Origin of the sequence: Noviherbaspirillum aerium (assembly GCF_008929045.1) — a bacterium.
In the GTDB taxonomy this organism is placed as follows: domain Bacteria; phylum Pseudomonadota; class Gammaproteobacteria; order Burkholderiales; family Burkholderiaceae_D; genus Noviherbaspirillum; species Noviherbaspirillum aerium.
In genome coordinates, this window is the sequence record NZ_VFAH01000029.1 from 1 (window position 1) to 56,621 (window position 56,621).

A 56,621-nucleotide genomic window follows, 5' to 3' on the forward strand; every position below is an offset into this window, starting at 1 on the left:
AGGGTGCGCAGGGTGCCGATGATGGCGCCGAGGATCAGGGCCATGATCCAGGCCAGCAAGGCGGTGGCCAGGGTCCAGTACAGGCCCGACAGCAGCGTGTCCATGTAGGTGCCGACCGCGTCGGGCGACGGCTCCCAGAAGATGCGCCAGTTCCAGTTGTAGTTCATAGGGTTTCTCTTGGTTGGTGCGTCGATGACGAGCCGGCTTTCGGGGCGGCCGGCTTATCCGTTCCTGCGCCCGCCGGGCTCGTCATCCCGGATGAAAGTCAGTGCTTATTTGTATGCGGCCGGTTCGCCGGAATCGGTCGGCTTGGCAATCACCTTCTTCAGTTGCTCGCTCACCGGCCAGTTCAGGTTCACGCCCTTGGGCGGAATCGGCGACTGGAACCACTTCGCATAGATGCGGTTGATCTCGCCGGACTTGAACACGCCGGTGATCGCATCGTCGACCACTTTCTTGAAGCCCGGATCGTCGCGGCGCATCATGATGCCGTAGGGCTCGAGTTCAAGAGCGTCCTTGGTGATCGCATAGTCGCCCGGCGACTTGGACGTCGCGGCCAGCGAAGCCAGCAGGATGTCGTCCATCAGGAAGGCCACGGCGCGGCCGGTCTCCACCATCAGGAAACCTTCGGCATGGTCCTTCGCCGAGAGAATGTTCATGCCGAGATTCTTCTCGGTATTGAGCGCCGTCACCTGGCGCATCGAGGTGGTTCCGGCGGTCGACACCAGGGTCTTGCCCTTGAGGTCGTTGATGGAACTGATGTTGGAAGTCTTCTTGGCCAGCAGGCGGTTGCCCGACACGAAGGTGGTCGGCGCGAAGGCGACCTGCTTCTGGCGCTCGACGTTGTTGGTGGTCGAACCGCACTCCAGGTCGATGGTGCCGTTGGCCATCAGCGGGATGCGGGTGGCCGAGGTCACCGGGTTCATCTTGACGTTGAGCTGGGTCAGGCCGAGATGTTTCTGGATGGCCGAAACGGCTTTCATGCACAGGTCGATCGAGTAGCCCTGGTAGGACTGCTTGTCGTCCAGATAGGAAAAGGGAATGGAAGAGTCACGCACACCGAGGGTGATGGTGCCGCTATCCTTGATTTTCTTGAGCGTGGCGCTTTCCTGCGCCTGTGCGGCTCCCGCGACGAGTCCTGCGCCGATCAGGGCGGCGAGCAAGCTGGTGACCTTCATGACTTCTCCTTGAATGAGCGTTACGGGTTGTACGTAGACGCATGATTGCGTGTGATTGCGTATGATCACGGTTCGAATGTCGCAGCGATACTGCAACCGGATCGAATGCTAGGGGAACGCGCGGGGTGGAATCCAATGCTTTGTTGGCATCTGGCGATGCAGAAAACGCATCGGTCGGCGGGCGAGTTTCGAAGGCCGCACTCAGGGCGAAAAGGCGTGTGGATCACCGCACCTTTTTGCACCACGCAGGCGCACTAATGTAGGGAAAGCCATTAGAAATCAATGCCTTGGGGATTGCCGCCGCAAGCGATGCACTGCGGGCGCGGATCGTGCCGACGCTGCTGGCGGCGGCTTCATGCCGGCGAAAAAAATTTTGCAAACCGCCTCTGCGATGCGTGAAACCTTGCACCAGGCGGCTGCGACTAGGCTGACTGGATGGCTTTGCCAACATGTTGGACATCTGGATCGATATCTTTGGTACAGTGCCGACCAAGACTCTCCTGCCATCCCTTGTCTACGACCCAGCATGAAACCTGCCGCCATTCTTGTCAGCCTGACCATCGCCTGCATGCTCCCCCCGCGCGCCGCTGCGCAGGAGTCGCCGACGCTGCGCAAGATCCAGGAAACCGGCATCATCACCATAGGCTTCAGCGAAGGCACGATCCCCTTTTCCTATATCGACCGCAAGCCGCAGCCGATCGGCTATTCGATCGACATCTGTTCCCGCATCGTCGACGCGGTCAAGGCGAGGCTGGACATGCCTTACCTGCAGATCAAGTACACGCCGGTCACCAGTGCGAACCGGCTGTCCGTGATCGCCAACGACATTGTCGACCTGGCATGCGGCACGTCGACCAACAATGCCGAGCGTCAGAAGAAGGTGGCCTTCACCGTGACTACCTTCGTCGCTTCCGCCAGTGTCGTCGTCAAGCGGCGCAATGATATTCGCGATGTCGGCGGGCTGGCCGGCAAGACCGTCGTGACCACCGCCGGTTCCACCAGCCTGGCGTCACTGGTGGCGCTCAACCGCTCGCGCGGGCTTAACTTGGCGATTGTCGCGGCGCGCGATCATGTGGCCTCCTTCGCCATGCTGGAAGCCGACCGTGCCGCGGCGTTCGTGATGGATGACGTGCTGCTGCACGGTTTCGTCGCCAATGCGGATACGCCTTCCAACTATCGCATCCATCATCTCGGGCTGTCGGTGGAACCCTATGGCGTGATCCTGCGCAAGAACGATCCGGAGTTCAAGAAGCTGGCGGATGAAGCCATCGTGAGAATGTTCAGGAGCGGGGAGATGACCCAGCTCTATCACAAGTGGTTCCAGTCGCCGATCCCGCCGAACAATGTCAATCTCGGATTTCCGATGAGCGCCGCATTCAAGAAGCTGATCGCGGAGCCGACCGACTCGCCCAACCCCGACGATTATCGATAGGGACGGCGTCAGCCGTCGCCGTCGGCCAGCGGCCGGTATTGCTCTATCGCGATGCCGTGACGATGCAGCTTGTCGTACAGGGTTTTCTTGGCGATGCCGAGCGCTTCGCAGACCGGCATCGGCCGGCCCTGATATTGCCGGAGCGCCTGTTCGATCAGCGCCTTTTCAACGATATCGAGCTGCTGGCTCAGCGTCAGCGGCGGAGCGCCCGCCGACTCGCCGCCATGACCGCTTGGGTCGCCCAGCCCGACCGGCCCGCCCGGACCCGCAAGCCCGAGCACATAGCGGTCGGCGACGTTGCGCAGTTCCCGTACGTTGCCGGGCCAGTCTTCCGCCATCAGCCTTCTGACGTAATGTCCGTCGACCATCGGCGCCTCGCGGCCGTACCGCACCGCCGCCTGCAGCACGAAATGCTCGAACAGCATCGGAATGTCTTCGCGCCGGTCGCGCAGGGGCGGAAGCGCCAGCACCGCCACGTTGAGCCGGTAGTACAGGTCGCTGCGGAATTTATGCTGTTCGCTGAGTTCCCGCAGATCGGCCTTGGTGGCCGCCACGATGCGGAAATCCACCGCGATCTGTTCGTTCGAGCCGAGGCGCTCCAGCTTGCGCTCCTGCAGCACCCGCAGCAGCTTCACCTGCAGCGCCATGGGCATGCTTTCGATTTCATCGAGCATCAGGGTGCCGCGGTTCGCGTGTTCCAGCTTGCCGATGCGGCGCTTGCCGGCATTGGTGAAAGCGCCCGCCTCATGACCGAAGATTTCGCTCTCGAACAGCGAGTCGGGAAGGCCGCCGCAGTTGAGGGCAACGAAATTGGCATCGCGCCGCCGCCCGTGGTCATGCAGGCAGCGGGCGACCAGTTCCTTGCCGGTGCCGGTCTCGCCGATGATGAGCACGTCCGCCGAGGTGTCGGCGAGATTGAGCACCTGCCGCCGCAGCGCCTGCATCGGGGCGGAATCGCCCAGCAGCACGGCATCGATGCCATGCTTGTTTTCCAGCTGCCGGCGCAGCAGGTCGACTTCCACGGTCAGGGTGCGCTTTTCCAGCGCGCGCCTCGCAACTTCCACCAGGCGCTCCATCGCAAACGGCTTCTCTATGAAATCGTAGGCGCCTTCCTGCATCGCCTGCACCGCCATCGCGACATCGCCATGGCCGGTAACGACGATCACCGGAATCGAATGGTCGAGAGCGATCACATGACGCAGCAGGCCGAAGCCATCCATTTTCGGCAGCCGCACGTCGGTAATGACGATGCCCGCGAATCCGGCCGCAAGCCGCGGCAAAGCGTCTTCCGCCGAGGCGCAGGGAAGCACCTCGAAGCCGGACAGCTCCAGCGTCTCGGTGACGCTGCTGCGCACCGAGGGATCGTCCTCGACGAAGAGGATGGTGAAACCCTCAAACATGTTGCATTTCTCCCATGGATTTGAGATCGAATTCGAATACCGCGCCGCGCTCGTCATTGCGGGCGCGCAGCACGCCGCCAAACTCCTGCACGATGCCCGAGGAAATCACCAGGCCGAGCCCGAGTCCTTCGCCCTGGGGCTTGGTGCTGAAGAAGGGTTCGAACAGGTGCGGCATGGTGTCGGCCGGAATGCCGGCGCCGCTGTCGGCGATGCGCACCGTCACCCGGCCATCCTTGTCCTGCGGCTGCGTCGCGATGGAGAGCGTTCGCCGGGCGTCCGCCGGCAGGTCCTGCATCGCGTCAAGGGCATTGGCGATCAGGTTGATGAGCACCTGTTCCAGCCGGTTGGCGTCGCACAGCACCCGCAGCCGCGGCGCAATTTCCACGCTCACTTCCGCCTGGGCCGAGCGCACCCGGCTCTGCAGCAGAAACAGCGCATTGTCGACCGAATCGGCCAGCACCACCGGGCTCAGGGTCAGCGGCGCCTTGCGGGCAAAGGATTTCAGCTGCGAGGTGATGCGCCCCATGCGTTCGGTCATGGCGCTGATGGCGTCGAGGTTGTGGCTCAGTCTGTCGCTGTTGCCGCGCTGCAGCGAGAGCTTGGCGTTGTGGGACAGCGAGCGCAGCGCGGTCAGGGGCTGGTTGATTTCATGCGTGATGCCCGCCGCCATCTGGCCGAGCACCGCCAGCTTGCTGGCCTGCACCAGTTCATCCTGCGCTTCCCGCAGCACATGCTCGGTGCGCTTGCGTTCCACGATCTCGCGCCGCAGTTCGGCATTGCGCGAATTCAGCTCGGCCGTGCGCTCATGCACTTTCAATTCAAGCTCGTCATGCGCCTTGCGCAAATCCATCGCCGCCTGCGCCTGGATGCGCGCCACCCGCCGTCGCTGCACGATGTACAGGCCGAGCAGTCCGAGAAAGGCGGTGAAGGCGCCGGCGCCGAAGCCCGCGTAACGCGCATTGCGCGTCACATCCGAGGCGTCCGACAGGGTGACGATATGCCATCCCGTCCTCACCATGAAGCGATCCTGCGTCATGAATCTCCTCTCGGCGAGGGAAGGGTTGGAGCGCGGCAGCCGCACTAGGTGGTTGCCGTGTTCCAGCAGGCCCTCGATCACGATGCCGAGCGGAGCGATGAGCTGCGATGCGCCATCCTGCTCCCGCCCATGCCTGACCTTGCGCAGGGCCGAAATCAGCGGCGTGGTCTGATATTTCCACTCCGATACCGACGATATGACGATCATGTCGTTGGCATCGACGACCAGCAGCTTTTCGCTTTGGGGATGGCTGAGCGAGGCGGCCCAGGTCGATTCGACCGGAGCCAGGCTGATCTTGACCACCGCCACGCCGACCACCTTGCCCTCGCGCCGGATCGACTGGGCGAAATAGTATTCCGGCGACTCCAGGTCGATGTTCGGGGCGAAGAAGCCGGCCTGTCCGTCCTCGATCGCGCGCGCGAAGTAAGGCACGTCCGACAAGTCCTGCCCGACCAGGCTCTCCGGCTGGAACCAGTTGCTGGCGGCGCGCACGATACCCTTGTTGTCAATGGCGAAAATGGCAATGGAGCCGGCGCGCACATTGAGGCTGGACAGGCGGCGATTGGCCTTGCGCAGCAGCTGCGGGTCATTTGCGCCGCCCAGCAGCGCGAGAATGTCGGGGTCGAGTTCGAGCAGGCTGGGAAGATAGTCGTGCTTGCCGAGTTCGCTTTCGAGGCCGGCGGCATACAGGTCGAGCTGATGGACAGAGACTTCATCGAGCGCATCATAGCCCTTGCGCTGGGCCCATTGATACGCCGGCCAGGCGGCTGCCAGGCTGAGCAACGCGATCGCCAGCCAGGCGGCGAAATTCGGCATGGCCCGCTCTTTGCGCACGCGCGCTGCGTTCACTGTTTTTTCCGGCCCGGCTTCGTCTTGCATATGCGCTGCTGTGTTGATTCATTGGCACTGCCCGCGTCCATGAAGGAGGCGCGGGCGGATAGGCGGATGACACCGCCGTCAAATGGCGTTCACTATACACGCCGGCACCTCGCGGCGGGATGTACCGCGCGGCCGATACGCAAGTAGCATGCCTTGTTGGCCGCGGGCCTGGCTCGGCCCTGGCGCGGCGAAAAAGCGGCGCTGGTGTGGAGATCTGCACGCGATAGCCGCCCGGCGTGTGGTTTGCCGCCCATCGCGGCCCGCGTGGCGGAGTGCGTGCGGCGACAGGAGCAACTGGCACGCTTCCTGCACCGACAGGCCAAGACCAACGCCGGAGCCGATCGCATGGAAACCAAATGGCTGGAAGACTTCATCTGCCTCGCCGAAACCCAGAGTTTCAGGCGCGCCGCCGACGCGCGCCACGTATCGCAGCCGGCGTTTTCCCGGCGCATCCAGGCGCTGGAAGCCTGGCTGGGCGCCGACCTGGTCGACCGCACCGCGCTGCCCACCCGGCTGACCGCCACCGGCAAGGCATTCTACGAGCAGGCGCAGGACATGCTCAGCCAGATCAACGGCGTACGCGCGGAGATGGGAGCGAAGAAGCCGGCGGTCCAGACCGCCATCGATTTCGCGGCGCCCCATACGCTGTCGCTCAACTATATGCCGCAATGGCTGACCGCGGTGCAGCAGGGCTTCGGCAATTTCCCGGTGCGGCTGCTCAATCAGAACGTGCACGATGCGGTAATGACCATGGTCGACGGCGGCTGCGACCTGCTGCTGTGCTACCACCATCCCCGGCAGGCGGTGCAGCTCGACACCGGGCGCTATGACATGCTGGTGCTTGGGCGCGAGATGCTGCGTCCCTATGCCCGGCGCGGCGCGGACGGCTTGCCTGAATATTCATTGGCCTCGATGACGGAGGGGCGACCGGCGCCGCTGCCTTTCCTGTCCTACTCGCCCAATACGTTCTTCGGCCGCATGATCGAACTCATTCTGCGCCAGACCAAGTGCACGCTCGCCTTCGACAAGCGCTATGAGACGGACATGGCCGAAGGCGTGAAGATGATGGCGATGCAGGGGCAGGGCCTCGCCTTCCTGCCGCAATCGATGGTGGTGGGCGATGTTGCGGATTGCCTGGCGGTGGCTGACGGCGGGCGGCCTGAATGGTCGGTGACCATGGATATCCGACTGTACCGCGAACGGCCCACCGCGACGCGGCCCGGGAAACCAACCGTCTCGCGCCTGTGGACTTATCTGGCCGACCGCGACAATGCCTTGCCCGGCAGGGACAGCCGGCCGCGCGACATGCCGGACAGCCAGCTGTCCGCATATGGGCTCGGCACGGAGTACGCCGGCGCCAGCTGAGCCTGGCATGTCGAGGCATTGATGGCGACGCAAGCTGAGAGCGGATAGCAGGCGAATGGTCGGTCGCCCCGGTCCGTCTTGGGCACACGGCAGCCTTGTTCGTTGCCGGCGCGGCCCGCCACACAACGGTCTTCCCGTCTTGCCCTGCATCCCAAGACAGACCGACTCTTCCTTACACTCATCTGCAATCCGCTTTAAATTCCTGGCTGCCGCGCCAGCCTGTGCTGGAAAGCCGGCGAGCGCATCGCGATCAGCGATCCGAGCAGGATGGCGCCGCCGCCGCTGGCGAGCACCAGCACGGCGCTCTGGTGCCGGTCGAGCAGCAGGCCGCCCAGGATGCTTGCCGCCGGAATCGCGAGATAAGAGATCAGGCGCGTCACGCCGATGGTGCGTCCCAGCAATCCGCTCGGCACGACGCGCTGCCTGAAGGTGAAAAAGGTCACCACCACCACCGACTGGCAAGCCGTCGATATTGCCCAGATCAGCGACATCGCCAGCGGCCCCGTCGCCAGGCAGGCCAGCAGCGCAAGCGCGCCCGCCAGCGCACAGCAGGTGACGATCAGGGCCGCTTCATCGAAACGGTTCATCAGATGCGGCGCAATGAATGAACCGGTGACCGCGCCCGCGCCGATCACGCCGTAATACAGGCCGATGTCTTCCTGCGCAACGCCGTAGATGGAGGAAAAGATGAAGACCAGGTTGGCGCCGATCAGCGCGAGGCCGAAGTTGACGCAGAAGAAAAGCAGCGAGAAGGTGCTCAGGTTCGCATCCCCCAGCACATAGCGCAGGCCATCGGCGAGTTCGCGCAGGATGCCGGTCCGGCGAATGCCGCTGGCCTGCGGCTCTCGCGAAAGATAGATCAGCGGCAGCGAGAGCATGAAGCCGGCGCCGCAGGCGAGCAGGAGCATTTCCTTTGAAGTGAATGCAAGCGCGGCGGCGACCAGCACCGGGGCGAGTACGCGAATGAGATTGTCGGCTGCATTGATGAATGCGTTGAAGCGCTTGAGGGAGTCGGCGGCAAGAATTTCCGGCGCATAGCTCTGGAACATCGGATGATGCGTCGCGCCGACGCTGGCCAGCGCGAAATTCAGCAGCAGAAGTGCGGCCGCAAGCGTCGTGCCCGTCGATACCTGCAATGCCAGGAAGATCGCTGCCGCGATCACAATGCTCATGCAGTCGCCGGCCAGCAGGAAACGGCGTTTGCTGTAGCGGTCGCTCCAGACGCCGGCGAAGGGTGTCACCAGGATGAACGGCGCCATGGCCGTGAAGTAGTTAGCTTTATACCTAATTTCTTCTCAAATCTTGTCAAGCTCTATCTTGAATATTGCCCTGTGACGATGTTGTGCAATAGGCTGTATTTTGGCGGAGGTTGTTATGTATGCATAACGCTGACAGGACATTGCAGTCTTAGGATGGCTTTGAAGAGAAGTGAGCATGAACGTCATTATTAGGGCAGAAGAGGATAAACCTACCTTTGCGCTTATCAGTCAAGAAGGGTTTAACCACAGTTGAGCGGCTTGCTCAATGCTGACAGGAAAAATGCGAACTTATGTTTCAGTCAGTACCGCAAAGGTACTTGTTTATAGTTGCATGAATGTCTACGGCCTATGCCAATTTGCAAGGTTTTTTCCAGACTTCAATGTTGAAAACTGGTCTGATAGCAGTAATAAAATAACAATTTTTCGCCTAACCTATAAGTTTTTTTGCTCCTCTACCCAAACGTTTACCTCGGCTAACTTCCACCTCAGCATCTGCGTCCCAGGTATATGCATCCTTGGAGGCACTGTCCACGGTCGGCTCTTCATATTCTTCCTGATGGTCTCCGGCCGCTTCCCAAGAAGCGCAGCAAGCTCATAAATATCTAGATAATTTGTCATCAACCGCTCCATAGCGGCTTAATGAAGGTAGGTGCCGCTTGAACGGTATAGGCAGAATTTTTATTTTCTAGTCTGACGCGCCTGCAGTTGTGACCTTCCCGGACCGAAGGTCAGGATTCTTTTGGCTTCTTTCTAGGTCCCTTCGGCAACGACCTTGGCAGAACCTCTGTAGCTGGGTCGATTGGACGAAAAAACTCTATTGCGTCAACTTTGAGCGCGTCCGCAAGCCTCGCGATACTAGCCAGCGACAAATTGCGTACTTCCCGTTCTACATCGCTTACAAAAGTGCGGTGCAGGCGTGATGCATCTGCAAGGTCTTCTTGCGAGATACCTTTTTGTACCCGAATGATTCTGACGTTGTGAGCAAAGCGCGCGCGGAGCTCAGCTTCTTCTTTTTCTATAGGCGTGGTCATAGCCTATGTAGCATCTAGTATTACATTCTTTGCGTCTACAGACTGGGGCAAGACATTGTTTACGGTTCCACTGTTTAGTATTACACTGTTTGTACGACATAACTTTTCTGGCATTTGTAGCTCCTTGCTCATACCGACAGCTAATTCGCAACGATTTATATAGCAATCGTATACGTGACGTACCTAGTAATTTAGCTGCGAAGCATAAATTCGGTATTAACTGATTCCAAAGGGGCTTCAAAACTGAGCGATTGCTGTCAGCTTTTGCTAACTGAAATTTAAGACCATTCGCTCACTTTGCTAGGAAGTTGCCGGCTAGCTGTCTATTGGGAAGGCTACAAACCTTCTCTTGAACCCCTAATAGGAAACGCCTTGTTCAATAGGGGCGACGAACCTATACGAAGAATTGAGATGAAATGACGTCCACCGAAAAACACAAACGCAGGCTCTTAGCTTTCGCCGTAGAACCGAAGCAAATGCCAATTGAGGTCCTAACCTTTCTCGAAGATGCACTGGCTCAGTACAAGAACGGCTCGATATCAAGCCGTGACGAAGACAAGCTTGAGGAGTTTGTCGGCGCATGGATTCATGATGTTCGCCAGGAACATCCTTCCGCGCACTTGAGTTTGTTCGCAAGACTATCGAATGAGCTTACGTTTGTTGTCCTTGCGGAGCTCGATTACCTAGTGCGAGAAGAGCTGAAATCTAGGCGTCTTGGCTATCAAACATATGGGCCGCAAGTCCAACACTTCTTTGAACGAGACCGGCTAAAGCACATAGGTCCGGATTTTCTGCGCGCGATGCTTCGCCGCAAATCCCTGCTTGTTATGGCGGAGGGCGACCTGACCGGTCCTCTGTCTGCAATATCAAAGCTGTTCGAGCACAGTGTTGAGGAGGCATATTCATGAGCACCCTAAGTTCAGATGAAGACATAAATCCCTTGATAGCGCAGTTTGAAAGCAAACCTTTTCAGCACTTTTTTGCATCGCAGATGGAGCACGAAACTCTAGCTACCCTTGCTAAAAAATTGTCTGATTGGAAATCGGAAAAGCTCGTTGGGCAAAACAGGGCCGAAATCGAAGAGTTTGCTTACTTCTGGGCCACGAGATTACTGAGCACCACAAAACCTGCCTTTTCCGACAAGTTCGCTGCGCCTAAGTATGGCTATCTTTTGGTCCTGCTCGGTATCGCTGAACTCGAATATCAAATTCATCAAGAATTGGTTTCGCGACAGCTCGGATACCGTACCTACAAAGAAGATGACATCTTTGAATTCGAGCGCATAAAAAGGCTCAACCCCAACCTTCTTCGGACGAGCTTGAATTACGACGGACTTGGCGTCGTCGCCGAGGGTGACTTGAGTGGAGTAATGGCTTCCATTGAGAGATGGCTAGACGAGAAACTTGAAAGCTAGAGATGAGCACAACTGAACAAAGCAGTGACGGCCCGAATTTCGAACAAGTGCCCACAGACTTCCCCCGCCCCTGCATATTGAGCTCGCTAGCTGGTGCCCACTCCAAGCTCGCTCTCGTGCATTACAACGGCAAGTTCTACTCGCCAGGTTGTACACCGCCAGAGATTTGGCAGCGATGGGACATCTGCGAAGACCTTGCAAAGCAGTTCGTTGCTAGATGCCGAGAAACTGAGACTGGCAAATACGCTCACCTCTCTCGCGCCGAAATTCTCGGCCAATACTTCGAACGGTCTCTGAAAATGCGATGGGGCTCAGACGACGAAATGCGTTGGGTTTCCCGTCGGACGGCGCAGCTTCTCGGTTGGCCTACTCCTAACATCTGACGCAGCACCAGTATGGATAAGCCTCTTACTGCCGACAAAATCCTCTACTTGGACTTTGATGGCGTCCTCCATCACGAGAACGTTTTGACACACCCGTACCGTGGCATCTATATTGCCGCGCCCGGGCGCACACTATTTGAATGGATGTCTATCCTCGAAGACTTGCTAGCCCCTCATCCGGACGTCGCCATCGTATTGTCGACATCATGGGTACTCGGTCGTAGCTTTGACTTTGCAAAGTCGCGGTTGAGTCCATCGCTCCAGAAACGAGTCATCGGAGCAACCTTCAACCACCGTCTCATCCGCAAAGACGAGTTCTCGCTTCTCTCTCGTGGTCTACAGATTGCAGAAGACGTTTCTCGTCGTGAGCCCAAGTCTTGGTTTGCGCTTGATGATGAACACGTGGGCTGGCCTACCTGGTGCCGAGAGAAACTCATCCGCACCGACGGCGCTGTAGGTATAAGCGACCCCGATGCCCAGCACGCGGTGAGGACAAGGCTCGACGAGATGTAAATAACATATCTGCCAGCTCGACCGTTGCCGTTTTGAATAAAACGTCGATATCAATAGAGACCCATCGTGACTACACCTGAAGAGCGGACTCGAGCCGTTGTAGATACTCGAGAATTCTTGGACTGCCTTACCTGTCCTGTCCGTACCCCGGGCATACCGCATGAAATACGTGACCAAGCGCGGAGGCTTCTTCGGCACTACCCCTTTGCAACAGATATGGAGTTGGCCGCCTTTGCACTTCCACAATGGTTCGGTATAGCCAGCTAAACTATCGATTTGAAGGCTCACTTTCCGTCGAATTTTTGAAATTCTGCCCAGAAGCATATGAAATTCTAGGTTGCATTTTATGGACTAGTGTTGGTTATCTTGCATTAGGGAACATGTATAATTGCCAATATGATTCAGAAAAACACTGGAATTTCGGATGGAGATACTTAAACTTTCGCAACGAGTAGCGCAAGACTGTACATCGCAAGTGCCCGTTATCGTTCTTGGTAGCGGAGCGTCGGCACCTCATGGAATTCCAGGGATGGGCGCGCTGGGAAAACACTTGGCGAGCTCGGTCATTGCAGATAGCTTGGGAACTATTGACCTGAAGGGCTGGGACGATTTTAAGGACAAGATTCAGACCTTGGACCTTGAGTCAGCACTGACTGAGGTAACCCTCTCACCTAGCCTTACACAACATATTGTTCGTACCACTTGGACCTACCTGAACTCTGCAGACATTGCAGTATTTCAGGAGATAACTGGCAACAGAAAGCTTCTCCCACTGACCAAACTGTTTCAGCATCTCTTTAATAGCACAGCAACTGAACTTCAAGTTGTAACGCCCAATTACGACCGGCTCGCTGAATATGCTGCTGAAGCTGCTGGCTATTATGCTTACACCGGGTTTAGTTTTGGAATGCTTGGGAATCGAGCGGAAGTACCGAAAATTACTGTACGTGGCAAGCCACAGCGAACGGTGAACGTTTGGAAAGTCCACGGTTCCTTCAGTTGGTTTCAGGACCGAGATGGCGTTGTAGTATCGCTTCCGCCTTCAACAGGTTATTCGACTGAACTTGAGCCATTAATTGTTACTCCGGGTATCGAAAAGTATCGACGGACACATGGAGAACCATTTCGCACGACCATGCAAAGCGCTGACAGGGCGATTACTGATGCGGGCGCCTTCCTTTGCATCGGATACGGTTTTAATGATGAACATTTGCAACCGTTACTTGTACAGAGATGCAATTCCCGGAAAGTTCCGCTTGTGCTACTCACCCAAAAAATAAGTGATAAAGCACATGAGTTTCTTCGAAGCGGGAAGTGCCAAAGGTATTTGGCAATGGAAGAATGTGAAAGAGGAACAATGGTCTTTTCGAATGAACGACCGGAGGGAGAAGAATTGCCGGGTCGCTCAGTATGGAAACTTGATAAATTTCTTGAATTAATAATGTGAGGGTGGCTGATGGGTATTCTTGCCTACGATGATGATGAAGCTTTGGGCCGCGTTCGCGCCGTAGATACGACAATGGTCGTTGTGAATGTAGACGACACCGAAAGACTTCGAAAACTGCAAGTGAATCGGCTTGCCGTACTGCAGAGTAGCCGTCCGGGTCAGCACCTCATCGGGATTATTCAAAAAATCACTCGCACTGCAATCGACGCAAAAAACGGAACGACAGAAGGTTCGGATGACGAGATACTTGAACAGAACTCGGTTCGGATTTCTCTGATTGGTACCCTTGTTGATAAGGTCGGCGATAAAGTTAATGTGTTTCTCCGTACCCTCGAGACAGTTCCAGAAATCGACGCGTACTGCTTCTCATTAGAAGGAAAACGTCTCACAGATTTCATGCGTGTCGTGGCAAATATTGCTGGAGATGGCCAAAAGCTATCGTTGGGGCACTACACGCTGGATGAGAATGCAGAGGCTTACCTCAACGGCAACAAGTTTTTTCAAAGACATGCCGTTATCGTGGGTAGCACTGGGTCGGGAAAATCTTGGACAACTGCGAGAGTACTGGAACAAGTTGCGGCCTTGAGTAATGCTAGCGCCTTGGTCTTCGACATCCATGGCGAATATTCACCGATGCGCGGCCCCGGCATTAAGCACTTCCGCATCGCCGGTCCTGGTGACCTTGATGCTGGTGCCACGTTAGACAACGGTGTGATTTTCATCCCTTACTGGCTGTTGGGCTATGAGGCCATGACCTCGATGTTTGTCGATAGGTCGGACCAAAATGCACCGAATCAAGCAATGGTCATGTCTCGTGCCGTTGTCAATGCCAAGCGCAAATATTTGACTGATGGGGGGCACAGTGAGGTCCTTGCTAACTTCACTGTCGACAGTCCAATTCCGTTTAGCCTCGATGAAGTTATCACCGAACTCAATGGGCTAAACGTTGAGATGGTTGCAGGGGCAAAAACCGGAACTGAGAAGCAAGGCGAGTTTCACGGCAAACTAAGTCGCCTCATTCAGCGCCTGGAGAATAAGCGAACCGACCGGCGTCTTGGATTCCTATTCCAAGGTAATGTCGAAACAATGGAATATGAGTGGCTAGAGCGCTTAGTTTTGGCACTCGTCGCAGGAACAAAGGACCAGACAGATGGGACTGGCGGGGTCAAGGTTATCGATTTTTCCGAGGTGCCTGCTGACATCTTGCCTCTTATCGTAAGCCTCATTGCTAAACTTGTGTTCGCAGTCCAGCAATGGACCGTTTCAGAAAGGCGACACCCTGTTGCATTGTTCTGCGACGAAGCTCATCTTTACATACCTGAAAGCCGCTCTTCCGGTGCGGCTGGTGATATTTCTGTTGAAATCTTTGAGCGCATCGCGAAAGAAGGGCGTAAATATGGCGCTGGGTTAGTGGTAATTAGCCAGAGGCCGTCGGAAGTTAATCGAACGGTTCTTAGCCAATGCAATAACCTGATTGCCATGAGACTGACTAATGGGGATGACCAAGCAGTAGTGAGACGCCTTCTGCCGGATAGCCTCGGCGGCTTCGGAGACCTGTTGCCGGTTCTCGATACGGGAGAAGCTTTGGTGGTTGGAGATGCAAGTCTGCTGCCTACTCGGATTCGTGTCATGGAACCGACACAGCGGCCGAATAGTGGAACTGTGGATTTCTGGGAGCGGTGGGGCGAGGACAAACACGTACGCGGCCATTTGGAAGCTGTCGAGGGATGGCGGCGCCAGTCTGTACAAGGCTTGCCCGTTTGATAGGCAATCGAGCATAGAGAGGTCTGCCAAATTGCATCTGATGGATAGGTAGATGAGGCATAGCTTGGTTGCCTCTTCCAATAGTTTGCCGAGCACGACCACTTGAACTTGAGGACTTGCTGGCCCTGCGATGAAATCGACAGCTTGGTCACAAGAACGACTATCACGATGCAGTGGCCGACAGCCGATAGATAGCAGCCGTATTCAGTAGCACGCCCTCTTTCTTTTTTTGAAATACAGAACCAAATGATTCAGTACCCAGACATCGAAACCTTCCTCCAACACCTTGTTAATGGTATCGAAAGCGGTCAATACACCAAAGCGACTTTCCCCAAAGCGCTAGACGAGCAGGGTTGGAAAGTGGCCACATCAGACTTGGTCGGGAAAAATTCCGCTGTCAAAGAATCTCTGATTGAGCCGTTGCAGTACATCGGTGTATTGCCCGCAAAATCTACGGGCAAGGCATTTACCCATGACGACCTTTCAAAAGGAATTGCGTCTAGGCTTGAGCTTATCAAGTTTGCAAAAGCGCATATCAAAGACTTTACTTCAGTTCAGCACTGAGTCGTTACGTATTGCACGCCGCTTCCCATGACAAAGGTTACTTGCCCATTCTGCGCGCTATCGTCCGAACGAGTCCTTGGAGAAAATGACCATGCTCTCTGGATTCGTGACGGCTTCCCGATATCACCGGGGCATAGCCTTATCATACCGAAGCGGCACATAGGGTCGTTTTTCGACACATCTGAGGAAGAGCGTCAGGCACTGCTTGCGTTGCTAGACGAAGCCAAACAAGTAGCCGCGACCGAGTTCAAGCCAGACGGCTACAACATTGGAATCAATGATGGACCTGCAGCCGGCCAGACCGTGCCGCACCTCCATATACATCTGATTCCAAGGTATGCAGGCGATATGGCGGACCCTCGCGGCGGTGTCCGCTGGGTAATTCCAGAGAAAGCCGATTACTGGTCAAAACGGTAGTAACGTGCCAGCCATCGTTCCGCCTCCGAGCCCCGAATCGCAGCTCGCCTTTTTGTCGAAGCTCCAGCGCCTATTTGCTGAGGGTGACTTCACTGCGACGTACAAGTACGCATTGCTCATCTCCTTGGCTGACCTTGCCGTTGAACTTGGTGCCGACGATGGACGAGAGCTACTGCTCACGACCCGGCAGATTGGCGAGCGGTTTATCCATTTGTACTGGCGTCAAGCCACACCGTACGGTACTGGAAGACCAAGTACAGAACCTAACATCCTTTCCCAAAATCTCGGTGCTCAAGCGGCAGTTGTATCAGCTATAGCTAGTTTCCGTGCGGAGTGTGCCACAGCCTCGCCTCAGGCAGCCAAGACGGCTCCTGGGTATAACCGGCTGCTTTCAGACGTCACCAATACTGTTTCTGCTCAGCCCCTGAGCTATCTGCAAAACTTTGGTGGTGGAACTGACGAGTTCCTCTACGAGAGAGCTGGCAATGGGAGGGTGCGCCTCAAGCCAGGAGTAGGTTACTGCTTGCGGCGCTTCCAACCGCTCGTACAACAGCTTGCGCGAGCACATTGGATTGGACACATCAAGGGAAATCAAAGGAACTTGCCTATTCTTGGCGAAGCGGATGACCTGGAGGCATTCCTGTTTGAGACATCTCGCCAGTCACTCGTACAGTTAGGGGCTAGCCTACGAAAGCTTGAGGGTGCCAAGTGCTTTTACTGTCGGGGCGGTCTCACTGATGCGGATGTCGACCATTTCATTCCTTTTTCCCAGTATCCGCGAGACCTGGCTCACAACTTCGTTCTAGCGCACCCTAGCTGCAATAGAAGCAAATCTGACACGTTGGCCGCTCGTCCGCACCTGGAGCGTTGGGTCAAACGCCTAGCCCTACGGTCTGATGACATTCAAAACATAGGCCTGGATGTTGGAATGGTTGCCGATGCTGCAGTCAGTAGGCAAGTAGTAGCTTGGGGCTACACCGGAGCAGTGCAGAGTGGCAGTCGCGCCTGGTATTCGCCGAACCAGTATGAAGTCGTCGACCAGAGCTACAGCATGCTTTTTGCAAGTTAAATCCTTGCTAAAAACTAGCGCAAACCCTATTGGCGGCGCACTCTCACTGTCCCGATAAAAATATTTTCCAAATCGTGGTGCGATTTTGAAGTTTGTGCCTATACGAAACAGAGCGATGAAAAGCTCTTTTCACTTTTTGACAATAGGACATAGACCATGAACACCGCATTTGAAGTACTTGAGGCCCAATATCGCACCGCACGCTACAACTGCCGCCGAGCCAAACAGGCGTTGGATGCACTTAGCCCAGAGTTCCAAAGCAAACTTAAAGCATATGAGCATCTTGATAATGCCTTGACTTCCTTGGATAGACTAGAACTTCATGATGACTATGCTCAAGCACGGCCTGTGTTAGAGAGGTTGAGGGACATGCTGGATAATCTCTTTCCACCCTACAATGAAGCAAATAAGGCATATAAGGCCGCGGTACATGCCGAGGAAGAGTGCAGAAAGCGCCTTGACGAGGCTGAGCGTGCCGCAAGTTGAGACGTCATTTAGCTAGTACATGATTGACAAGGGCAGGTCGATGCTGTGATACCAAATCCAAGGTCCGGCCCGCCTACTGCCTTCTGTTGGAGGCAGTAAAATCGCGGAATGAAAAAAGCACTTCTCGCACTGTCACTTGTAGCCTCCTTCTCAGCGTACGCAAAACAACCAACGCTCCTTGATGAGCTGTCGCGCCTCCTTCAAATACCGGAGTCAAAAGCTCCGGCCGACGTTTCCAGGGGCACCAACCAGCCAACCGACTTTCGAGCCTGTTCGCAGTTCTTTGCGAACGGCGCGCCGCCGGTTGTTCCTCATGCCCAGCAGCTCAAGCCCCGAGAGCTCTGCTACGACGCTTTCGCAGTACTCCACTCAGGCTCCTCGAAGACCCCTGTCTTCGTAGCGGAACGCCTTAGCCGCGCGCAGCTCGAGAATGACAAGTCGGGCAAACGCAGTGACAAGTTCTTTTCTGATGCCAGGTTACCCCGCGGTGAGCGTGCTGAGCTTGATGACTACAAAAACAGCGGCTACTCACGTGGGCATCTCGCCCCAGCTGGAAATATGTCGACCCCCCAAGCAATGGCGCAAAGTTTTTCTTTGGCAAACATGGTGCCGCAGGCACCAAAGAATAACCAGAAGCCCTGGAATGGCATTGAGGAAGCGACGCGAAAGTACGCATTGCGGGCAAAAGGCGATGTGTACGTCATCACGGGCCCGGTATTTGATGGCAGCCCAAAGACGATTGGTGACAATCGGGTGTGGGTCCCCAAATACCTCTACAAGCTGGTCTACGACGCGGCTACGGGGCGCGCGTGGGCGCACTGGATTGAGAACAATGATGACGCGCGTGCTGGCAAGCCAATTAGCTACCCCGAGTTGGTTCGAAGGACGGGCATTGAGTTTCTACCGAAGGCGAAGATAACCGGGCAGGCTGAAGAGTGAAATGCCTCCCAAGGCGTTGCAGCTTTCTAATTGCTAGCCTGTTGGCAAGCAAATACGGCGAAATATGGTGCGCTAGTACGAATCGAACCTACAACCCCTTGGTTCGTAGCCAAGTACTCTCTCCAACTGAGCTACAGCCGCGAAGGACCTGACTTATAGTGGAGAAGCAACTTTCTGGAAGATGGCAGAAGCCTCTTTCCATCAAACGATGGTTATAGAACGTTCAAGAATTCCGCCAAGGGGAAAAGCAGTCAGCACCTGCTTGTGACGCAGCCGCACCCATGGTCACCGATAAGCTCTACTTTGATGGACAACAAGCGGACCCATGCGGTGAAGCCTATATTAAGCTGTAAAGGATTTCTATTCTGGCATTGCACGTTAAAGGAGCTTGCCACGGAACTAGAATCACATTCCCGGCTTGCCTCGCGGTATCAATATAATTCGGTGCTGACCCGAGAACCTGTCCGGGCAGATATCTCGGACTCGAAGAAATAAAAATAGTCGTCTCCATGCTGGTCAAGAACTTCGACATTGCGGAAATTCAGACGTCGGACGGAAAGGAAGTGGAAGAGAAGCTTACATTCAACATGGGTCCGGTAGGGCTTCGCATGAAGGTCATGCAACATGGACAAGAGCGGGTGCCAGGTTAATTTTCCTGGCAATTTTATTGGTCTGTCGAATAGGAGGCCTATCATGGCCCAGAACAATTGGCGCCTCGAAGGCGAATGGATAAAGAACTGCACATGTGCATATGGTTGCCCTTGCGATTTCAATGCCAAGCCAACGCTGGGCCATTGCATGGGGCTCGCAGGAATGCGAATCGCCAAAGGGCACTTCGAGAACGTTAATCTGGATGGGTTGAGTTTCTTTGTCGTCGTCCATTTTCCAGGTGCCCTGCATGAAGGCAACGGCCAGCTCCAGCCAATTATTGATGAAAAAGCGAACGAGTCGCAGCGCGATGCCCTATTCAAGATTATGTCCGGACAGTTCTCGAAAGAAGGGACCCTATTTCATATTTTCAGCATCATTGTCACCAAGATGCATGACCCGGTGTTCGCTCCAATTACCTTCCAGTTCGACAAGGACGCGCGAAAAGCGCAGCTAAATGTTCCAGGCGTATTGGTCACTAGCGTCGAACCAATCAAGAACCCGGTAACAGGAGCTGAGCATCGCATCAAGGTCGTTATGCCAGAAGGATTCGAGCATATCGAGGGTGAAGTTGCCTCAGCAAATATTCAGAGCACCGGAGCAATACCATTCCAGACACAAGCTACGCATAGCACACTAGCGTATGTTGTCCAGACACCCGATGGTGTTGCTGCGTAACTCATCGGTACTTTAAGGGTAATTATTCGTCCGAGGCTTTACCGTGGCAGGCACCTCATTTTTCGAGACCATTGCACAACGTGACCGCATGGTGGTTAGTTGCGGCTTGTTGCTGGTAATTGGGTTGTCATGGGCATATCTACTCACTGGCGCGGGCACCATGGAGGAGATGGGCGGTATGTTCATGCCGATGAGTCCAGAGATTTGGACTCCCGGCCACGCATTGCTCATGTTTGTCATGTGGGCAGTTATGATGGCTGCAATGATGCTACCCAGTGCCTTCCCGATGATACTGTTCTATGCAATGGTCGACCGCAATCGACGTGTCAAGTCGGGCCAGAGCTCTGGTCCTCGCACAAGTGTATTTGCTGGCGGTTACCTCATTTGCTGGCTTGCGTTTAGCCTGTTTGCTGTGACACTCCAGTATGCACTTAAAAAAGCAACTTTGCTGTCTCGCATGATGGAAACGACAAGTGTGATTCTAGCGGCTGCAATTTTTGTCGCCGCTGGAATATATCAATTCACGCCGCTAAAGCAGGCATGTCTACGCAACTGTCGCTCCCCGCTTGATTTTGTGGTCAACCACTGGCGCGAGGGGCGACTTGGGGCGCTGATAATGGGCATTGAGCACGGGATTTACTGCACCGGATGCTGTTGGATGCTGATGCTGCTGCTTTTTGTTGGTGGTGTAATGAACCTTGCTTGGATATCTGGAATAGCCATTCTTATACTGGTTGAAAAGTTTATGCCACTGGGGCACTGGATAGGGAAGGCTGCCGGGATTGTACTTATCCTTTGGGGTATTGGCGTTTTCATTGGGAGGCTGCAGTTACCCAGCTAAATGCAGGTGCTTCAGGACTTGGCGGGAACCGGATTGGATTTTTCAAGATGAGCTGCACAGATAGGTGGAGCGACATCTAGCGGGCGTCATGTTGCAATTTGATACCAAAAATTGGCAACCTGCCACACTCGCTTAAAGGGGTTGAATCGGTAGAATCGCGAGCATGAAAACCGTCATCCTCGCTGCTTCCCTTCTAGTTTCGTTTTCTGCATACGCCAAGCAGCCGGTTGCAATAATAGAGTCTCGGAGTACTGCTAACTTTCGGGCATGCCCTCAATTCTTTGCTGGAGCAGCATCACCGCGTGTCAACAAGTCTTTTCAAGTACCTCCTCGTGCTCTGTGCTACCAATCATTCGCGGTCTTGTATTCAGGCGTATCAAAGACGCCTGTGTTCGTCGCTGAACGACTGAATAGAGCGCAGCTTGAAGAGGCAAAAGACGAGAAGCGGACCAACCGGTTCTTTGCAGATGCGCGGCTAAGGAAGGCAGAACGTGCTGAGCTCGAAGATTACAAAGGGAGTGGACTGGATAGGGGGCACATGGCACCTGCGGGTGATATGCCTGATGCTCGCGCGATGGCTCAAAGCTTTTCGCTTGCGAATATCGTCCCACAGGCGCCGAAGAACAATCAGAAGGCCTGGAACGGGATTGAGCAAGCAACGCGCAAGTACGTTATGCGCGCCAAAGGTGATGTCTACGTTATCAGCGGGCCAGTCTACGAAGGCAAGCCTAAAACGATTGGCAACAGTAAAGTCTGGGTGCCCAAATACCTCTACAAGCTAGTCTATGACTCGGCGAACGGTCGAGCCTGGGCGCATTGGATTGAAAACACGAATGATGCTCGTGCTGGCCGGCCCATTACCTACGAGGAATTGGTCCGACGAACCCGCATTGAGTTTCTGCCGAAGGTAAAAGTAATTGCGTCGCCCGAAGCATAATCTCTACAAACAGCGCCGCCGCAATTTTTAACCTTTGCATTTTGAAGTTATGCGCCGCGACATATGCCGTTTTGCACTGAGTAGGTGTCGCGTAGCCTCTTGGTCCAACCAACCTGAGCAATAGTGTTCCTGATGATTTCTATAACTTCGTAATTGAGGAGAACTTCGTAGTGGTTGGATGCCACCTCGACCACTGATATATCCTCCCTGTGCCGCATTGATTCATGTGTCACAACACCATCATTTGCGGCGGCCATAAAGGGCGAGTGCCCCTCCGTTGTCAACACGTTGACCCATGGAAGGGACAACGTGAATTCGTGGCCTTGGAGGATAGGCTGACTCAGCGGCTGGATATCCTTGACTACTTTGCTAAAGGGTAGAAAGAACTGAACCACTTCAGCCGCCTTGCTGCCCCCGTATGGTGTGCTCAGCGTTACCCCACCCACCACTTTCTCGGCCAACTCATTTGCCAAGTGAAGGGCGTGGATACCGCCTAAAGAATGAGCAACAAAAAAAAGGTTGTCGAGATGTCCTATGCCATCGAGCATCGCCTGATGATTGCGAAAGAAACCATTCTGGCTTTCGTACTCCAAAACAGTTGACTCGTATTGCCAGAGCTGCGAGCGGATGAAGTTGAAACTGTTGCCAGATTGGTGATTACCATGGATATAGACAAGATTCATATTGCAGCCTTTTCTGTGAACGTAAGACTCCACGCACAGCGGTTACTGCATGCGATAGCCATTGAAACATAGAATTCAATCTACGCTGCATTGCAGCAAATGACTACTTTTATATGGTTATGAACCGTATCACGGAGACGCATAACCACCACTTCAGGTTCCAAAAAAGTTGCGGGAATAGAACATGGCTTATTGATTCTGACCAATTTTTCGGTTTGAGTTGTGGCCGCTACTAGGCACTTTGATAGAGCTATTTATTGTCCATACGCTTCAACGCAACCCGCAAGAACAGCACCTTTGCAGTCAATCCGATGAGTATGAATTCCGAAACATCTCTGTAAGCTCGTCTATGACGCAACTACGCAGCGCACTAGGGCGCACTGGATTGAAAACAATGACGACGCACATGCGGGGAAGCCTATCAGCTATGCTGAGCTTGTCCGAAGGACGTGCATTGATTTTTTGCTGAAAGCGAGGATAACCGGCCAGGCCGAAGAGTAACGATGTGCGTTTAACAATGCGTACTACGCAGGACGCGTAGAGTTGGGTTGCTCACAAACGAATACTGCTGAAAGGTGGCGCGGCTGGCAGGAATCGAACCCATTACCCCTTGGTTCGTAGCCAAGTACTCTATCCAGCTGAGCTACAGCCGCGCGGAGGATGCGCATAATATCCGAAATGCAACTCGGTTTCTAGTCCTTTTTCTATACCAGCATTTCTTGGCATCGCACTGTTTCTACAGACGTCCCTATGTCGGAGGTGCTATCGGCCTTTTCAGTGACGTAGTTAGATAGAGTTGCAAAATTGACATATGCCATCATCCCCTACATCCATTTTCGGATTTTTCCGATAGATGCCCATATGAAATAGTCCTACAATTTACCTATCTATTAACTATGTTCGAGTGGACTATGGGCAGCAAAATCGAGGTCTGCAGTACACTGACGTGTGGACGTCCCTTTCAAGTCAATGAGTTTGCGAAGACGTACCTCCAGCTAATAGACCCAGGACATATTACATGCCCGCACTGTGGGACTTTGCAGGCTGGTGACCCAGAATCAGTTTTTATGACGCATGCCTTGGCTGCACACGAAGAGACACGGCACACGAAACTAATGGCAGAAAGGCTGTAAAAAATCTTGGCTAGCGCATTTGCATCAAACGCTAGTAAAAGAGGGGGGTTCGGCTCGGATGCATCGAGCAAATCCAATACAGCGGTTCTCATCCTTGCTTCGAAACCAATGGCCGAAGCTGGCCGGCCACTTTTCTTATCGGTTCGGCTATTTACTTACCGGCATCTGCAACACACTTCTTCATAAATGCATCCTTCGCTGCACCTGCGAGGGGCTTGCCATTTTTCCCTACTGCTTTGCTTTCGCAGGCGGACGACGCGGAGCTCGTGTCATCAGCTTCGCACTTCTTCATAAAGGATGTCTTTGCCGCACCAGTAAGTGGCTTACCATTCTTGCCGACTGCCTGAGATTCGCAACTGGAAGGGCCAGATGCCGATGCAGCAGGAGCTGTCATTTTCGCCGCAGGTGCCGCTGCGGAGCTTTGAGCAAATGCTGTGGTTGTCAAAAGCAGTAATATCGCGCCTGCAGAGATTATCGTTTTCATCATTGTTTCGCTCAGAAATCAGGAACATGGCTTCTGGCCTTAACCACTTTGACAATCATTTGGTTGATATGAAAACAATGTATGGCTGATTTGTTTGCAAGGCTCAACGCACGGAATGAGGTCACGACCGAACTATTGCCGTATCAACCAGAACTATAGCGGCGTGTGGGCATCAGCTACTGCTAGCCTCACTAAGCGGAAGAGAGGAAGCCTCCTATACAATCTGTGCGTTCAACAAACCGAAGGCCAATAATAGCTTTATGTTTCCACAAGAAAAACTGGGTAATGCGGGTACAGCGGTATCTGAGCTACTAGCAACGGTTGGTAGGGACAGCTGTAGTCTTGGAAACCCTACTGATTGGCCACAAAGCTTGAGAACCATCGTGAGGCTGATGACGAGCTCACAATTTCCTATGTTCGTGGCTTGGGGGCCTGACCTGACTTTTCTCTATAACGATGCGTACACGCAATTTCTTGGAGAGAAGCATCCTGAAAGTTTTGGTCGACCTTTCAAGGAAGTATGGGAAGAAATCTGGCCGGATATTGGTCCGCTTGTCGATAAAGCACTGGAGGGTGAAGCAAGTTTCCTCAATGACATGCCTTTGGTTATCAAGCGTGGCGGCAAACTAGAACAGACTTGGTTCACTTTCTCTTATTCGCCCGCACACGACGATACAGGTTGCATAGCAGGAATGTATTGTGCCGTTACAGAGACAACTGCTCGTATGCTAGCTGAGAGGCGGCAAAACTTTCAATTGAAGTTGGCAGATAGCTTAAGCAACCTTGGGTCACCACGAGACATTATGCAAACCGCATGTAAGATGCTCGGTGAGCATTTTAGTGTTGGCCAAGTCGGTTATGGGGAAGTGGACGTGGTTGGGGTTAACGTCGCAATCCAGCAAGAATGGACGAATAACACTGCTCGCGGTCTGGCTGGTAGGTCGTTTCCTCTTGACGGCTTCGGACCTGAAATTATCAAGCATCTTCGTGCAGGCAAGACCTTGCGTATCGATGATGTTGGAGATGATGAGCGGTCAGCATTCTACGCAGATGCATACGCAAGCATTGACACTCGTTCACTCATTGTCGTTCCTCTTTTGGAGAACAGCAAACTCACTGCCACTTTGTATCTGCACGACTCTTCGCCGCGACACTGGACAGAAGAAGAGCAATCGATAGCGGAAGACGTTGCCCGTCGAACTTGGGATGCACTCAAGCGCGCGCGCGCAGAACAATTCTTACAGACGCGTGAACGAGAGCTTTCACTTGTCTATAGCAATGTAGGTGATGGCGTTTTTTACCTCGAAGCCGATGATACGGAGCAGTTCCGCTTTGTCTCCGCGAATCCTGCATTCACTCGGCTCTCTGGGATAAGCGAGTCAGCGATTATCGGTCAGCAGCTTGATAAGGTTCTTCCTCCTGCAAGCTATCCAATGGCGAGAGAGTGGGGGCGAAAGGCCATCCAAAGTCAGACGTCAGTGACATGGGAGGAAAAAATTGCTATAGGCACTTCCACCGTCTATGTCCAAGTCTCTCTTATTCCTGTTTTTAATACGGATGGTAAGTGCAGAAACCTCATTGGAACTGTCCATGACATCACTGCAAGCAAGAAAACAGAAGCGGCACTTCGCGATGAGACACGTGTGCTGGAGCTCTTGAATAAGACTGGAGAAGCGATTGCATCAACGTTGGAGACAGATGCTTTGCTTCAGGCTATTACCGATGCGGCCACACAGCTGAGTGGTGCCAGATTTGGTGCGTTCTTCTATAACGGAAAAGACGAGCAAGGTGATGCCTACCTTCTTTACACGTTATCCGGTGCGCCGAGAGAGGCGTTTGAGAAGTTCGGGCACCCACGGGCAACGGCTCTATTCGGACCGACATTCAAAGGCGCTCCAGCCATTCGTAGCGACGATATCACGAAGGACGTCCGGTATGGAAAGTGGGGGCCTCCTCATGGAATGCCGCCAGGTCATCTTCCAGTTCGTAGCTACTTAGCTTTGCCTGTTATCTCTCGCTCGGGCGAAGTCTATGGCGGCCTTTTCTTTGGACACCCTGAAGTCGGTGTTTTCACCGAACGCGCTGAACGATTGGTCACCGGCGTGGCGGCTCAAGCCGCCATTGCACTAGACAATGCTCGCTTGTTTGCCGATGCCCAGAGAGCGACAAGGGAACGGGAAAGTCTGCTCGAAAGGGAACGCTTTGCTCGAGCGGAGGCCGAACGGCTAAATAGCATGAAGGACGAGTTTGTGGCGATGCTTGCCCATGAGCTGCGGAACCCTCTGGCACCAATCAGTAGCGCTGCTGAGTTGTTGAACCTCCTGTACGTCAATGAGCCCAAGATTCGCAATGCAAGCGAAATTATCGGCCGACAGGTAGCGCACATCCGCCGGCTAGTTGACGATTTGCTAGATGTGTCGCGTGTAACACGAGGGCTAGTCAAGCTCGAGAAAAAACCGGTCGATTTCAGAGAAATCATTTCAGGCGCAATTGACCAAGTAATGCCTCTCATCCGAGAAAAAGGCCATGCTATTTACGTCCAAACCCCTTCTGAGCCTGTCTGGGTCGAAGGCGACCCGACGCGTTTAGTTCAGGCTGTTTCGAACATTCTGAACAACGCCGCAAAATACACTCATGAAGACGGGAGTATTAAGGTTTCCCTAAACGTTGCCAGCGGCTCCCTTGGACTGTCGATTCAAGATAATGGTATAGGCATTCCGCCTGACTTGCTGCCGAGTGTTTTTGACTTGTTCACGCAAGGTGCGCGGACACTGGCACGTTCACAGGGCGGACTTGGGTTAGGGCTCACCCTTGTAAAAAGACTAGTTGAGCTCCATGGCGGCAGGGTGGACGTAACAAGTTCCGGAATCGGCACCGGAAGTGAATTTTTTATATCGCTTCCCCTATCCAGAAATGACGCCAATTCCCATGAAGGACGCAGTTCCGGAAGCATTGAAGTAACAGACGCGCATATGAAACTGCAGTTGATGGTTATTGACGATAATGTAGATGCGGCTGACAGTCTGGGAGCAGTTCTGCGAGCACAGGGACATAATGTTGTGACTAGATACAGCGGATATGCCGCCTTGGATGCTTTGAACGAAGGAGTGCCAGATGCATTTCTCATTGATATTGGCTTGCCTGATATCGACGGATTCGAGCTGGCGAAGCAATTGAGAGCATTACCCGAAACTTCAGACGCTTTGTTGATAGCTGTTACAGGATACGGTCAGCCGAAGGATAAGGAGCGGGCAAAGGCTGCAGGCTTCTCTCACCATTTAGTCAAGCCGGTAGATGTTGGGGCTGTAACTAGTCTCCTCACTCAAGAGAGGGGTGGCAAGAATACGCATTCGGTTGCAAGCTAATTCGTTCTAAAGGTGGCAGTTGGACACTGGCCTCTAAGGTTATCTATTCCGGTTCAGTAGGGCCTGATGTTCTGCGAGTGCAGACACCAGAAGAAGGTTTAGCCGGCAATGAGCCTCTATAGGCCAGTTCTAAGCCGAATTTTCTTGTGCCACTTTGGATACCGTTTTCGGTGTAATCAAACCACTCTTCTGTCAGCCACGCGTGAAACCCATTGTAGCTAGACAGTGGCACCCAACGCACCTTTTGGCGTCCACCTATGCAGATGGTAAAAAGCACTTTAATAAGTAAGATAAGAAAACTTACGAATGCACACAGAACAGAAACTGGATAAATTACCAAAGTAAGGCCCCGAAGGGCAATGTCCAAAGTTACATCGGTGTAGCGCATCTTTTTCCCCATCAATATAGCTAGGATACCGAATGCTGTCGGCCGCTATAGCGAGGATGGTCAACTTGAGTGCAGGTAGGGCGATGTAACGATACTTAGTACGCAGAAAGCTTGTGCGTCATCATTGCTTGAATCGAGCGGAAATCACACCCGCATCAACCCGTTCCCGAACCCGTCGGTACGTCGATGAGCATATACAAACTCCAGTGTCATTAAGGGCATTCCATTGCATACCGGTGCGTAGCAACAGCAGAATGGCATCCATCGCTGCACGGTTGGGCACGCGTGGTCGGTGGTAGCCCAACGGATGGGGTTTGGGCACCGGCAGCGATGGCTCGATTTGCGGCCACGGGTCATCGCTCATGCGAAAGCAATCATCTCGCTTGCCCTGGTTTATGGCCGTACTCCTGGATTGAAACAATCTCTTCTTCGACCAGTTTGGGTGCCACTTCTTTCCTTTATCTAGCGCTTATCGAAATAGGAAGTAAGTGCTAACCATTATACCGACCAGCAGCTACCATACTGCCAATCAATTGCACTAATAGTGATTGTTGCTGTTTCGTGAGCCGGCGATAAAGTTCTAACCATTCATACTCCTGGAGTGACAAGGGAGATTTCTCTGCGGGTGGCAGAGGCGTCTCGCCACCAAAGCGCAGCCATTCCGGTGTGACGCACAAGACGGCTGACAGAGTACGCAGTTTTTCCTGGGTGGGTATTGCTTCCCCTAGCAGCCATTTGCGTACAGCGTGCACAGTAACTGGTCGGCCTGGGGTGCGCATATTGAACACTCGAGTTAGCGCCGTCGGACTAGGTTCGATATTCGCTTGAACCAGCAACTGTTTCAAGCGCTTGCTGAATCCGATACGCTCTTCTTCGTTTAACAATTAACCTACCTCTTTGTTTAGTTTAGCCGACTGCAAAAGTGCCAATCATGGCAATGGCAACCGCAACACAAATAGCTGAAAAGCCCTTTTCAATCTGCTTGGCGGGCATACGTAATGACATGGCTTTCCCTGCAAGCATCCCGGTCAGTGCACCAAGCGAAGATACGCCTGTAGCCGCAACCAGCAACGCAGCCCGATACCGAACGGACTTGGCCTTTAGGCCAAAAACAGTACCGCCTGCTGCAGCCCCTCCGACAGCCAGCAGGCCGATTGGCCCTGCTTATGCGACCGTCATGTGTAGTCCAAAGACAAGCAGCGGCACGGCAAAAATACCGCCACCCGCGCCGGCTAGTCCCATGATGGGACCGACAAGCGCGCCTAGTATGATGGCCAGTGTCATTACGGCTCCCGTTACGCCATCCTGTTTGAAGACCGATTCTTCGTCCGCTCCAGTACCTCGAACAATGCCATGCCAGCTAGCATGGCAACAAAGAACAGCACGGGCTTGCTGCCGCCTTGCGCAAGCGAAGCAAGCGCTGGCCCTGGACAATAACCAGCCAGCCCCCAGCCTACGCCGAAGGTCAAGCTGCCGAGCACCAGCCTTTGGTCAATCTTTGTCGCGGTCGGCAAGCGCATCGTGTCACCCAAAAAGGACTTTTGTCGTTTGGTGGCAAACGGGAATACGAGCGAGCCGACCAGCAATGCACCGCCCATCACAAAGGCTAGCGACGGGTCCCACTTGCCAGCCAAATCCAGAAAACCCAGCACCTTTGAAGGGTCTGTCATGCCGGACAAGATAAGACCCAAGCCAAACAGCAAGCCGGCCACTAGTGCCATGAAGATTTTCACTTCGCTCTCCTTACCCAATCAAATGGCGAACGATGTACACGGTCACGAAGCCGGCAAACATGAATGCGATGGTCGCTACCATGGAGCGTGGCGAGCGGCGAGACAGTCCGCAGACGCCATGCCCGCTGGTGCAGCCTGCACCATATCGGGTTCCAATGCCAACTAGTAGGCCAGCGATGAGCAACACTGGGTAGCTCGCTTCTACTTGTACTTTCGGCAACGGCACTGCAAGGGCAAAAATAAGCGGCGAAATCACTAGGCCGGCAATGAAGGCAATGCGCCAAGCGACATCACCGCGCGCAGGACTGAGCAGGCCGCCAACAATGCCGCTTATACCGGCAATTTTTCCGTTAAAGAGCATGAACAGCGCTGCAGCAAGACCAATCATCAGGCCACCTGCAAGTGATATCCAAGGCGTGAAATTGCTCCAGTCGAGAGTCACGTTAGGCCTCCTATTCTTTCGGGCAATAGAGTTGATAGAGCACCTGAAGTACTGCCAAAGCCTCCTGACTTGCGATGCTGTAAAAAATTTGCTTGCCCTCACGGCGGGTGCTGGCCAGTTTCTCTTCCCGAAGCACGGTGAGTTGCTGCGACAGCGTCGGTTGGCGAATACCGGTAATAGTTTCCAGTTCGCTGACCGAGAACTCGCCTTGTGTCATTTGGCACAGCAGAAGCAGGCGGTCAGGGTTGGATAACACTTTCAGCAAGGCGCACGCTTCCCCTGCGGCGGCTTGGAGTTTCGCTAAGTCAATCTGCTTTGGAAGAGCCATAAGAATCCATGGAAAAGAACGTTTACACCCACATTATATATCATAATAATATATGACAGAATATATTGAACGAGCGATGTTATGCCGTTTCTTACTTACTAAATTGGCAAGGAGCCATTATGATTTTCCGGCAACTACATGAGCCGCTGTCGAGTACTTACACCTATCTCTTGGGTGACGAGGACACTGGGCAGGCGATTCTCATCGACCCGGTGATTGCGAGCATGGAGAGTGATTTGGCGGAGGTACACCGTCTTGGATTGAAGCTGGCTTACACCATTGACACCCATATCCACGCGGACCACATCACCGCTGCGTTAGAGATGAAGCGCGCAGTCGGTAGCAAGATTGCCGCGCCAGCATACGACCGTTTGCCCTGCACGGATGTGGGAATTGACGAAGGCAAGCCCTTTCAGCTTGGCAGTATTAGCCTGCAGCCTATTCATACACCCGGCCATACCGATGGCCATTTTGCCTATCTCTTCAACGACCGGGTATTCACTGGTGATGCCTTGCTGATTGAAGGCTGCGGCAGAACCGACTTTCAGAATGGCGATGCCGATGCGTTGTACAGGAGCGTGCGGGAAAAACTCTTTGCCCTTCCAGGCGAGACACTGGTCTATCCAGCTCACGACTACAAAGAGCGCTTTGTCTCCTCCATTGCTCAAGAGAAGAAACGTAACCCACGCCTGGGCGGCGACAAGACGCTCGAGGAGTTCAAGAACATCATGGCCAACCTAAATCTGCCGTACCCAAAGTTCATCGACTACGCTGTACCGGGCAACCGCCAGTGCGGTGTCTGTCCCTCTGATTTGCCGGAAAACTTGATGAACTATTGTCGTCAGATGGCGGAGAGCCCGCAAGGTTGATAACTCATGCGAGGAAAAGGAACCAATATGGCTCAGTGCAAGCAAGTTGCTTATGATTTTGCAACTTCTGTCCTACAGACGACGGGCAAGTAAGATAATGGGTCCGCGTGGCGAAGGATGGGTAGTGCTTCAGGCAGTACTGTTGATTTTATATGCCGCGGCACCAAAGACGGGTCTGGTTTGGACAAGCCCATTCCCGACAATAGTCGGGTGGTGTTTTGTCTTGGCCGGAACGGGATTACTTGTGTGGAGCGTCTTGAACCTTGGCAGCTCGCTCACCCCGCTTCCGCGACCTCGACCTAATGGCAGCCTAGTGACGCATGGTGCATATGGGTTTGTGCGCCATCCCATCTACAGCGCAGTGATTATCGGTGCGGCAGGACTTGGCCTTATTACTGAGAACTGGTTGCGACTGGCAATAACGGTTTTGCTCGTCATCTTTTTCGACAGCAAGGCGCGGGTGGAAGAGCGCTGGCTGGAGGAAAAGTACCCTAACTATGCAGCATACAAGACTCGAGTGAAAAAGCTTATTCCCTGGGTTTACTGAACTGTTTAGTTGACCCTCAACTCATCTTGAAAAAGGAGAAAGTCATGCTTTCAACAGCAGAAGACCCAAGCCGCGCTAGCGCTGACCGTGTTCGCCGTTCTACGCCAGAACATCTCAACGAGCAAATTGACAGACAGATAGAAAATAATATCCAAAGCTATACCAGCAGCAATCATCAAGTAATCCAGAGACGCATCCAGGAGTTGGACCGTGAGTGGGATGTCGAGCGGGTGCTGGAGGTTAATGCTTCGACACTAGCACTATCTGGCCTGGCATTGGGACTGACCGTCAATAAGAAGTGGTTCATACTGCCTGCAGCCGTCTTGGGGTTTCTTCTCCAGCATGGCGTTCAGGGTTGGTGCCCTCCATTGCCCATACTACGCCGTCTCGGCGTACGTACGCGGGGTGAAATCGACAGGGAGAAGTATGAGCTGCTAAAGGTTATGAAGCAAAGTTAGCTATGCAGGAAAGCGCACCTGAGAGCATGCCCGGAATCAAAAGTGAACGCTGCGGGATGCGATGAAAACCACTTTCTCAAATATTGAGCGCCGTCATGACAACTTCCCTACTTAGGCCATTTACAGTGCTGAGCTTGGTTCTGATTGCCTTCGCCGCCACCGCTCAACAGCAAGGCAGTGGTAAGGCGACGGACATTGCTGACATCAAAGTGAACCGCTTAGAAGCCAAGTCAGCAACCTCGGCGTCCATGGCGGATGGGGAAGTTGAAGATGTGGATATAGAGAGCAAAAGCATCGTGCTCAAACACGGGCCCATCAAAAGCAAAACCATTGAAATGGAACCAATGACGATGCCTTTTGCCGTGACAGATGCGAAGTTACTGTCAGGCGTCAAAGCGGGGGATAAGGTCAAGTTCAGCGCAGAATATATCAATGATGAGGTGACTATAACGTCATTGAAAGTCCGAAAATAGCTACTGGTACGCAGTTTTCTTGGACTGAGTCGGCACTAGTGCTGACTCTCAACGGTCATCTTCCTATCCGTGTAAGTGCCTCAAGGGCCGGATGAGGCAAGCCTTCATCTTTGACTAAGCCGTCAGACGCAGGACGGAACAGCGCCTGAAGAATGAGCTTGCGGTCGTCATCCGACGGTAGTTTGTCACCCTCGAGTAAGGCGAGATAGGTTTTCACCATCGTGACTCGTTCAGCGGCGTCGGTCCCCAAATGGACGTTACTGAGGAACATCCGTACGACAAGCCGTACAGCCCAAACACCAAGGACGCCGACCAGTGCGAGAACGGAGACGCGCCATGCTTCCGGCGTGCCATCTGCCTTGAGGTTATTCAGCACCCAATAGGCTATGAGACCAATCGCGCCGGCTAGAGCAAGCATTGACCCAAACACACTCCGGCCTAGTACTGTGGAGCGTCTGGTATGGTGTCTATGGCGCCCCTCCCAGTACTCTACCGGCGCTCGCAAAGTCATCTTTTCACGGAATGTCTGTTCTAGGGCCGACATAGCTTCTTTATGTGCCTGCAGAGCCTTGTCATGAGTTTCTTGGTTAGCTTTTATGAACTCAAGGAAGTCATCTTTCTGCTTTCGTTCTGTCCCAGTGATTTCAGCAGATAGAGCTTGGTAATGTCGGTGTAGCCCGTTGAATACATCGGTCTTTTCACCCAAAAGTCGTTCAATATTTGCGCGGAGTTTTTCTGCGCTCGTTATGGCTGTTTCATACGCTTCATGTGATAAACCGGGAAAACCGTAGCGTTCAGAAATTCCGGTCAAAAAACCGCGCCAAGATGAAAGGTCGCGTGAGTCAAAGTGATGGCCATGTTGGGGAAGGAAAACGAATAGATAGGCTATTGCCTCAACCGGGTCGCGCTGGCGTATCTCATTAACACGTTCGGCCAACGCCGAAGAACTATGTGGCAACGCCTTGTTCGTGTACGCGTCTTGGAGATAATTCTGTACGTGACGAATCTGCTCGCTTACAGCACTTTCAGAGCCTTCATGTTGAATAGCTCGTTCTACGTGCTGCATGGCATTGCGGAGACACTGGACGCCCATGTCAATGGAATTACGCTGGCTGCCAGTCGTTACCGATGCAACCCAGGACCAGAATTGGATTTCATTCTGAATCCAGTCATGCAATTCACGGGTGCTTGTTGGTGCTAGTACTCCACCATTGCTTCCTAAGTCTAAGGAAAACAACGCTGGTGCCGGCGCGAGCACAAGAACAGTTGGCTGGGCTTCGGTCGCTAGGTCCATAGTATTCGCAGCAATTGTTGCAATAATGACTAGTCTACATGCATTTGGGAATACTTTGCATAGTAGAAATCAGGCTTCCTTCTTCTGCACTGGAAATTGAAGAAAACTGCTTGACCTTGACATCGCTGGAAGGTCTATCGTGTAGGTATAGCATCAGGAGAATCCTCATGGATACCGCACTCAAGAATACAAACAGCATTACCGAACTTAGCTTCAAGGTTGATGGGATGACCTGCGCATCTTGCGTTGGCCGGGTCGAACGAGCCTTGAAAAAGGTACCCGGCGTAAAAACCGCATCGGTGAACCTAGCAACAGAGAAGGCCACTGTGGAAGTTGACCAGACTGCCACGTTGGAGGCGCTCTCCAATGCGGTCGAAAAGGCGGGCTATGAGGTTCCTAGCGAGCCCGTTTCTCTTTCTATTTCTGGCATGACCTGCGCGTCCTGCGGGACCCGAGTAGAAAAGGCCCTCAAAAAGGTCCCTGGGGTGACGGACGCAGCAGTCAATCTTGCAACCGAGAAAGCTCAAATCACCTCTGTTGGCGTACCTGTCGAGACCCTCATCGCAGCGATTCAAAAGGCGGGTTACGAAGCCTCGCCAGTTGTGGCCACCGAGCTCAAGACGGAAAAGGCAAGCACGCTACCGACATGGTGGCCTGTCGCTTTGTCAGCGTTATTCAGTCTTCCACTTATTTTCCCGATGTTCGGTATGCCGTTTGGCCATGATTGGATGCTGCCTGGCTGGCTCCAGCTGCTGCTGGCCACTCCGGTGCAGTTCTGGCTAGGCGCTCGCTTCTACAAGGCCGGATGGAAGGCGCTGATGGCCCGTACAGGCAATATGGACCTCTTGGTTGCGATTGGCACCAGCGCGGCTTACGGCTTATCGGTCTACCTGCTGATAGCGCATGCCGGCCATGAGGGTATGGACCACTTGTACTTCGAGTCCTCGGCTGTGGTTATTACGCTTGTATTGCTTGGAAAGTGGCTGGAAGCCCGCGCCAAGCAACAGACCGTAGCGGCACTACGAGCTCTTGAGTCCTTGCGCGCGACCGACGCTATCGTGCGACGAGACGGCAAAGACATGCAGGTCCCCGTAGCACAGGTGCGAGTAGGTGACCTTGTCATCGTTCGTCCCGGCGACCGCGTTCCGGTCGACGGTACTGTGGTTGAAGGCTCAAGCCATCTGGATGAATCGCTTCTGACTGGGGAAAGCCTACCTGTAACGAAGTCCGTCGGTGACAAAGTAACCGGCGGCGCCGTGAATGCTGACGGCCTGCTGGTTCTGGAAGCGACTGCGGTGGGTGGGGCAACCATGCTGTCCAAAATCATCAAGCTCGTCGAAGATGCCCAAGCTGTGAAAGCACCTATCCAGCGGCTTGTGGACAAGGTCAGCGCCGTCTTCGTACCGGTCGTACTCCTTATCTCAGTTGTAACTTTCTTCGCCTGGGGCCTGATAACCGGAGACTGGCAGCAGGCGCTACTAAATGCCGTAGCGGTTCAGGTCATTGCGTGTCCTTGTGCCTTGGGCTTGGCTACGCCGACTTCCATAATGGCAGGAACAGGCGTTGCAGCGAAGTACGGCATCCTCATCAAGGATGCGGAGGCTCTCGAAACCGCTCATGCCGTCACAGCTGTGGTCTTTGATAAGACAGGCACGCTCACAGAAGGTAAGCCGGCTGTAGTTGCCATTGCTGGTGGTACGCAATCCGAACGGCGTGTATTGGAACTTGCTCAGGCTGTACAGCAATACAGTGACCATCCGTTGGCTAAGGCAGTTACTACTGCAGCGGCAGAGCGCTCAGTCTCATTACGTCCGGCTACAAATGCGAAGGCACTTCCTGGCCGCGGCGTTCAAGCCGACGTTGGTGGCGTGACCGTTTTCCTGGGCAACAAGCGTTTGATGCAGGAATTGGGGGCCAATACCTCTGCCATGGAACATGTCGCCAAGGCTCACGAAGCCTCCGGCCGGACCGTCTCCTGGCTTGCCGTACGTACGGATATCAACACCGAAATCGCAGGTTTGTTGGCGTTCGGCGACACGTTGAAGCCATCCGCGAAAGATGCAGTAGCCAAGCTGGCTGAAATGGGTGTGGCGTCTGTGATGCTCACAGGTGACAACGGCGGCAGCGCTAAGGCAGTCGCATCGGCAGTCGGCATCACTGAATTCAAGGCAGAGGTTCTGCCGGCTGATAAGGCCAATGTCGTCGGTGCACTGAAGCAGGACGGGCGGAAAGTGGCCATGGTTGGCGACGGCATCAACGATGCGCCCGCGCTGGCAGCGGCGGACGTCGGAATCGCGATGTCTACCGGTACCGACGTGGCAATGCACACTGCAGGAATCACGCTAATGCGTGGCGACCCGGCACTGGTCGCAGACGCTATCGATATTTCGAAAAAGACATACAGGAAGATACAGCAGAACCTGTTTTGGGCATTCATCTACAACTTGATTGGCATCCCGCTTGCCGCATTTGGAGTGCTCAACCCGGTAATCGCAGGTGCAGCTATGGCATTCAGCTCGGTCAGCGTTGTCAGCAATGCGTTGCTGCTGCGTCGTTGGAAGCCTAACCACCAGGCTTCTAAATAGCCACGTCTTCAACGACTCAAAATAGCTGAAATTATCTTGATTATTATCTGAGAGGAAAAATCCATGAACATTGGCGAAGCTGCAGCTGCGACCGGCGTGTCGGCTAAGATGATTCGCTACTATGAGAGCATAGGCCTCATTAAGGAGACGACTCGTAGCGACGCCGGCTATAGAAAGTATGGGCCAAACGACTTGCACGTTCTTCGATTCGTTAAACAAGCGAGGAAGCTTGGTTTCTCGCTCGAACAAATTCGCGAGCTGCTCACACTATGGCAAGACAAGCACCGCGCCAGTAAGAGTGTGAAGGTAATTGCAACCGAGCATGTGGCAGAGCTGAACCAGCGCATTGTGGAAATGACGGAAATGCGGGATACGCTACAACACCTGGCTAACAACTGCGCGGGGGACAGCCGTCCAGACTGTCCGATTCTTCTTGGTTTAGAGTCTTCTGATGATGCTACGGCTGCCAAGTGCAAACATTGAGAAAGGGTGAAATATCAAGCTAAGCCGGAACAAATTTGTGTTGTTAGATTCGTACTAATAGAAAGCTTGCGTTTTTCATCCTATGAACAGTCTTGAGTGAAAGGTTGTTTATGAATAAATATGCAAAGTTCGGCGCGATGATTCTAACGTCGACAGTTGTAATGCTCGCGCTGATGTACCTAAACGTATATCAACTAGACCACGTGTACTTCAGCCAAACTCGGACATACATGGCTCTCGTTATGGGTGCCACAATGGCGATTATCATGCTCTTGTACATGTTAGGCATGTACGGCAATCGTCGTCTGAACACAGCAATTTTTATCGGTAGTATTTTGATATTCGCTATCGCTCTTTGGCTCGTTCGAAGCCAGAAGACAGTGGATGACGTATCTTGGATGAAGGCGATGATTCCACACCACTCAATCGCCATCCTGACTAGCGAACGTGCAAACATAACTGACCCTCGAGTGAAAAAGCTGGCCGAAGGTATTGTCGAAACCCAACGCAAGGAAATTGACGAGATGAGAGCATTGATTGCTGAACTTGAGAGCAAAAAGTAATATGTTCCGAGCAGGAAAAATCGCTCATCCCTACCATTGTCTACTTGAGGAATGCAGAGCAGTATCTCGAGGGACTTAATCTTCCTGGGCGCGGCACATATGGGTCATCTTCGCTATATTGACGTGCCTTCGGGAAGTGGTATTAGTTAAAGCTGTTCCGAGATTTCGCTCAGAACGTAAAGTGTGTTCTTCTCAGTTACACATCTTGGTGCAGCAATTCGCAGCGTCCATTTGGCTGACTACTTCTTTGTCAGGAAGGGAGTAGACCGGAGCAAATCCGCCGCCAGCAGTACGAAAGTTTGTTGTTTGCCCCTGATACATCCGAGCGGCAGTCCACTGAATCGCTCCCGCATATGTGTAACAACGGATATCAAACTTCAGTTGTTCTGGTTGGTCCTTAGTACCGGCGACGCGTTTACCTGGCGCCAATATTTGCTGGGCGATGTAGCCGCCAGAGATAATTTCCTGCCAAACGCGTTTAGTCAACTTGTCGCCCCGGTAGGCTGCTCGACTGCCAAAGCCAGCAAGCGGTTTGAAGAAACGGGTACGCCGCTCACTCCACAGTCTGTCCGCGTTACTTGGCTCAACAATCTCAGTCTTTAGCATATGTTTTGCAAGTACGTCCCGCACCTCTTGAGGAGCTCCAAAGGCTTGCAACTGACGTTCGTCGCATAGCAAAGCCAAATTGCCTTTGTTTGCGTACAGTGCGTGAGCTTGTGGATGCGGAGTCAGTACTACAGCGTTTTCAAGATATGCCAACTGTAGCGAGGCGCTTTCCGGTTGCTCAAGCATGAAGTCGGTCGACCGGTTGTAGGTCAGGTCGATTTCGATATCGCCATGCATTAGTAACCCACCGCGCATGTCCAGCGCAGACGGGTCAGCAATAATGGCTTGGATGCCATTACGTTGAAAAAGCCGATGGAACAAAAGGAACTCTGGATAGAGGTACTGCTGCTCAGGAGCACTGTCCACGATGGCGACAGTACGCAAAGGACGTGTTCGTCCGCTCGCGTTCCATTCAGCAAAGAACATCTCCATGATGCTTTTTTCCAGATTCGTTGCCTGATACGTCGCAAGTGCAATGCGTTCATCATCGAGGCAGCAGGCGTGGTGTGCTCTTGCCACAACCGCGTTCAGCATCGCACCGCCGGCGTTGGTATTTACCTCAATAACACCTACAGTTTCATTCGACACATGAAAGTCGTAGCCAAAAAATACTCCCTTTGCACCACCAGAACCATGGCGTGCGATTTCAGGAGCATTCGCAAGAACGTGCTGTTGATACGTGGGTAGGGCTACTACTGCCTCGACAGCGCTGACGAGGTCGGAAAACTGCGCAGCCTGACTGTCTGAAATAAACACCGGACGCGATGAAAAAAGATAAGGGCATCGTTCTTCAATCAGCTTCACCAATTCCGGGGTTCCAAGTTCGGCCAGTAGAGCTTGTCTTAGCCCTAGAGGGTCCAAGCTGACGCAGAAGCAGTTGCGGTTTAAGCGTTCGCTAATCAATTTGCTGTCCTTCTGCCAAAAGCGGCTGACCAGTTTTCTGGTGGTGAGTGAAAAATTTTCTATTTACCCGCGCCGCGAAGTCGAAGAGCATTTGTAATGACTGAAACCGAGCTCAGGCTCATTGCAAGTGCTGCAAGCATGGGTGATAGTAGCTGCCCTGTGAACGGGTAAAGTAGGCCTACCGCCAATGGAATGCCCAATGCGTTGTAGACGAACGCAAACCCTAAGTTTTGACGCATATTGCGTACGGTATCGACAGAAAGAGTACGTGCGAGGGCAATCGCACGTAGGTCTCCCTTTACCAAGGTCACGTGAGCACTATTGATAGCTACGTCGGTCCCGGTTCCCATAGCGATTCCAACGTTTGACCGCGCAAGGGCGGGAGCGTCGTTGATGCCGTCGCCAGCCATGGCTACGACTTTGCCTTCTCCCTGTAGGCGTTCAACAAGAATGAGTTTATCTTGCGGCTTTACCTCGCCATAGACTTCCTCAATGCCAAGCTTCTTACCAACGGACTTTGCCGTGGTCAGGCCGTCGCCGGTTGCCATGACCACCTTGAGACCCGCGTCTTTCAGAGACTGGAGAGCCTCTGTGGTAGTGGCTTTGATAGGGTCTGATACGGCCAAAAGTCCGACCAGTTGAGCGTCCGCTGCAAGATACATCACGCTCGCTCCCTGATTGCGCAACTCTTCCGCCGGACCAACGAGTCCGCGCCAGTCAACCCTTTCCTGGTCCATCAGTGCCGTATTTCCAAGCGCAATCCGCTTGCCCGCGACGACTCCACGTACACCAATTCCGCTGGACGACTCGAAAGTCTCTGGCTTATCCAACGTAACTCCACGCTTACGTGCTTCCTCCACGATGGCATGGGCTAACGGATGTTCACTGCCTTGGTCAATGCTTGCAGCAATCTGCAAAACATCCGTGTCCGTAAATCCTTGGGCTGGTACGACTCTGTCAAAAGCGGGTTTGCCTTCCGTAAGGGTGCCGGTCTTGTCTACGATAAGGGTGTCAATTCGACGCATTGCTTCGATGGCCGCGGCGTCCCGGAATAGAATGCCTTGGGTTGCCGCTCGTCCTGTAGCTGCCATAATCGACATGGGCGTTGCTAAGCCGAGGGCACAGGGACACGCAATAATAAGCACCGCCACAGCGTTGACGAATCCGTAGACCCAACTTGGTTCCGGGCCGAAGAAGCCCCAGCCAAGGAGAGTGAGAACTGCAATTGCAACGACAATCACGACGAAATAGCCAGCAACTACATCAGCAAGCCGTTGCAAAGGAGCGCGTGAGCGCTGGGCATTGGCAACCATCTGCACAATTTGTGAGAGCATGGTCTGCGAACCTACTTTATCCGCTCGCATCACGAGGCTGCCGCTGGTGTTGATGGTTGCTCCAATAAGCTTGTCACCGGCACGCTTGGTAACCGGCACAGGCTCACCGGTCAGCATTGATTCATCCAGCGCGCTTTCACCTTCCAGAACTTCGCCGTCGACCGGCACCTTTTCACCGGGGCGGACGCGAAGCATATCCCCGATATGGACATGGGTAAGAGGGACGTCTTCTTCGGTGCCATCAGCTTGTATCCGACGCGCAGTCTTCGGTGCGAGCCCGAGAAGAGACTTTATAGCTGCTGAGGTCTGCGAGCGTGCCCGCAGCTCGAGAATTTGTCCGAGAAGCGTCAATGAAATGATGACAGCAGCAGCTTCGTAATACACGCCAACGCGGCCGTGCATCTGGAATGTGGACGGAAAGAGTCCAGGCGCGATGGTCGCCACCACGCTGTAGATATAGGCGGCACCTGTTCCTGTGCCAATTAGCGTCCACATATTTGGACGACGGTTTGTAATGGATTGCGCCCAGCGTACGAAGAATGGCCACCCAGCGTACAGGACTACCGGTGTACTGAGGGCGAGCTCTATCCAGCTTTGGTGAGCCAAGCCCTGTTGGAGGATTTGATGACCAAACATCGCCAGAACAGTCACGATGACTGTAAGTGGCAATGTCCACCAGAACCGCCGGCGGAAATCGACTAGCTCAGGATTCTCTTCTTCTTCCAGCGAGGGCATCACCGGTTCAAGTGCCATGCCGCATTTCGGGCAGTTTCCAGGAGCCGGCTGCCGGATTTCTGGGTGCATCGGGCAGGTGTAGATGGTGCCCTCGGGTGCTGCAGCCGGCTCTTGGGCTATGGGCGTCAAATAGCTTTGTGGGTCTGCACGAAATTTGTCCATGCACCTGGTACTACAAAAGTGATAGTCAGTCCCGTTGTATTTCACCTTTTTCTCAGGATGGTCACCAACCTTCATTCCGCATACAGGGTCCGTGAATGGCTTCTCTGAGAGTAGTTCTGTCGCGCTTGCACCATGGTCATGATGGTTGTGCTGGTGTAAGTGCTGCTCGTCACTTCGGTTATCCATGCACCCTCCGATGGAGCTGATTTATTGGGGATTTGAGCCGTTGTTCTTCTGTCCGAAAGTGGGTATGAACCCAGATGCCTGCTTCCGGTACGAAACCTTGCCGGTGCCAGCGCGGCGACGTCCGCTACCATGATGCTCCCCATGGCCGTGGTGGTGGAAAATATGCACTGGCGGGCATGCCACCAGAAGAAGGTAAGGAAGCACGCTCATCACGTGCGACCTGTGCTCAATCCACAGGAAATAGGTGGCCACGGCAAGCAAGACGACGGGTATCCACTTGCTGCGAGAAGATTATGTACGTTCATAGAAATAGTTTAATTGCATGAATGCCGCCAGTGAGGCTTCGACGAGTTGAGCAGAGAGTGTCTGCTACTGCCTGCACTTGGCGTCCATCATGTCCATGTGCTGTCGTCTCATCTCAGGCGACATTGATGGCATGCGTTGTTCCATCATTGCCTCCCGCTCGGACGGTGACATCGAACCCGTCATGTTCCTGTGCATATCGCACATCGACTTCATGTCCATCGAGCCCATCATTCCCATTTGGCCGCCTTCACCAGGTCGTGCGGGTATCGATGGAGAAGCTGCAGAGGCACGTTTGTCCGGATGATGGGTGTTATGGTCGGCATCTTCGCCGGCAGTGCCTTTACTCTGTGTGGCACAAGCGGCAAGTAGCCCCGCCAGAATCACAGGCACAGTCCGCAGGGCAAGTGTTGATATCATCTTCATGGCGAACATCCTTTCCTCAACATGGATTTCGGTTCTGAACAATTCATCCTAAAAAGTTGGATGTCAAAATTGAATGACCTAAGTCAAGTTTGGCCGGATTGGTTGAAGCGCCGAGTCGGAGCTGCGTTGTCCGCCTCAGGCATTCTCTTTAGCATGGTTAATCGAGTACTTTGGTATTTCGACTGTAAGGTCCGCATTGCCCACAATGGCCTGACATGAAAGCCGCGAAGTGGGTTGTAAGCCCCAGGCTTGGTCAAGCATGTCCTCTTCATTTTCGTCCATCGGACTCAAGGACTCAAAACCTTTGGTAACTACCACATGGCAAGTGGTGCAAGCGCCGACCTTCCCACAGGCATGCTCGATTTCAACACCATTGGCCAACAAGGCGTCACAGAGAGTAGTCTTTCCCTGTATATCAATGGTTTGCCCTTCAGGCGCGTACTCGGCGTGCGGCAGTACAACTATCTTTGGCATGGCATGGCCTCCAATCAAGTGGTGTGCTGTCATCGAGGGACGACAAATGCCAATAACCTTCGGGGCGGGTCGCCGCCACCGAAGAGTTATCTGCTTAAGCACTCTGGGATGCCGTTGCCGGATAGCCTGCAGCAGTCACTGCCGAGGCAAGTGCCGCCACATCTGCACTTGTATCTACACGTACAGTCTTGCTCTTCAAATCGACGTTCACCTCGGCATTGCTGTCCACCGACTTAATCGCCTTTGTGACGCGGGAAGCGCAACCGCCACAGGTCATTCCTTCTACTTTCAGCTCGTACATGGTGAAACCTCCATCTGGTTGAGACTTCACTGTAGACCTTCCCATCGCTGTAAGGTCAAGACCTATTTAGGGGTGCCTTTCCAGCTTGTAGCAAGCTAGCCGACCAAAGTTTCCTGCAAAGTTCAATGAGCCATTGCCCCCGAACCCATTCCTGTCTGCGTACCTGGTGTCATGCCTGCCATCCGACGGCATTCATCAGCACAACGGCGGCAAGCCTGCGCGCACTCTTGGCAATGCGCCATTTGATGTTGTGCGCATTCGTTTGCGCAAGCTTCACAAATATCTGAACACACTGTGCAGACGGCTTGTGCCATTTCACTCCCCCGTGCCATGTAGCTGGCGGCAAGCCGGCAGATTTGCGCACAATCCATGTCAAGCGCAATGCACCTAGCCATCATCTTTACATCTTGTTCCTGAAGACAGGAAGCCGCGCAGTTGTCACAAGCTGCTGCACACTCATAACATGCGTCGATACATGCCTTAAATTGCTGTTGTGTCATGGTTCTCTCCTATTACGAAAAGTGATGGTCCGACTTTGTCGCCGTGGCAGACGATTTGGTTCGACCGCTTAGCAACAACCGGTAGGAGTACATGACGCGTTATTTGTTCTTAAATTTTTAAGTAAAATCGCTAATAATTTGAATGTAGGGTGTGAATGTGAAATACGGTCGGACATAGCCAAGCCTGGACCGAAAATCCATGAGGAGTACCTGTCAGGCACGCGGATAGCCGCGTGCCTGAAGATAATGACGTTACTGCTTAACGTCGATTCGGGTCACGGTGAATTGACCTCCAATCTTCGCCGCGACGAAGCTAACCTTGTCGCCTTGCTTGACCTTGTCCAGCATGCTGGGGTCCTTAACCTGGAATACCATCGTCATTGCCGGCATATCGAGGTTCTTCAGTTCAGCATGCTTGATAGTGATTTTCTTGGCGTCTTTGTCTACCTTGCGGACTTCACCGTCCACAGTTTCACCTGCGGATTCAGCCGATGTGGCTGCTGTCGTGGTGTCGGTTGCAGCATACAAAGTCATTGGTGCCACGCCAAAGATTGCTGCGGCTAATGCCAGTTGAGCGATTGTCTTCATGATTACTCCTTTCGAGTCAGTTGTAGTGCCTGTAAACGGAGTATTTGCCGTCTCCCTTTACCAGCAGGACGTCATACGGGTCTTTGCGAGGACCTTCCATCCCTGGTGAGCCAAGGGGCATGGCAGGGACTGCCAATCCTTTGGCTTTTGGTTTTTCTGCAATCAGACGCTTGATTTCGTTTGCCGGTACATGACCTTCAAGTGCATACCCCTGAATGAGGCCGGTATGGCATGAACCGAGCTCGTTCGGCATCCCGAACTTTTCTCGATAGTCGGACGGGTTCGCCACGTTCTGAGCTTTGACGGTAAAGCCATTGGCTTCGAGGTGCTTCACCCATTCAGAGCAGCAGCCGCAGCTTTCGCTCTTATAGACCTCAACAATGGGGTTTGCCGCAGTGGCTGCCAGATTCACCGACAGCATTCCAACGATTGCAGCTTTCAGTAATAGGTGTCTTTTCATGACTTTGCCTTTGTGACTTTGATTTTTCCAATCATTCCGGCTTCGAAGTGACCGGGGACCAGGCAGGCGTAATAGAACTCACCGGCCTTGGTGAATTGCCAGACCATTTCCTCTTTCTTGCCCGGACTGACGTGTGTCATATAAGGCTCGTCATGCTCCATCCCGGGATGCTTCTTCATCAGTTCACCGTGAGCCTTGAGCTCGTCCATCGTGCCGATGACCATTTCATGCATCATCTGCCCCTTATTGGCCACGACGAACTTGATTGTTTCGCCTTCCTTGACGGTGATGTCCGCCGGACCAAAACGCATCGTGTCGGTCATGTTAATTGTGATGGTGCGTGTAGTCTTCTTAGAGTCACCCTGCTTGCCAAATGCATGCTCATCTGTCGAGATTGGCGCGTCAGCTTTCTTGGCGTGCGTCTCATTGCCGTGTGCGTACACAAGGCCAGCCCCGAGCGCGAACGTAACAGCCATCAATGCGGCGGTAGTGGACTTGAGCACAGATTGCTTTTTCATTGCGGTTACTTTCTTTGTTGATTTATCTAGCGTTGCTGCTTATTAGTGATGGCCACCATGGCCAGATGGTTTGCGAACCGTCATTTCGACGTTCGCAGAATTATTCGCAGATGGCATTGTTTGCCCACCTGCTGAGCCGCTCCGAGCTGGAGGTGGAGTTTCTCCCTTCCATTCATAGGCAACCGTGCCTGCCGGATGTTTGTACCAACCCGGGTCTTTGTAATCCCCCGGTTTCTGGTCTTTGCGGACTTTCACCACGGTGAACATGCCGCCCATTTCCACGCCACCGAACGGTCCTTGACCGCTCATCATTGGCAACGTGTTGTCTGGTAGCGGCATTTCCATCTCGCCCATGTCCGCCATGCCGCGCTCGCCCATGACCATGTAGTCGGGTACAAGCTTGTTGATTTTCTGAGCGATACCACGATGGTCGGCACCAATCATCGTCGGGACGTCGTGTCCCATTGCATTCATGGTGTGATGCGACTTGTGGCAGTGGAATGCCCAGTCACCGAGGTCGGTCGCATCGAACTCAATGGCACGCATCTGGCCAACAGCCACATCCGTGGTGACTTCCGGCCAGCGCGATTCCGGACGAGTCCAACCACCGTCAGTCCCTGTGACCATAAACTCGTGACCGTGCAGATGGATGGGGTGGTTCGTCATCGTCAGGTTGCCGAAGCGGATACGGACCCGGTCGCCCTGACGCACATTCATCGAGTCGATGCCAGGGAAGACTCGGCTGTTGAAGGTGAACAGGTTGAAGTCGAGCATCGTATTGACCTTCGGCGTGAAACTACCCGGCTCAATGTCGTAGTTACTCAACAAGAAGACGAAATCACGGTCTACGTTCATGAAATTCGCATTCTTCGGGTGAGTAACCCAAAAACCCATCATGCCCATGGCCATTTGTGTCATTTCGTCCGCATGCGGGTGGTACATGAAGGTGCCGGGCCGCTTTGCTTCGAACTCGTACACAAAGGTTTTCCCTGGCTGGATTCCTGGCTGAGTCAAGCCAGTCACTCCATCCATCCCATTCGGCAGTCGCTGCCCGTGCCAATGAATGCTGGTATGTTCAGGAAGCTTGTTTGTGACGAAAATCCGCACTCGGTCACCTTCGACCACTTCGATGGTCGGGCCTGGAGACTGGCCGTTGTAACCCCAAAGATTGGCTTTCATGCCGGGCGCAAGTTCGCGCACCACAGGTTCAGCCACCAAGTGGAACTCTTTGACGCCGTTGTTCATGCGCCAGGGCAGCGACCAGCCGTTGAGAGTCACTACCGGGTTATAGGGGCGGCCATTTGGTGGAACCAAGGGGGCTGCTGTTGCAGCACCTTCCATAATTGGTGCTTCGGGCAACGAGGCGGCGCCGACTCGGCTCACCACCCCGGCACCGACCAATGCGGCAGCGCCTGTGAAAAAATCTCTACGGGAAACCATTTCTATTCCTTGTTCAATGTTCTGCACCGCCGGCCTCACTAGGAGCGGCACTACGAATTTCTACGCTGTTTCCGCCGGTGCCATTGATGGCCGCTTGCAGGGCGGTTTCGGCTATCCAGAAATCGCGTTGCGCCTCAATGGCAGCGTTCACGCTGCTTACCTGGTCGCGAGCATCCGTCAGCAGTTCGAAGACGCTAGCCAGCATGCCGTTGTAGCGGAGGAGTACCTCGTCCGAAATCTTCTTCCGCAACGGGACAACTTCGTTCTGGTAGTGCTTTGCCAGGTCATAGGTGGTGCGGTATGCGGAGTACGCTTCCCGTACCTGCGAGCGTGCGCGTATTGCAAGGTCAGCCGTCCGGTGCACGGATTGCATGTACATCGCTTCGGCACGGGTGGTACGAGCACCACTCCAGTCAAATATCGGGAGTTCCAGTTCAATCTCGTACCCGTTTGCGCGCGGCGAGCCTGTTTCACTCTTGTTCGTGTAACCCGCGTCCAGCACGTTGATGAAGCGGGTTGCCTTGGTCAGACCCAATGCGCTGGCTGTCGCGTGGGCATCGCGCTTTGCCATCTGCACGTCGAGGCGCTGCCCCATGGCGAGCTGCTCGATGTTGGCGATATCGCGCGGGGCCTTGGGCAAGTCTGGCAGCCGGTCAGGCAGCTTGAATGCGGTGTTGGCACCCCATAGGCCCATCAGTCGTGTGAGCTGTTCGCGTGCTGCGACCGCATTGTGGCGTGCCCGAGCAACTTGGGCTGTAGCGTCGGCATAGAAGACCTGCTCACGTGCCTGGTCGAGTTTGCTGACATTGCCAACTTTTGCCAGACGCTGCGAGAGCTCGGCGCCCGCATCGGCAGCTTCTCGGACTTGCTCCATGTACTTCACGGTCTGTTGGGCAGCGACCGCATTGAAGTAGGCCTGACGGGTATCAGCTGCGAGCTGAACCGCTTGAGATGCCGCTTGCAGCTTGGCCTGTTCGAAGCGTCTGCCTTCGATGCGACTACGAACGGGCATCGTGACAATCCCAATCAGGTCGAACATGACGCTGCGTTCAATTTCAACGTCATCGCCGCCTCGCATGCGACCGAACGAAAAGCTGGGATTCCGGATGCGGCCAGCTTGAACCAGGTCAGCTTCGGCGACGCCGAGTTCGGCCAGTGACGCTTGGAGTCCTTTGTTGTTTTGCAACGCAATCTGAACTGCGGTGTCAGGTGTCAGTGGCTTTTCAAGCAGAGTCTTTACAGCATCAGAAGGTGCGTTGGAGTCAGCGCCAGTCTTGGATAGCTTCACAGTTTGACCGGTACGCTTATTGGTCATGCTGGAGACGCTATCCAGTCCGCCATCGGCAGAAAAGGTTGCACAACCAGTAAGGAACAGCGTGAGTAGGCCAACTGCCAATGCGGACCGACGGGGAATGAATTGTTTTTTAGTCATTGCTATCCCCTTAGTGATGCTTGCTGTGGTCTACCGCGCCACCTTGGACGGGAGTTGAAGGGACAGCATTTGAGGCACCGGCAGGTTGGCTGGGACTCTCTTTCATCTGGCCAGCATGACCACCGAGCTTGCCCATTTCTTCGTTGGCGGAACGCCAGACCTTATCTGGCGTATTGCCTTCATCACTGGGTGACCGATAGCCCTTGAAGGCGGATTCATAACCGATGGCAGTTATAGGGGCCGCAGCGTCAGTGGGGGCGTATTGCGTTTGTTTTTCTTGTGCGAACGCAGCAGCGGGTACGAAGACCCATGCGACGAGCGCAAGCCATTGCTTGGATGACATTTTTTCCTCAAAATCGGTAGAACTAACGTGCGAGCGCACGCAAACCTATGCGAGGGCGTGACAAAACAAGCGAATGAAGCCTGTCGTCAGCTCTCGGCGACGATTAAGCGGAAAAATGTTTGGGAGGACGTTCTAGGCTGGCCGGAATGAAGCCAGTGAAGGAGACCAACTGAGGAACAACTACTGTTTCCCCCTTGGTAAGGAGAGCGGTCATAGATTGAAATGAGGGCGGTGCAACAGCACCAACGCAACATGCAGCACAGGCGCTGCAATATGACGTTTTGTGGACATGCTTCGAATTCTGCGAGTCATCCGCCGTCGTAGCCGCATTCTCAATATCGGCTGAAGCGTTCATGTCGGCCAAGTCGTGCTGATGGGGCGAGGCAGCGGAATCATGGTGGTGTTCAACCACGCTCATCATGGCTGACGGAATATCGTGATGACGCGGACCGCAAGACGCTTTGATGACAGCAGCCATGCCTTGAATAGGCAGAGCGGCTATCAACAGCCAAAGCAAGAATGTCTTGAGGACGCGATTCATGTTTACGGGCTAGGCGCGGTATTTATTGTTCAGTATCAATTATTAGCGGTAGTGTAGACCTTCCCATGGGAGGAAGGTCAAGAGGAAAATGAAGTTATTTAAGTCAATGCTTCGAGTCCGACCGTTCAAATGAGTTCTGTCAATTCCACAGTCGATAAGTTGACACAATGACACTTTGGTAAGATTTAAGCGAGCGGTGCTATACCGTTCGTGGCGAACCACTTCAACCCCTATAGTTACTTTAATAAGAAGTGGCTTACGGAGAATAGCTTCCTTTCGCACCGAGCTGGGTTCGGAAAATCCCAACGTCCGCTGAAACTCAATTTGCCAATTTGTTGACCAGGGCAGCTAGCATCGCCTTAGCCGAACTCACTTACACCTTGTCTCCCTTCGATACCTTCGGCGATGAATAGCTCATACATAACTTCATAGACCGAGCAGCGGGGGTACAAGACAAGGTCAACTTCGTTATGCAGGTTTGTTGTAAAAAAGTGCTCTTGCTGCAGGGAAGGCCGAGCAGCCCCACCCTATAATTTGCCTATCTATTAATTGTATGTGACTGGGCTATGGGCACCAAAATTGAGGTTTGCAATACTTTGACGTGCGGACGTCCATTCCGCGTTAATGAGTTTGCGAAGACTTCCCTTACGCAGATAGACCCGGGCCAGATTACATGCCCTCACTGTGGAACGTTACAGGCCGGTGACCCCGAATCTGTTTTTATGACTCATGCCTTAGCCGCTCAGGAAGAGGTACGGCACACGCAACTGAGAACAGAGAGGTTGTAGGAAACCTTGGCCAACGTCATTCCATCAGCATTCGCCAAGGAAGACAGGCCCATCCGGACGCCTCAAGTCGATACCAATACAGTGATTGCGACGCCTGCTTCAATGCGGGTGGCCGACACTAGCCGGCCACTTCACGCACCAGTTTCCCTTTTTACTTACCGGCGTCAGCAACACACTTCTTCATAAACGCGTCCTTCGCCGCACCTGCCAGTGGCTTGCCATTTTTCCCGACTGCTTTGCTTTCGCAAGTAGTTGACGCGGAGCTTGCATCACCCCCTTCGCACTTCTTCATGAACGATGTCTTGGCCGCCCCAGTGAGTGGCTTACCGTTCTTGCCAACTGCTTGGGCTTCGCAGCTCGCGGACCCGGATGCGGATGCTGCAGGAGCTGTAGGCTTGGCTGCGGGAGTGGTTGCGGTACTTTGAGCAAAGGCGGCACTTGCCAAAAGCAGTGATATTGCGGCTGCGCAGAATAAGTTTTTCATAATTGTCTCGCTCCGGAAGAAGGCACATGCCTTGGTCCCTTTAACGACTTGAGCAAAATCTAGGTTGACGACTATTCAATGCTTACGCCGGCCGAATAAGCTTTGTTTGCTGCTTCGGAAAGAGCTGGGCACGCCGTCTCATTCTGCCTTTCATTGCATGGAACTGGCCCCATATATACCGCTCAATATTGAGTGAATGATGAAAGGAAAAATTATCGTAATGACATCAAACGAAGCAGAACTTGATTTGGCCACATCGTGTGGCACTATCGTCGGCAACAGGGATGGAAAGATTCTCCTAGCTCACGTTACGGGCACGCGTTACTGGGATATTCCCAAGGGCGTTCAGGAGTACGACGAGTCGCCTTTTGATGCAGCGAAGAGAGAACTGTACGAAGAGACCGGCCTTGTGTTCGATGACGAGCTATTTCAGGAGGTTGGTGACTTTGATTACCTTACGGACAAGCGCTTGCACTTGTTTCTGGTACGCGCTCCGGAAAGCTTGCTGAGCCTATCTCACCTCGCCTGTACGAGCTATTTTTCGCACAAAGTCACGGGCTTGCCAACAGCCGAAATGGACGATTTCCGTTGGGCTTCGCGCTCTGACGTCGTACGGTTGTGTACACCAGAGATGGCGAGCCGGCTGCTTTCCCTATCGTGGAAGTGACAACCCGCCAAACAGTTGCCACTTATCGCGAGAGTAATGAAGCTCATGCGTTCCTGTGCACTGAGGTGCCAACCCTTCGTATTGGGCGCCGACCGAAATTGATGAGAACACAACGTCGTCGATACTACTAGATGAACTCGGAAAGTTACTCAGGCCGCGTTGTAATCCACGTCGGGTAGTTAACCGCGTTCTTTGTTTTACCTCAATCAGATTTGGGCGTACCGGAGTACGCTGAAATTGTTCCCCAAGGGCGCAAAGACGAGTTTCCCGCAGCGCGCAAGCCCTGCGGGTTTTCTTTTTCTGCGGTGTCGTGAAGTGCTATACATGTGTCGGTAAGAGGAATACCGTTCCGGCACGCTGCTGGACATAGTTACAACCGCTTACGCTCGAAACAGTCGATTTACTACCGACGGCCATGCTGCATCGTTATTGCGGGTGTACCAACAACGACATCTGCGGATGAAATCTGAAATGGCAAATACTTCGACGACTCAGCGTATCCACCCACTTGTCGCCGGCGCTGCTGGCTCTGTAATGCTTGTGAGCCTACTCGGCGCAGCCGCCATCACTGGCATCCTGCCGTCTTCGCATAGTTCAGCCGCCCCGGGCGCCACGGAGCAGGTAGTCGCCGCGCCAGTCGCAGTTCCCGCCGCCGCAACAGTACCTCAACTTGCTGAGCCTGCAGCCGTAGCCCAGCCGACCCCTAAAGTTGTTGAGAAAACCATTGTTCATCACCGTTACGTGACGCACGCCAAGCCGGTGCAAGTCGCGCAAAACGCACCGGCTCCGGTATATGCCCCTGCGCAGCCTCAGCAGCAAGCTTCGCAAGTTAGTCCTATCGGTATTGGCGTCGGTGCGGTTGTAGGCGGTGTACTCGGCAGCAAGGTTGGAGGCGGCAACGGTAAAACGTTGGCCACGATAGCTGGGGCTGTGGGCGGCGGTTATGTCGGCAATGAGATTGCCAAACGCTACTGAACATTCTCGTAGCAGCGCCCTTGGTTGCCGGCCTTATGTGTAGGAGTGGACCGACGCCTACAGAAGTACGGAATTGACGATATGAATATGTGTAGAGGAATAATCGGAGCTGTAGCACTGCTTACGCTTCCATTTGCTGCCGGTGCTACGGAATACTGGACGGTCGAACGCCCGCGTCAGGAATGCTGGCAGGAGCAGGTGCCTATTCAGGCTGGAGGTAATGACTACGGTGGCGCGCTTATTGGTGGAATTGCCGGAGGCATTCTTGGAAACCAGGTCGGTGGTGGCAGTGGGAACACTATTGCGACTGCCGTTGGGGCTATGACAGGCGCCGTCGTCGGAGACCGGATGTCCTCAAGGTCGGTGCAGTACCAGAACATTGAGCGGTGTCGCACCGTTGTTGAACAGGTGCGAGTGCCAGTTTATGAGCAGCGCCCCGAAGTGTACCGCCAGCCTGTTCAAGTGCAGCCTGCACCGGTCTACATCATGCCAGAGCCTATGGTTGTCGAGTCACCTGTCTACTATGTCGACGAAGGACGGTATCGCTATCAGGGCCGCGGAGGTCATTGGAAGCACCATCGCCATCATCACGATGAAGATTAACCCATATCGACGAAATTAATCGCACAAAGTCAACAAAGAAGACTCGCTCTATTCTTGGATGGCGGGTGCCTCTCGGTCACACTTCTAAAGTGGCAGAAGGCAGCATTAAGGTACTTGCGGAGTTCGTAGAGGAGGCTGCGAATCATTTCGACTGCTTGAAAGCTGCGGAGATGTGGCAATATCGCTTTGGCCTCTCGACAAAGGAAGGTGAACTGTAAAGGTACTTCCCAAGTTTGGGCCTTCACTAAAGGCCTCAACACGCCCATTATGCAGCGTCACCAGCCTTTGTACGAGCGCTAAACCGATTCCGAGTCCTCCCTGTGCTTTGGACGTATGCTTGCTGATTTGCTCGAACATATTGAAGACCCTCGCTTGTGCTTCAATCGGAATTCCCATTCCATCATCAGCAATTTCCACAATAACTTCACCCTCGTTCTTCCAAGCCTTCAGAGTAATGTGCCCTCCAGAGGGTGTATATTTCGCAGCGTTGCTCAATAGGTTGGTGAAAATCTGATGCATGCGACTTGTGTCGACATCCACGATAAGGGGCTCGTCTGGAAGCTCCATGATGAAGTTGTGTCCAGCTGACTCCATAAAAATTTGTCCCGATTCGGTAACGTTCGTCAGTACCTTTCTTAGGTCCACCGATTCGCATACTAATCGGACTTTTCCGCTGTTGACGCGTGCCACATCCAAGAGGTCTTCGACAAGTCGCTCCACATGGTCAAGCTGATTTTGCACAACCCTTTGAGCACGAATGGCCGAATCGGAATCGGGAGCGGCGTTCTTGATGATGTATAAACCGTACTGCATGGGAGCGAGGAAATTGCGTAGTTCATGTGAAAGCGTAGCAAGGAATTCGCCCTTGAGACGGTCGGCATCTGTAAGCTCAACGGCTAATGTGCGGAGCTGTTCTTCTATCTGCTTACGTTCCGTAATGTCCACACTAACCGCAGCGATAGCAAGGACTTTTCCGTCTGTATCCAAGATTGGAGAGAGTACGAGTTCGGCCAACCTATGCTTGCCGTTGGCGAGAGAGTAAGCAGATTCACAGGTGAAAACTGTTCCACTGAGTACCCGTGCAAATCCATTCTGGACATTGACGGTGTGAAGAGGCATGTCAGACCACCAGATACTGTTCCAGAATTTTTTTCCGATAACTTGCTCTCGCGTGTACCCGCAGCCCGTCACACTGGCATTATTCGCCTCAAGTACAGTGCCATCCAGCGACAGAACGCATGACAAGAAGCTTCCCTGCTCGAAGAATGTACGGAACTTGGCGTTGGCCTTGGCTAATGTCGAGGCCTCGGCTTGCGCAGCTTCCAAAAGGACTGCGCGTTGTTTCTGTTGCTGTCTTTGAATAAAAACTAGTATGCCGGCCGCCATGAGTAGTGAAAACACGACTACAGCTCCTAGTGCCCCATTCGCTGTACGTTGCCATGTCTCTAGCACGACCGATTTTTGAGTACTCAATACAACCACGAGCGGTTGGCTCTCGAGTAGTCGATAACTCACAATGCGTGGAGAGTTGATGGGCGGTCCGTCTGACATATAAACACCGGTGCGGTCACGGGGAATATGCTGAGAAAATAGTGGCAACTGCTTGGAGCTATTCCCGATACTCGCATCGTCCGCTGGATGACGGGCAATGAGTCGGCCATCTTTATGAAACAGGGACATCACCTGCCCAGGGCTTAGGTCCAACTTATGGTAAAGGCGAGACAAAGAGTCGAGCTGAACTGCAGCAACCACAATTCCCCTGAATTCACCGTCACGCGAGACAATTCTCCGAGTTGACGCAAGGAACCACCCAGTGCCGGAGCGGCTTTGTATGGCTGAGGAGAGGCCTTGATTTAGGTCTGGCTGTTGTATGTATTGCTGAAAATAGTCACGGTCCGCCAAGGAGACATCTGGTGTTTTTGGATAGTCAGTATCGTGTTGAATGAAACCATCCGGTCCAATAACAAATAACGCTCTGACTGCAGGGAGGTGTTGCAAGTACCCCTGCATCAATCCACGAATCTGTGAGTCGTGCCGAGGCGGTGTACGGGTTCCGAGATACGTGGCAACGCCCAGCAACGCAATGTCAACGCTGCCAAATGTGCGAGCCATGTTCTCTTCCAGCACCGTTGTAAGCACCATAGTCTCATCTCGAGCCTGCTGAAGTGATTGACTACGCTCGCGCATCAAGGCTATACCGAGAGCCATGACTACGGTCAGCCAGAGTATGCCGGCTGTCAAGATGGCAGTCTTCGTATATGGTGGAAGCTCAGCGGACCAGCGTTTGAAGCTCAAGGCAGCCCTCGTTGAAACGTTACAAAACTATGAAACATGGTGTGCGGTGCTTTCTCCGACAATGTGACAAATCCCTTATTTCGATAAAACGTAAGACCTGTCAACATTGTTTTTCAGCATTCGTCGGGCGCCTCCTACTGAGCAGATTTGCTCCCAACTCAAGCTACAATAAATGCCAAATTATCCACTGAAATGCAATCAGAAAACCGGATGGGTCTGAATGCGTTCCATAACGATGCACCAAATATGACGGCTGTTATACGTTCCTTGCGGCAAGGCATTTCGCTTCTCCTATCACAGCAGCGACACCTCCTTGTTGTCTTAATGTTATCGGTCGCTTCTCTTTCCCTAGCAACTATCGCGTGGTCTAGTCTCCTCACGAGCTTAGAAAGTAAGAAAGCACAAGCTATAAAAGATAGCTATGCGCACGCTGAAGGATTGGCCCAAAGCTATGCTGAACGCTTAGCTAGAACAATCGATGGCTTTGACCGCATTCTGGTTCACGTTCGGCATGACTGGGATTTGTCAGAGGGAAAAACTAAGCTCGAACGGGCCGAAGAAGTGGGGATATTTCCTCGTGATGCTGTTGTAGTGGTTGCTATATTTGATGAGGGCGGGAATACGCTTACAAGCTCGCATCCAAGAACCCCTGCATTTACTGTATCTGACAGACCATATTTTCAGTTCCATAAATATATAAATGAGGACCTACTCGTAGTAGGTGAGCCTATGCGCGGCCGCTTCTCTAACGAGGAAGTCGTATTGCTTTCTAGGCGTCTCTTTCCTAGCAATGCCGAGTTTAGGGGAGTCGTGGTAGCAGGTATCCGTCCAGAGTACCTAACTGCAAACTATTCAGAGACCACTTTTGGTGAGCATGGCTATTTAGGAGTCTTGGGCGTAGACAAGCAAATACGAGTTGTTCGTATAGGTAGCAAGGTGACTGCAATTCAATCAGCAGACCCAGTCACTTCGTTCTACCCAGATGCGGAGAGCGAACGAGGTGTCACCCAACTTGAATGAAAAAGATGGTTCGCCGACGAGCGAAATCGTTTTGTGGCATGGCGGAAGGTCAAAGGTACGCAGCTCATCGCAATCGTGGGCTTAGATGAAGCGGAAATGCTTGCTCATTTCGAGTCCGAACGGAGCAATGCGTTAGCCAACGCCTATTGGAACTCGCTTGGGTTAGCTGTATTTACCTTGATGGCAATGGGATTTGCACACGTCCTCCTGCGCAGGAAATCCGAGTTGGAATCAGCACGCATCGCGTATCGTGCTGCGACTGAAGAAGGCGTAGATGGTTTCTATATCAATAGACCGTTACGTGACAAGGATGGCCGAATCTATGATTACCTTGTTGTCGACTGTAATAACCGCGGTGCAGAGATATTCAGGTTAAAACGCCATGACCTTATTGGTAAAACCATCTCTAATTTTTATCAGGGAGCAGTGAAGGAAGCAGCATTTGCACGTCTGCAGGAAGCGCTCGAAAAAGGAGTGCACGAAAGCGAAGTCAAAGTGTCCGAGCGCGACCGGCTAGATGCAGAATGGATAAACTACAAAGCGGTTCGCTCCGGCGACGACTTGGCGGTGACCATACGCGATATAAGCGAGAGCAAGGCTCATCTTCATGAACTCGAAAGGCGGGGTAACGAGGATGCCCTGACAGGACTCCCCAATCGTCATTGGATACAGAACCACTTGCCATCGGCAATTGCACGTGCAAAAGAATCTAATACTACGATTGCACTGCTTTTTGTCGACATTGATGGATTCAAAGCAGTTAACGATGCACTCGGACATACGGCCGGAGATGAACTACTCAAGATGATTGCCAGCCGGCTAAAAAGGACCATCAGACCTCACGACCATGTCGTACGGCTCGGGGGAGACGAGTATGTAATCCTCGTTGAAGGTGCCGGCCGAGACGAGGATGTGAAACGCGTCGCCGAACGAGCTCTGAATGTTTTCAACGAAGGCTTTCACCTGGCAAGCCAAAACCATACTATCAGTGCCTCCATCGGCATCAGCATCTATCCACGCGATGGTACC

Annotated in this window: 58 protein-coding genes, 2 tRNA genes and 4 pseudogenes (1 of these 64 running past the window's edge); 31 read left to right on the forward strand and 33 right to left on the reverse strand. The window is 53.5% G+C overall.

Annotated features, from left to right (window positions below; all coding sequences use genetic code 11):
- The 3 genes and pseudogenes from FH061_RS25840 to FH061_RS30725 all read right to left on the reverse strand — a co-directional run.
- A pseudogene (locus FH061_RS25840) lies at window positions 1–167 on the reverse strand (amino acid ABC transporter permease); the annotation flags it as partial.
- A gap of 105 nt (window positions 168–272) precedes the next feature.
- Complete coding sequence (locus FH061_RS25845) at window positions 273–1,178, reverse strand: transporter substrate-binding domain-containing protein (RefSeq protein ID WP_151638717.1); 906 nt, start codon at window positions 1,176–1,178, stop codon at window positions 273–275.
- A 223-nt stretch (window positions 1,179–1,401) separates the two neighbouring features.
- Entirely contained in the window at window positions 1,402–1,671 is a 270-nt protein-coding gene (locus FH061_RS30725) for a hypothetical protein (protein WP_192805263.1), read from the reverse strand.
- A 33-nt stretch (window positions 1,672–1,704) separates the two neighbouring features.
- On the opposite strand from FH061_RS30725, the gene FH061_RS25850 reads away from it, so the two are divergent.
- On the forward strand, window positions 1,705–2,610 hold the full coding sequence (locus FH061_RS25850) for a transporter substrate-binding domain-containing protein (protein WP_192805264.1): 906 nt from the start codon (window positions 1,705–1,707) through the stop codon (window positions 2,608–2,610).
- An 8-nt stretch (window positions 2,611–2,618) separates the two neighbouring features.
- Here the strand turns inward: FH061_RS25850 and FH061_RS25855 are convergent, their stop codons facing one another.
- Window positions 2,619–4,010 (reverse strand): sigma-54-dependent transcriptional regulator, encoded by a 1,392-nt coding sequence (locus tag FH061_RS25855; RefSeq protein ID WP_151638719.1) that lies wholly within the window; start codon window positions 4,008–4,010, stop codon window positions 2,619–2,621.
- Window positions 4,003–5,925: a sensor histidine kinase gene (locus FH061_RS25860; protein ID WP_151638720.1), complete on the reverse strand. Its 1,923-nt coding sequence runs from the start codon at window positions 5,923–5,925 to the stop codon at window positions 4,003–4,005. Before FH061_RS25860 ends, FH061_RS25855 begins: the two co-directional genes overlap by 8 nt.
- A 345-nt stretch (window positions 5,926–6,270) precedes the next feature.
- Here FH061_RS25860 and FH061_RS25865 point away from each other — a divergent pair, with 345 nt between their 5' ends.
- Entirely contained in the window at window positions 6,271–7,290 is a 1,020-nt protein-coding gene (locus FH061_RS25865) for a LysR family transcriptional regulator (RefSeq protein ID WP_151638721.1), read from the forward strand.
- Window positions 7,291–7,484: 194 nt separating this feature from the next.
- Here FH061_RS25865 and FH061_RS25870 read toward each other — a convergent pair whose 3' ends face one another.
- Window positions 7,485–8,549, reverse strand: coding sequence for an MFS transporter (locus FH061_RS25870; protein WP_151638722.1), 1,065 nt, complete (start codon window positions 8,547–8,549; stop codon window positions 7,485–7,487).
- A gap of 728 nt (window positions 8,550–9,277) precedes the next feature.
- On the reverse strand, window positions 9,278–9,580 hold the full coding sequence (locus tag FH061_RS25880) for a helix-turn-helix domain-containing protein (protein ID WP_151638724.1): 303 nt from the start codon (window positions 9,578–9,580) through the stop codon (window positions 9,278–9,280).
- Between the two features lie 416 nt (window positions 9,581–9,996).
- Between FH061_RS25880 and FH061_RS25885 the strand changes: the two genes are divergently transcribed.
- The 11 genes from FH061_RS25885 to FH061_RS25935 all read left to right on the forward strand — a co-directional run bounded on the left by FH061_RS25885 (window position 9,997) and on the right by FH061_RS25935 (window position 18,576).
- Entirely contained in the window at window positions 9,997–10,488 is a 492-nt protein-coding gene (locus FH061_RS25885) for a hypothetical protein (RefSeq protein WP_151638725.1), read from the forward strand.
- A complete protein-coding gene (locus FH061_RS25890; RefSeq protein ID WP_151638726.1) occupies window positions 10,485–10,994 on the forward strand; it encodes a hypothetical protein in 510 nt (169 codons plus the stop codon). The genes FH061_RS25885 and FH061_RS25890 overlap by 4 nt, the downstream gene beginning before the upstream one ends.
- Before the next feature lie 395 nt (window positions 10,995–11,389).
- On the forward strand, window positions 11,390–11,890 hold the full coding sequence (locus tag FH061_RS25895) for an HAD domain-containing protein (protein WP_151638727.1): 501 nt from the start codon (window positions 11,390–11,392) through the stop codon (window positions 11,888–11,890).
- A 66-nt stretch (window positions 11,891–11,956) separates the two neighbouring features.
- Complete coding sequence (locus FH061_RS31670) at window positions 11,957–12,157, forward strand: BPSL0761 family protein (RefSeq protein ID WP_151638728.1); 201 nt, start codon at window positions 11,957–11,959, stop codon at window positions 12,155–12,157.
- Between the two features lie 157 nt (window positions 12,158–12,314).
- A complete protein-coding gene (locus tag FH061_RS25905) occupies window positions 12,315–13,337 on the forward strand; it encodes an SIR2 family protein (RefSeq protein WP_151638729.1) in 1,023 nt (340 codons plus the stop codon).
- 9 nt (window positions 13,338–13,346) lie between these two features.
- Window positions 13,347–15,101 carry an ATP-binding protein gene (locus tag FH061_RS25910; RefSeq protein WP_151638730.1) on the forward strand — a complete coding sequence of 585 codons (1,755 nt, stop codon included), beginning with the start codon at window positions 13,347–13,349 and terminating at the stop codon, window positions 15,099–15,101.
- Window positions 15,102–15,347: 246 nt separating this feature from the next.
- On the forward strand, window positions 15,348–15,665 hold the full coding sequence (locus tag FH061_RS25915) for a hypothetical protein (RefSeq protein ID WP_151638731.1): 318 nt from the start codon (window positions 15,348–15,350) through the stop codon (window positions 15,663–15,665).
- 27 nt (window positions 15,666–15,692) lie between these two features.
- Window positions 15,693–16,082: an HIT family protein gene (locus FH061_RS25920; RefSeq protein ID WP_151638732.1), complete on the forward strand. Its 390-nt coding sequence runs from the start codon at window positions 15,693–15,695 to the stop codon at window positions 16,080–16,082.
- Window positions 16,083–16,575: 493 nt separating this feature from the next.
- Window positions 16,576–17,151: an HNH endonuclease gene (locus FH061_RS31285; protein WP_225984900.1), complete on the forward strand. Its 576-nt coding sequence runs from the start codon at window positions 16,576–16,578 to the stop codon at window positions 17,149–17,151.
- 156 nt (window positions 17,152–17,307) lie between these two features.
- Window positions 17,308–17,637 carry a hypothetical protein gene (locus FH061_RS25930; protein ID WP_151638733.1) on the forward strand — a complete coding sequence of 110 codons (330 nt, stop codon included), beginning with the start codon at window positions 17,308–17,310 and terminating at the stop codon, window positions 17,635–17,637.
- Between the two features lie 108 nt (window positions 17,638–17,745).
- Window positions 17,746–18,576 (forward strand): DNA/RNA non-specific endonuclease, encoded by an 831-nt coding sequence (locus tag FH061_RS25935; RefSeq protein WP_151638734.1) that lies wholly within the window; start codon window positions 17,746–17,748, stop codon window positions 18,574–18,576.
- Between the two features lie 65 nt (window positions 18,577–18,641).
- Here FH061_RS25935 and FH061_RS25940 read toward each other — a convergent pair.
- A tRNA-Arg gene (locus FH061_RS25940) sits at window positions 18,642–18,717 on the reverse strand.
- 311 nt (window positions 18,718–19,028) lie between these two features.
- Here FH061_RS25940 and FH061_RS31900 point away from each other — a divergent pair.
- The 4 genes and pseudogenes from FH061_RS31900 to FH061_RS25955 form a co-directional block, all read left to right on the forward strand.
- A pseudogene (locus FH061_RS31900) lies at window positions 19,029–19,226 on the forward strand (hypothetical protein); the annotation flags it as partial.
- Between the two features lie 43 nt (window positions 19,227–19,269).
- Window positions 19,270–19,902 carry a DUF1326 domain-containing protein gene (locus FH061_RS25945; protein WP_151638735.1) on the forward strand — a complete coding sequence of 211 codons (633 nt, stop codon included), beginning with the start codon at window positions 19,270–19,272 and terminating at the stop codon, window positions 19,900–19,902.
- A gap of 43 nt (window positions 19,903–19,945) precedes the next feature.
- Window positions 19,946–20,743: a DUF2182 domain-containing protein gene (locus FH061_RS25950; RefSeq protein ID WP_225984895.1), complete on the forward strand. Its 798-nt coding sequence runs from the start codon at window positions 19,946–19,948 to the stop codon at window positions 20,741–20,743.
- A 163-nt stretch (window positions 20,744–20,906) separates the two neighbouring features.
- Window positions 20,907–21,680 carry a DNA/RNA non-specific endonuclease gene (locus FH061_RS25955; RefSeq protein WP_151638736.1) on the forward strand — a complete coding sequence of 258 codons (774 nt, stop codon included), beginning with the start codon at window positions 20,907–20,909 and terminating at the stop codon, window positions 21,678–21,680.
- Window positions 21,681–21,727: 47 nt separating this feature from the next.
- Here FH061_RS25955 and FH061_RS25960 read toward each other — a convergent pair whose 3' ends face one another.
- Entirely contained in the window at window positions 21,728–22,363 is a 636-nt protein-coding gene (locus FH061_RS25960; protein WP_151638737.1) for an alpha/beta fold hydrolase, read from the reverse strand.
- 321 nt (window positions 22,364–22,684) lie between these two features.
- Here FH061_RS25960 and FH061_RS31905 point away from each other — a divergent pair.
- Window positions 22,685–22,864 (forward strand): annotated as a pseudogene (locus tag FH061_RS31905) (hypothetical protein); the annotation flags it as partial.
- 75 nt (window positions 22,865–22,939) lie between these two features.
- Here FH061_RS31905 and FH061_RS25965 read toward each other — a convergent pair.
- Together FH061_RS25965 and FH061_RS25970 are read right to left on the reverse strand one after the other, a co-directional pair.
- Window positions 22,940–23,016 (reverse strand) — tRNA-Arg (locus FH061_RS25965).
- 631 nt (window positions 23,017–23,647) lie between these two features.
- The gene (locus tag FH061_RS25970; RefSeq protein ID WP_318841050.1) at window positions 23,648–23,983 is read right to left on the reverse strand and encodes a hypothetical protein; all 336 of its coding nucleotides are present in this window, start codon (window positions 23,981–23,983) and stop codon (window positions 23,648–23,650) included.
- 257 nt (window positions 23,984–24,240) lie between these two features.
- On the opposite strand from FH061_RS25970, the gene FH061_RS25975 reads away from it, so the two are divergent.
- A complete protein-coding gene (locus tag FH061_RS25975) occupies window positions 24,241–27,345 on the forward strand; it encodes an ATP-binding protein (RefSeq protein WP_151638738.1) in 3,105 nt (1,034 codons plus the stop codon).
- Window positions 27,346–27,388: 43 nt separating this feature from the next.
- On the opposite strand, the gene FH061_RS25980 is transcribed toward FH061_RS25975, so the two are convergent.
- The 6 genes and pseudogenes from FH061_RS25980 to FH061_RS26010 form a co-directional block, all read right to left on the reverse strand.
- The gene (locus FH061_RS25980) at window positions 27,389–27,733 is read right to left on the reverse strand and encodes a hypothetical protein (protein ID WP_151638739.1); all 345 of its coding nucleotides are present in this window, start codon (window positions 27,731–27,733) and stop codon (window positions 27,389–27,391) included.
- Between the two features lie 145 nt (window positions 27,734–27,878).
- Window positions 27,879–28,097, reverse strand: a pseudogene (locus FH061_RS25985) (transposase); the annotation flags it as partial.
- Window positions 28,098–28,224: 127 nt separating this feature from the next.
- The gene (locus FH061_RS25990; protein ID WP_151638741.1) at window positions 28,225–28,617 is read right to left on the reverse strand and encodes a hypothetical protein; all 393 of its coding nucleotides are present in this window, start codon (window positions 28,615–28,617) and stop codon (window positions 28,225–28,227) included.
- Between the two features lie 411 nt (window positions 28,618–29,028).
- A complete protein-coding gene (locus tag FH061_RS26000; protein ID WP_151638742.1) occupies window positions 29,029–29,466 on the reverse strand; it encodes a YeeE/YedE family protein in 438 nt (145 codons plus the stop codon).
- 10 nt (window positions 29,467–29,476) lie between these two features.
- Window positions 29,477–29,908: a YeeE/YedE family protein gene (locus FH061_RS26005; protein ID WP_264158758.1), complete on the reverse strand. Its 432-nt coding sequence runs from the start codon at window positions 29,906–29,908 to the stop codon at window positions 29,477–29,479.
- A 10-nt stretch (window positions 29,909–29,918) separates the two neighbouring features.
- The gene (locus tag FH061_RS26010; protein WP_151638743.1) at window positions 29,919–30,236 is read right to left on the reverse strand and encodes an ArsR/SmtB family transcription factor; all 318 of its coding nucleotides are present in this window, start codon (window positions 30,234–30,236) and stop codon (window positions 29,919–29,921) included.
- A gap of 119 nt (window positions 30,237–30,355) precedes the next feature.
- Between FH061_RS26010 and FH061_RS26015 the strand changes: the two genes are divergently transcribed.
- The 4 genes from FH061_RS26015 (at window position 30,356) to FH061_RS26030 (ending at window position 32,583) form a co-directional block, all read left to right on the forward strand.
- Complete coding sequence (locus tag FH061_RS26015) at window positions 30,356–31,105, forward strand: MBL fold metallo-hydrolase (RefSeq protein WP_151638744.1); 750 nt, start codon at window positions 30,356–30,358, stop codon at window positions 31,103–31,105.
- A 97-nt stretch (window positions 31,106–31,202) separates the two neighbouring features.
- The gene (locus tag FH061_RS26020; RefSeq protein ID WP_225984901.1) at window positions 31,203–31,652 is read left to right on the forward strand and encodes a methyltransferase family protein; all 450 of its coding nucleotides are present in this window, start codon (window positions 31,203–31,205) and stop codon (window positions 31,650–31,652) included.
- A 44-nt stretch (window positions 31,653–31,696) separates the two neighbouring features.
- Window positions 31,697–32,110: a hypothetical protein gene (locus FH061_RS26025; protein WP_151638746.1), complete on the forward strand. Its 414-nt coding sequence runs from the start codon at window positions 31,697–31,699 to the stop codon at window positions 32,108–32,110.
- Window positions 32,111–32,205: 95 nt separating this feature from the next.
- Window positions 32,206–32,583, forward strand: a complete 378-nt coding sequence (locus tag FH061_RS26030) for a copper-binding protein (RefSeq protein WP_151638747.1) — start codon at window positions 32,206–32,208, stop codon at window positions 32,581–32,583.
- Window positions 32,584–32,638: 55 nt separating this feature from the next.
- Here FH061_RS26030 and FH061_RS26035 read toward each other — a convergent pair whose 3' ends face one another.
- Window positions 32,639–33,877: a DUF6161 domain-containing protein gene (locus tag FH061_RS26035; protein ID WP_151638748.1), complete on the reverse strand. Its 1,239-nt coding sequence runs from the start codon at window positions 33,875–33,877 to the stop codon at window positions 32,639–32,641.
- 167 nt (window positions 33,878–34,044) lie between these two features.
- On the opposite strand from FH061_RS26035, the gene FH061_RS26040 reads away from it, so the two are divergent.
- The 3 genes from FH061_RS26040 to FH061_RS26050 all read left to right on the forward strand — a co-directional run bounded on the left by FH061_RS26040 (window position 34,045) and on the right by FH061_RS26050 (window position 37,508).
- Window positions 34,045–36,462 (forward strand): heavy metal translocating P-type ATPase, encoded by a 2,418-nt coding sequence (locus FH061_RS26040; protein ID WP_151638749.1) that lies wholly within the window; start codon window positions 34,045–34,047, stop codon window positions 36,460–36,462.
- Window positions 36,463–36,525: 63 nt separating this feature from the next.
- Window positions 36,526–36,945 (forward strand): Cu(I)-responsive transcriptional regulator, encoded by a 420-nt coding sequence (cueR, locus tag FH061_RS26045; RefSeq protein ID WP_151638750.1) that lies wholly within the window; start codon window positions 36,526–36,528, stop codon window positions 36,943–36,945.
- 230 nt (window positions 36,946–37,175) lie between these two features.
- A complete protein-coding gene (locus tag FH061_RS26050) occupies window positions 37,176–37,508 on the forward strand; it encodes a DUF305 domain-containing protein (protein ID WP_225984896.1) in 333 nt (110 codons plus the stop codon).
- Window positions 37,509–37,700: 192 nt separating this feature from the next.
- Here FH061_RS26050 and FH061_RS26055 read toward each other — a convergent pair whose 3' ends face one another.
- From FH061_RS26055 to FH061_RS26120, 14 genes are all read right to left on the reverse strand, one after another.
- Window positions 37,701–39,017 (reverse strand): hypothetical protein, encoded by a 1,317-nt coding sequence (locus FH061_RS26055; RefSeq protein ID WP_225984897.1) that lies wholly within the window; start codon window positions 39,015–39,017, stop codon window positions 37,701–37,703.
- 59 nt (window positions 39,018–39,076) lie between these two features.
- On the reverse strand, window positions 39,077–41,434 hold the full coding sequence (locus FH061_RS26060) for a heavy metal translocating P-type ATPase (RefSeq protein WP_151638753.1): 2,358 nt from the start codon (window positions 41,432–41,434) through the stop codon (window positions 39,077–39,079).
- A 21-nt stretch (window positions 41,435–41,455) separates the two neighbouring features.
- Window positions 41,456–41,695, reverse strand: a complete 240-nt coding sequence (locus tag FH061_RS26065; RefSeq protein ID WP_318841051.1) for a DUF2933 domain-containing protein — start codon at window positions 41,693–41,695, stop codon at window positions 41,456–41,458.
- 108 nt (window positions 41,696–41,803) lie between these two features.
- Window positions 41,804–42,205, reverse strand: a complete 402-nt coding sequence (locus FH061_RS26070) for a hypothetical protein (RefSeq protein ID WP_151638754.1) — start codon at window positions 42,203–42,205, stop codon at window positions 41,804–41,806.
- A gap of 93 nt (window positions 42,206–42,298) precedes the next feature.
- Window positions 42,299–42,637 carry an ISC system 2Fe-2S type ferredoxin gene (gene fdx, locus FH061_RS26075; RefSeq protein ID WP_151638755.1) on the reverse strand — a complete coding sequence of 113 codons (339 nt, stop codon included), beginning with the start codon at window positions 42,635–42,637 and terminating at the stop codon, window positions 42,299–42,301.
- 94 nt (window positions 42,638–42,731) lie between these two features.
- A complete protein-coding gene (locus FH061_RS26080; protein WP_151638756.1) occupies window positions 42,732–42,938 on the reverse strand; it encodes a heavy-metal-associated domain-containing protein in 207 nt (68 codons plus the stop codon).
- Window positions 42,939–43,060: 122 nt separating this feature from the next.
- A complete protein-coding gene (locus tag FH061_RS26085) occupies window positions 43,061–43,438 on the reverse strand; it encodes a four-helix bundle copper-binding protein (protein ID WP_151638757.1) in 378 nt (125 codons plus the stop codon).
- A 252-nt stretch (window positions 43,439–43,690) separates the two neighbouring features.
- Window positions 43,691–44,026, reverse strand: coding sequence for a copper-binding protein (locus tag FH061_RS26090; RefSeq protein WP_151638758.1), 336 nt, complete (start codon window positions 44,024–44,026; stop codon window positions 43,691–43,693).
- Between the two features lie 16 nt (window positions 44,027–44,042).
- Window positions 44,043–44,486, reverse strand: coding sequence for a DUF411 domain-containing protein (locus FH061_RS26095; RefSeq protein ID WP_151638759.1), 444 nt, complete (start codon window positions 44,484–44,486; stop codon window positions 44,043–44,045).
- Window positions 44,483–45,004, reverse strand: coding sequence for a cupredoxin domain-containing protein (locus FH061_RS26100; protein WP_225984898.1), 522 nt, complete (start codon window positions 45,002–45,004; stop codon window positions 44,483–44,485). The genes FH061_RS26095 and FH061_RS26100 overlap by 4 nt, the downstream gene beginning before the upstream one ends.
- Window positions 45,005–45,046: 42 nt before the next feature.
- A complete protein-coding gene (locus FH061_RS26105; protein WP_151638760.1) occupies window positions 45,047–46,444 on the reverse strand; it encodes a multicopper oxidase family protein in 1,398 nt (465 codons plus the stop codon).
- Between the two features lie 13 nt (window positions 46,445–46,457).
- Complete coding sequence (locus tag FH061_RS26110; protein WP_225984899.1) at window positions 46,458–47,876, reverse strand: TolC family protein; 1,419 nt, start codon at window positions 47,874–47,876, stop codon at window positions 46,458–46,460.
- 10 nt (window positions 47,877–47,886) lie between these two features.
- Window positions 47,887–48,219 carry a hypothetical protein gene (locus FH061_RS26115; RefSeq protein ID WP_151638761.1) on the reverse strand — a complete coding sequence of 111 codons (333 nt, stop codon included), beginning with the start codon at window positions 48,217–48,219 and terminating at the stop codon, window positions 47,887–47,889.
- A 103-nt stretch (window positions 48,220–48,322) separates the two neighbouring features.
- Window positions 48,323–48,760, reverse strand: a complete 438-nt coding sequence (locus tag FH061_RS26120; RefSeq protein ID WP_151638762.1) for a hypothetical protein — start codon at window positions 48,758–48,760, stop codon at window positions 48,323–48,325.
- 1,468 nt (window positions 48,761–50,228) lie between these two features.
- Between FH061_RS26120 and FH061_RS26130 the strand changes: the two genes are divergently transcribed.
- The 3 genes from FH061_RS26130 to FH061_RS26140 all read left to right on the forward strand — a co-directional run bounded on the left by FH061_RS26130 (window position 50,229) and on the right by FH061_RS26140 (window position 52,277).
- Window positions 50,229–50,699 (forward strand): NUDIX hydrolase, encoded by a 471-nt coding sequence (locus FH061_RS26130; protein WP_151638764.1) that lies wholly within the window; start codon window positions 50,229–50,231, stop codon window positions 50,697–50,699.
- A gap of 459 nt (window positions 50,700–51,158) precedes the next feature.
- A complete protein-coding gene (locus tag FH061_RS31545; protein ID WP_264158759.1) occupies window positions 51,159–51,674 on the forward strand; it encodes a glycine zipper 2TM domain-containing protein in 516 nt (171 codons plus the stop codon).
- An 81-nt stretch (window positions 51,675–51,755) separates the two neighbouring features.
- Window positions 51,756–52,277 carry a glycine zipper 2TM domain-containing protein gene (locus FH061_RS26140; protein WP_151638765.1) on the forward strand — a complete coding sequence of 174 codons (522 nt, stop codon included), beginning with the start codon at window positions 51,756–51,758 and terminating at the stop codon, window positions 52,275–52,277.
- Window positions 52,278–52,382: 105 nt separating this feature from the next.
- Here FH061_RS26140 and FH061_RS26145 read toward each other — a convergent pair whose 3' ends face one another.
- A complete protein-coding gene (locus FH061_RS26145) occupies window positions 52,383–54,572 on the reverse strand; it encodes an ATP-binding protein (RefSeq protein WP_151638766.1) in 2,190 nt (729 codons plus the stop codon).
- Window positions 54,573–54,782: 210 nt separating this feature from the next.
- Between FH061_RS26145 and FH061_RS26150 the strand changes: the two genes are divergently transcribed.
- Both FH061_RS26150 and FH061_RS26155 read left to right on the forward strand, forming a co-directional pair.
- Entirely contained in the window at window positions 54,783–55,592 is an 810-nt protein-coding gene (locus FH061_RS26150) for a PDC sensor domain-containing protein (RefSeq protein ID WP_151638767.1), read from the forward strand.
- Window positions 55,593–55,625: 33 nt separating this feature from the next.
- Window positions 55,626–56,621: the 5' portion of a putative bifunctional diguanylate cyclase/phosphodiesterase gene (locus FH061_RS26155; protein WP_151638768.1), read on the forward strand. The gene runs 885 nt beyond the window's last position; only the first 996 of its 1,881 coding nucleotides appear in the window; it begins with the start codon at window positions 55,626–55,628; the stop codon falls past the right edge of the window.

Bases quoted from the DNA above. Each gene is read 5' to 3' on its own strand.
- FH061_RS25845 (WP_151638717.1), bottom strand. From the start codon at position 1,178: ATGAAGGTCACCAGCTTGCTCGCCGCCCTGATCGGCGCAGGACTCGTC.
- FH061_RS25850 (WP_192805264.1), top strand. From the start codon at position 1,705: ATGAAACCTGCCGCCATTCTTGTCAGCCTGACCATCGCCTGCATGCTC.
- FH061_RS25855 (WP_151638719.1), bottom strand. From the start codon at position 4,010: ATGTTTGAGGGTTTCACCATCCTCTTCGTCGAGGACGATCCCTCGGTG.
- FH061_RS25860 (WP_151638720.1), bottom strand. From the start codon at position 5,925: ATGCAAGACGAAGCCGGGCCGGAAAAAACAGTGAACGCAGCGCGCGTG.
- FH061_RS25865 (WP_151638721.1), top strand. From the start codon at position 6,271: ATGGAAACCAAATGGCTGGAAGACTTCATCTGCCTCGCCGAAACCCAG.
- FH061_RS25870 (WP_151638722.1), bottom strand. From the start codon at position 8,549: ATGGCGCCGTTCATCCTGGTGACACCCTTCGCCGGCGTCTGGAGCGAC.
- FH061_RS25880 (WP_151638724.1), bottom strand. From the start codon at position 9,580: ATGACCACGCCTATAGAAAAAGAAGAAGCTGAGCTCCGCGCGCGCTTT.
- FH061_RS25885 (WP_151638725.1), top strand. From the start codon at position 9,997: ATGACGTCCACCGAAAAACACAAACGCAGGCTCTTAGCTTTCGCCGTA.
- FH061_RS25890 (WP_151638726.1), top strand. From the start codon at position 10,485: ATGAGCACCCTAAGTTCAGATGAAGACATAAATCCCTTGATAGCGCAG.
- FH061_RS25895 (WP_151638727.1), top strand. From the start codon at position 11,390: ATGGATAAGCCTCTTACTGCCGACAAAATCCTCTACTTGGACTTTGAT.
- FH061_RS25905 (WP_151638729.1), top strand. From the start codon at position 12,315: ATGGAGATACTTAAACTTTCGCAACGAGTAGCGCAAGACTGTACATCG.
- FH061_RS25910 (WP_151638730.1), top strand. From the start codon at position 13,347: ATGGGTATTCTTGCCTACGATGATGATGAAGCTTTGGGCCGCGTTCGC.
- FH061_RS25915 (WP_151638731.1), top strand. From the start codon at position 15,348: ATGATTCAGTACCCAGACATCGAAACCTTCCTCCAACACCTTGTTAAT.
- FH061_RS25920 (WP_151638732.1), top strand. From the start codon at position 15,693: ATGACAAAGGTTACTTGCCCATTCTGCGCGCTATCGTCCGAACGAGTC.
- FH061_RS25930 (WP_151638733.1), top strand. From the start codon at position 17,308: ATGAACACCGCATTTGAAGTACTTGAGGCCCAATATCGCACCGCACGC.
- FH061_RS25935 (WP_151638734.1), top strand. From the start codon at position 17,746: ATGAAAAAAGCACTTCTCGCACTGTCACTTGTAGCCTCCTTCTCAGCG.
- FH061_RS25945 (WP_151638735.1), top strand. From the start codon at position 19,270: ATGGCCCAGAACAATTGGCGCCTCGAAGGCGAATGGATAAAGAACTGC.
- FH061_RS25955 (WP_151638736.1), top strand. From the start codon at position 20,907: ATGAAAACCGTCATCCTCGCTGCTTCCCTTCTAGTTTCGTTTTCTGCA.
- FH061_RS25960 (WP_151638737.1), bottom strand. From the start codon at position 22,363: ATGAATCTTGTCTATATCCATGGTAATCACCAATCTGGCAACAGTTTC.
- FH061_RS25970 (WP_318841050.1), bottom strand. From the start codon at position 23,983: ATGATGAAAACGATAATCTCTGCAGGCGCGATATTACTGCTTTTGACA.
- FH061_RS25975 (WP_151638738.1), top strand. From the start codon at position 24,241: ATGTTTCCACAAGAAAAACTGGGTAATGCGGGTACAGCGGTATCTGAG.
- FH061_RS25980 (WP_151638739.1), bottom strand. From the start codon at position 27,733: ATGCGCTACACCGATGTAACTTTGGACATTGCCCTTCGGGGCCTTACT.
- FH061_RS26010 (WP_151638743.1), bottom strand. From the start codon at position 30,236: ATGGCTCTTCCAAAGCAGATTGACTTAGCGAAACTCCAAGCCGCCGCA.
- FH061_RS26015 (WP_151638744.1), top strand. From the start codon at position 30,356: ATGATTTTCCGGCAACTACATGAGCCGCTGTCGAGTACTTACACCTAT.
- FH061_RS26020 (WP_225984901.1), top strand. From the start codon at position 31,203: ATGGGTCCGCGTGGCGAAGGATGGGTAGTGCTTCAGGCAGTACTGTTG.
- FH061_RS26025 (WP_151638746.1), top strand. From the start codon at position 31,697: ATGCTTTCAACAGCAGAAGACCCAAGCCGCGCTAGCGCTGACCGTGTT.
- FH061_RS26030 (WP_151638747.1), top strand. From the start codon at position 32,206: ATGACAACTTCCCTACTTAGGCCATTTACAGTGCTGAGCTTGGTTCTG.
- FH061_RS26035 (WP_151638748.1), bottom strand. From the start codon at position 33,877: ATGGACCTAGCGACCGAAGCCCAGCCAACTGTTCTTGTGCTCGCGCCG.
- FH061_RS26040 (WP_151638749.1), top strand. From the start codon at position 34,045: ATGGATACCGCACTCAAGAATACAAACAGCATTACCGAACTTAGCTTC.
- cueR (WP_151638750.1), top strand. From the start codon at position 36,526: ATGAACATTGGCGAAGCTGCAGCTGCGACCGGCGTGTCGGCTAAGATG.
- FH061_RS26050 (WP_225984896.1), top strand. From the start codon at position 37,176: ATGGCTCTCGTTATGGGTGCCACAATGGCGATTATCATGCTCTTGTAC.
- FH061_RS26060 (WP_151638753.1), bottom strand. From the start codon at position 41,434: ATGGATAACCGAAGTGACGAGCAGCACTTACACCAGCACAACCATCAT.
- fdx (WP_151638755.1), bottom strand. From the start codon at position 42,637: ATGCCAAAGATAGTTGTACTGCCGCACGCCGAGTACGCGCCTGAAGGG.
- FH061_RS26080 (WP_151638756.1), bottom strand. From the start codon at position 42,938: ATGTACGAGCTGAAAGTAGAAGGAATGACCTGTGGCGGTTGCGCTTCC.
- FH061_RS26085 (WP_151638757.1), bottom strand. From the start codon at position 43,438: ATGACACAACAGCAATTTAAGGCATGTATCGACGCATGTTATGAGTGT.
- FH061_RS26090 (WP_151638758.1), bottom strand. From the start codon at position 44,026: ATGAAGACAATCGCTCAACTGGCATTAGCCGCAGCAATCTTTGGCGTG.
- FH061_RS26095 (WP_151638759.1), bottom strand. From the start codon at position 44,486: ATGAAAAGACACCTATTACTGAAAGCTGCAATCGTTGGAATGCTGTCG.
- FH061_RS26100 (WP_225984898.1), bottom strand. From the start codon at position 45,004: ATGAAAAAGCAATCTGTGCTCAAGTCCACTACCGCCGCATTGATGGCT.
- FH061_RS26105 (WP_151638760.1), bottom strand. From the start codon at position 46,444: ATGGTTTCCCGTAGAGATTTTTTCACAGGCGCTGCCGCATTGGTCGGT.
- FH061_RS26110 (WP_225984899.1), bottom strand. From the start codon at position 47,876: ATGACTAAAAAACAATTCATTCCCCGTCGGTCCGCATTGGCAGTTGGC.
- FH061_RS26115 (WP_151638761.1), bottom strand. From the start codon at position 48,219: ATGTCATCCAAGCAATGGCTTGCGCTCGTCGCATGGGTCTTCGTACCC.
- FH061_RS26120 (WP_151638762.1), bottom strand. From the start codon at position 48,760: ATGAATCGCGTCCTCAAGACATTCTTGCTTTGGCTGTTGATAGCCGCT.
- FH061_RS26130 (WP_151638764.1), top strand. From the start codon at position 50,229: ATGATGAAAGGAAAAATTATCGTAATGACATCAAACGAAGCAGAACTT.
- FH061_RS31545 (WP_264158759.1), top strand. From the start codon at position 51,159: ATGAAATCTGAAATGGCAAATACTTCGACGACTCAGCGTATCCACCCA.
- FH061_RS26140 (WP_151638765.1), top strand. From the start codon at position 51,756: ATGAATATGTGTAGAGGAATAATCGGAGCTGTAGCACTGCTTACGCTT.
- FH061_RS26150 (WP_151638767.1), top strand. From the start codon at position 54,783: ATGGGTCTGAATGCGTTCCATAACGATGCACCAAATATGACGGCTGTT.